42 protein-coding genes (1 of these 42 cut by a window edge) are annotated in these 47,686 nt (G+C 55.8%); 26 read left to right on the forward strand and 16 right to left on the reverse strand.

Annotation, left to right across the window (positions count from 1 at the left end; genetic code table 11):
- From def to ML541_RS10775, 8 genes are all read right to left on the reverse strand, one after another.
- Positions 1-260: the 5' portion of a peptide deformylase gene (gene def, locus ML541_RS10740; RefSeq protein WP_243372850.1), read on the reverse strand. It extends 247 nt beyond the left edge of the window; 260 of the gene's 507 nt are visible here — the first part of the coding sequence; the start codon lies at positions 258-260; its stop codon lies beyond the left edge, outside the window.
- Positions 261-265: 5 nt separating this feature from the next.
- Positions 266-832 carry an ACT domain-containing protein gene (locus tag ML541_RS10745; protein ID WP_243372851.1) on the reverse strand — a complete coding sequence of 189 codons (567 nt, stop codon included), beginning with the start codon at positions 830-832 and terminating at the stop codon, positions 266-268.
- 18 nt (positions 833-850) lie between these two features.
- Positions 851-3,130 (reverse strand): DNA translocase FtsK, encoded by a 2,280-nt coding sequence (locus ML541_RS10750; protein WP_243372852.1) that lies wholly within the window; start codon positions 3,128-3,130, stop codon positions 851-853.
- A gap of 38 nt (positions 3,131-3,168) precedes the next feature.
- Entirely contained in the window at positions 3,169-4,845 is a 1,677-nt protein-coding gene (locus ML541_RS10755) for a ribonuclease J (RefSeq protein ID WP_243372906.1), read from the reverse strand.
- Positions 4,846-4,896: 51 nt separating this feature from the next.
- On the reverse strand, positions 4,897-5,292 hold the full coding sequence (locus ML541_RS10760) for a hypothetical protein (protein ID WP_243372853.1): 396 nt from the start codon (positions 5,290-5,292) through the stop codon (positions 4,897-4,899).
- A gap of 8 nt (positions 5,293-5,300) precedes the next feature.
- On the reverse strand, positions 5,301-5,486 hold the full coding sequence (locus ML541_RS10765; protein WP_243372855.1) for a hypothetical protein: 186 nt from the start codon (positions 5,484-5,486) through the stop codon (positions 5,301-5,303).
- Position 5,487: 1 nt separating this feature from the next.
- Positions 5,488-6,186: a lysophospholipid acyltransferase family protein gene (locus ML541_RS10770; RefSeq protein ID WP_243372856.1), complete on the reverse strand. Its 699-nt coding sequence runs from the start codon at positions 6,184-6,186 to the stop codon at positions 5,488-5,490.
- Positions 6,187-6,311: 125 nt separating this feature from the next.
- Entirely contained in the window at positions 6,312-6,776 is a 465-nt protein-coding gene (locus ML541_RS10775; protein ID WP_243372857.1) for a hypothetical protein, read from the reverse strand.
- A gap of 175 nt (positions 6,777-6,951) precedes the next feature.
- On the opposite strand from ML541_RS10775, the gene ML541_RS10780 reads away from it, so the two are divergent.
- The 23 genes from ML541_RS10780 to ML541_RS10895 all read left to right on the forward strand — a co-directional run bounded on the left by ML541_RS10780 (position 6,952) and on the right by ML541_RS10895 (position 32,112).
- Complete coding sequence (locus tag ML541_RS10780; RefSeq protein WP_243372858.1) at positions 6,952-7,395, forward strand: single-stranded DNA-binding protein; 444 nt, start codon at positions 6,952-6,954, stop codon at positions 7,393-7,395.
- Positions 7,396-7,715: 320 nt separating this feature from the next.
- Complete coding sequence (locus ML541_RS10785) at positions 7,716-10,427, forward strand: PAS domain S-box protein (RefSeq protein ID WP_243372859.1); 2,712 nt, start codon at positions 7,716-7,718, stop codon at positions 10,425-10,427.
- 13 nt (positions 10,428-10,440) lie between these two features.
- A complete protein-coding gene (locus tag ML541_RS10790) occupies positions 10,441-11,865 on the forward strand; it encodes a sigma-54 dependent transcriptional regulator (RefSeq protein WP_243372860.1) in 1,425 nt (474 codons plus the stop codon).
- Positions 11,866-12,106: 241 nt separating this feature from the next.
- Positions 12,107-12,454 carry a hypothetical protein gene (locus ML541_RS10795; protein WP_243372861.1) on the forward strand — a complete coding sequence of 116 codons (348 nt, stop codon included), beginning with the start codon at positions 12,107-12,109 and terminating at the stop codon, positions 12,452-12,454.
- Positions 12,451-14,541 carry a chemotaxis protein CheW gene (locus ML541_RS10800; RefSeq protein ID WP_243372862.1) on the forward strand — a complete coding sequence of 697 codons (2,091 nt, stop codon included), beginning with the start codon at positions 12,451-12,453 and terminating at the stop codon, positions 14,539-14,541. Before ML541_RS10795 ends, ML541_RS10800 begins: the two co-directional genes overlap by 4 nt.
- Positions 14,531-15,091, forward strand: a complete 561-nt coding sequence (locus tag ML541_RS10805) for a chemotaxis protein CheW (protein ID WP_243372863.1) — start codon at positions 14,531-14,533, stop codon at positions 15,089-15,091. The genes ML541_RS10800 and ML541_RS10805 overlap by 11 nt, the downstream gene beginning before the upstream one ends.
- On the forward strand, positions 15,070-16,788 hold the full coding sequence (locus ML541_RS18900; protein WP_279342449.1) for a methyl-accepting chemotaxis protein: 1,719 nt from the start codon (positions 15,070-15,072) through the stop codon (positions 16,786-16,788). Before ML541_RS10805 ends, ML541_RS18900 begins: the two co-directional genes overlap by 22 nt.
- A gap of 16 nt (positions 16,789-16,804) precedes the next feature.
- Complete coding sequence (locus ML541_RS10820; RefSeq protein WP_243372864.1) at positions 16,805-17,692, forward strand: CheR family methyltransferase; 888 nt, start codon at positions 16,805-16,807, stop codon at positions 17,690-17,692.
- 7 nt (positions 17,693-17,699) lie between these two features.
- Positions 17,700-18,788, forward strand: a complete 1,089-nt coding sequence (locus ML541_RS10825; protein WP_243372865.1) for a chemotaxis response regulator protein-glutamate methylesterase — start codon at positions 17,700-17,702, stop codon at positions 18,786-18,788.
- Between the two features lie 689 nt (positions 18,789-19,477).
- A complete protein-coding gene (locus tag ML541_RS10830; protein WP_243372866.1) occupies positions 19,478-20,716 on the forward strand; it encodes a CoA transferase in 1,239 nt (412 codons plus the stop codon).
- Positions 20,700-21,929, forward strand: coding sequence for a CoA transferase (locus tag ML541_RS10835; RefSeq protein WP_243372867.1), 1,230 nt, complete (start codon positions 20,700-20,702; stop codon positions 21,927-21,929). The genes ML541_RS10830 and ML541_RS10835 overlap by 17 nt, the downstream gene beginning before the upstream one ends.
- A 105-nt stretch (positions 21,930-22,034) precedes the next feature.
- Positions 22,035-23,267: an acyl-CoA dehydrogenase gene (locus tag ML541_RS10840; protein WP_243372868.1), complete on the forward strand. Its 1,233-nt coding sequence runs from the start codon at positions 22,035-22,037 to the stop codon at positions 23,265-23,267.
- Positions 23,268-23,439: 172 nt separating this feature from the next.
- Positions 23,440-24,210 (forward strand): enoyl-CoA hydratase-related protein, encoded by a 771-nt coding sequence (locus ML541_RS10845; protein WP_243372869.1) that lies wholly within the window; start codon positions 23,440-23,442, stop codon positions 24,208-24,210.
- 24 nt (positions 24,211-24,234) lie between these two features.
- Positions 24,235-24,990: an electron transfer flavoprotein subunit beta/FixA family protein gene (locus tag ML541_RS10850; RefSeq protein WP_243372870.1), complete on the forward strand. Its 756-nt coding sequence runs from the start codon at positions 24,235-24,237 to the stop codon at positions 24,988-24,990.
- Positions 24,987-25,874, forward strand: coding sequence for an electron transfer flavoprotein subunit alpha/FixB family protein (locus ML541_RS10855; protein ID WP_243372871.1), 888 nt, complete (start codon positions 24,987-24,989; stop codon positions 25,872-25,874). The genes ML541_RS10850 and ML541_RS10855 overlap by 4 nt, the downstream gene beginning before the upstream one ends.
- 1 nt (position 25,875) lies before the next feature.
- Positions 25,876-27,843: a heterodisulfide reductase-related iron-sulfur binding cluster gene (locus tag ML541_RS10860; RefSeq protein ID WP_243372872.1), complete on the forward strand. Its 1,968-nt coding sequence runs from the start codon at positions 25,876-25,878 to the stop codon at positions 27,841-27,843.
- A 54-nt stretch (positions 27,844-27,897) separates the two neighbouring features.
- Positions 27,898-28,338: an OB-fold domain-containing protein gene (locus ML541_RS10865; RefSeq protein WP_243372875.1), complete on the forward strand. Its 441-nt coding sequence runs from the start codon at positions 27,898-27,900 to the stop codon at positions 28,336-28,338.
- Positions 28,339-28,365: 27 nt separating this feature from the next.
- Entirely contained in the window at positions 28,366-29,538 is a 1,173-nt protein-coding gene (locus tag ML541_RS10870) for a thiolase family protein (protein ID WP_243372876.1), read from the forward strand.
- 47 nt (positions 29,539-29,585) lie between these two features.
- On the forward strand, positions 29,586-30,332 hold the full coding sequence (locus ML541_RS10875) for an SDR family NAD(P)-dependent oxidoreductase (protein ID WP_243372878.1): 747 nt from the start codon (positions 29,586-29,588) through the stop codon (positions 30,330-30,332).
- A 25-nt stretch (positions 30,333-30,357) separates the two neighbouring features.
- Positions 30,358-31,107, forward strand: a complete 750-nt coding sequence (locus ML541_RS10880; protein WP_243372879.1) for an SDR family NAD(P)-dependent oxidoreductase — start codon at positions 30,358-30,360, stop codon at positions 31,105-31,107.
- Positions 31,108-31,239: 132 nt separating this feature from the next.
- Positions 31,240-31,383: a hypothetical protein gene (locus ML541_RS10885; protein ID WP_243372880.1), complete on the forward strand. Its 144-nt coding sequence runs from the start codon at positions 31,240-31,242 to the stop codon at positions 31,381-31,383.
- A 19-nt stretch (positions 31,384-31,402) separates the two neighbouring features.
- A complete protein-coding gene (locus ML541_RS10890) occupies positions 31,403-31,828 on the forward strand; it encodes a cyclic nucleotide-binding domain-containing protein (protein ID WP_243372881.1) in 426 nt (141 codons plus the stop codon).
- A 50-nt stretch (positions 31,829-31,878) separates the two neighbouring features.
- Complete coding sequence (locus ML541_RS10895) at positions 31,879-32,112, forward strand: hypothetical protein (RefSeq protein ID WP_243372882.1); 234 nt, start codon at positions 31,879-31,881, stop codon at positions 32,110-32,112.
- A gap of 267 nt (positions 32,113-32,379) precedes the next feature.
- Here ML541_RS10895 and ML541_RS10900 read toward each other — a convergent pair whose 3' ends face one another.
- The 8 genes from ML541_RS10900 to ML541_RS10935 all read right to left on the reverse strand — a co-directional run bounded on the left by ML541_RS10900 (position 32,380) and on the right by ML541_RS10935 (position 42,282).
- Positions 32,380-33,864, reverse strand: coding sequence for an FAD-dependent oxidoreductase (locus ML541_RS10900; RefSeq protein ID WP_243372883.1), 1,485 nt, complete (start codon positions 33,862-33,864; stop codon positions 32,380-32,382).
- A 37-nt stretch (positions 33,865-33,901) separates the two neighbouring features.
- A complete protein-coding gene (locus ML541_RS10905) occupies positions 33,902-35,263 on the reverse strand; it encodes an outer membrane protein transport protein (protein WP_243372884.1) in 1,362 nt (453 codons plus the stop codon).
- Between the two features lie 51 nt (positions 35,264-35,314).
- Positions 35,315-37,024, reverse strand: a complete 1,710-nt coding sequence (locus ML541_RS10910) for a vWA domain-containing protein (RefSeq protein WP_243372885.1) — start codon at positions 37,022-37,024, stop codon at positions 35,315-35,317.
- A 2-nt stretch (positions 37,025-37,026) separates the two neighbouring features.
- Complete coding sequence (locus ML541_RS10915; RefSeq protein ID WP_243372887.1) at positions 37,027-37,905, reverse strand: MoxR family ATPase; 879 nt, start codon at positions 37,903-37,905, stop codon at positions 37,027-37,029.
- 144 nt (positions 37,906-38,049) lie between these two features.
- Positions 38,050-38,277 (reverse strand): benzylsuccinate synthase beta subunit family protein, encoded by a 228-nt coding sequence (locus tag ML541_RS10920; protein ID WP_243372888.1) that lies wholly within the window; start codon positions 38,275-38,277, stop codon positions 38,050-38,052.
- A 66-nt stretch (positions 38,278-38,343) separates the two neighbouring features.
- On the reverse strand, positions 38,344-40,932 hold the full coding sequence (locus tag ML541_RS10925; protein ID WP_243372889.1) for a pyruvate formate lyase family protein: 2,589 nt from the start codon (positions 40,930-40,932) through the stop codon (positions 38,344-38,346).
- A 25-nt stretch (positions 40,933-40,957) separates the two neighbouring features.
- Positions 40,958-41,131, reverse strand: coding sequence for a benzylsuccinate synthase gamma subunit family protein (locus ML541_RS10930; RefSeq protein ID WP_243372890.1), 174 nt, complete (start codon positions 41,129-41,131; stop codon positions 40,958-40,960).
- Positions 41,132-41,190: 59 nt separating this feature from the next.
- Entirely contained in the window at positions 41,191-42,282 is a 1,092-nt protein-coding gene (locus tag ML541_RS10935) for a glycyl-radical enzyme activating protein (RefSeq protein ID WP_347710800.1), read from the reverse strand.
- Between the two features lie 554 nt (positions 42,283-42,836).
- Between ML541_RS10935 and ML541_RS10940 the strand changes: the two genes are divergently transcribed.
- The 3 genes from ML541_RS10940 to ML541_RS10950 all read left to right on the forward strand — a co-directional run bounded on the left by ML541_RS10940 (position 42,837) and on the right by ML541_RS10950 (position 47,485).
- The gene (locus ML541_RS10940; RefSeq protein WP_243372892.1) at positions 42,837-44,597 is read left to right on the forward strand and encodes a sigma-54-dependent Fis family transcriptional regulator; all 1,761 of its coding nucleotides are present in this window, start codon (positions 42,837-42,839) and stop codon (positions 44,595-44,597) included.
- Positions 44,598-44,984: 387 nt separating this feature from the next.
- A complete protein-coding gene (locus ML541_RS10945) occupies positions 44,985-46,289 on the forward strand; it encodes an integrase arm-type DNA-binding domain-containing protein (protein ID WP_243372893.1) in 1,305 nt (434 codons plus the stop codon).
- Between the two features lie 56 nt (positions 46,290-46,345).
- A complete protein-coding gene (locus ML541_RS10950; RefSeq protein WP_243372894.1) occupies positions 46,346-47,485 on the forward strand; it encodes a hypothetical protein in 1,140 nt (379 codons plus the stop codon).
- Positions 47,486-47,686 lie beyond the last annotated feature (201 nt).

Here is a 47,686-nt window from a genome sequence, read left to right on the forward strand (position 1 = left end):
GCGATTATCACAGGATTGACCATCTGCAAGAGGCCGTGATTGTTGTCTTTGCCGTTTCGGCTCTTGGAGACGTCCACCACGCAAACCCGAAGTGTCACGCCGATCTGTGGCGCGGCAACACCCACCGAGCAGGGGCCGGCATGCATGGTGTCAGTCAGATCCTGCAAAAGACCGCGAACTTCACCATCGATAGCGGCAACAGGATGGCAGAGCTTCTTCAGCACAGGATGGGGATAGAGGAGTATGTTCTGAACCGGCATGGCAGTTAGAGGGAAACCGGGGTAATGACCCGCACCTGGATTTCCACGTTCAGCTCCTTTTTCAGTTTTTCCAGCAGAAGCTCCACGTCTTCCACCGTCATCCCCTGGGGCAGGACAGCTTCCAGCATCAGCACGTAGGCTGGCGTTTCTTTCGTGCCGATGAGGCGGGTGTTCAAGTCGGTAATGTTGACGGTGCGATCGGCCAGCTCCCTCGTCACCCGGTAGACGATCCCCGGCTGGTCGGACCCGTACACCGAGACCAGGCAGAGCTCTCCCTCCTCCTTGACCGGGCAGACCTCATTGTCATGGAGGGTCCGCACATGTACGTGCAGACCGGTGCGATCGAAATTGGCGCGGAATTCGTCGGCCAGGCGCGTCCTGGTGAAGGGTTTTTCGTGGGAGACGATGAGGATGATGGCGAAATCCCCCCCGAGCATGGTGCAGCTGGAATCCTCCAGGTTGCAGCCTAGGCGATAGAGGACCTCGGTAATGTCGGCGACGATGCCGGGGCGGTCCTTGCTGATGACCGTAACGGCGAAATGGGACAGGTTGTCTTTGCGGCAGTCATTCATATTTCTACTCCCAGAATATTACAACTTATTGATAAACACTTCCCGCGGCTTGCTGGTTCCGTCGGACGGGCCGATGATCCCTTCCTGCTCCATCCGTTCGATGATGCGGGCGGCGCGGTTGTAGCCGATCCTGAGCCGCCGCTGGACCATTGAGATGGAGGCCTGCTTGGCCTCTGCCACCAGGGCTACGGCTGCATCATACTGTGGATCAACCTCTTCGTCATCACTGCCGTTTTTCTCATCTCCAGACTTCATCTCCAGAATCGATTTCTCGTAAACCGGCTTGCCCTGCTTTTTGAGGAACTCCACCACCCGCTGCACCTCGGTGTCGGAGACGAAGGCGCCGTGACTGCGCAGCATTTTCGAGGTGCCAGGCGGGAGGAAAAGCATGTCGCCTGCACCGAGCAGAGACTCGGCGCCGTTACCATCGAGGATGGTGCGGGAGTCGATCTTCGAGGAGACCTGGAAGGAGATGCGCGCAGGGAAGTTGGCCTTGATCAGGCCGGTAATGACGTCCACTGACGGGCGCTGGGTGGCGAGAATCAGGTGGATACCGGCGGCGCGGGCCATTTGGGCCAGGCGGGCGATGGATTCCTCGATTTCACGCCCGGCCACCATCATCAGGTCGGCCAGCTCGTCAACGATGACGACAATGTAGGGGAGGTGGCCGTGATCCAGTTCGTCGTCCTTGCTGAGGAAGGCCTGGATGGCAGCCTCATCGTCGGACGCCAGTTCCTCCACCTCCTCGACCACCACCGTTTCCTTGGCCAGATTATCGGCCAGCTCTTTTTCTTCACGCTCCAGCTGCTTGTTATAGGAGTCGATATTGCGCACCCCTTTATCCGACATGAGCCGGTAGCGACGCCCCATTTCCTCCACCGCCCATTTGAGGGCCAGGGAAGCCTTTTTCGGGTTCGTCACCACCGGCAGTAGCAGGTGGGGAATCCCCTCATAAACGGAAAGCTCCAGCATCTTGGGATCGACCATGATGATGCGCACGTCGTTCGGTGTCGAGGTGTAGAGGAGGGAGAGGATCATGGTGTTGATGGCAACGGACTTGCCGGAACCGGTGGCGCCGGCAACGAGCAGGTGCGGCATCTTGGCCAGATCGGTGACCAGCGGCGCGCCGGCCACGTCCTTGCCCAGCGCCAGCGGCAGTTTCATCTTGCGCTGGCGGAACTCCTCGCTGTTGAAGATTTCCCTGAGTGATACCATCTCCCGATCACGGTTGGGGAGTTCGATGCCCACCACTCCTTTGCCGGGAATGGGGGCGACGATGCGGATGGAGAGGGCTTGCAGGGCCATGGAGAGGTCGTCGGCCAGCCCGGCGATGCGGCTTACCTTGATGCCGGGACCGGGGGCGAATTCGTACATGGTGATGACCGGGCCAGGGCAGATTTCCACCACCTCCCCTTCGACGCCGAAATCCTTGAGCTTCTTCTCAAGAAGACGCGCATTCATGGCCAGGGCGTCCTTGTCCAGGCGCTTTTCCGTGACCTGAGGTGCGTCCAGCAGGGAAAGGGGTGGGGTCTGATAATTGCCGTCGCTCTTGACGAACTCGAAGGTCTCCTGAACGGCGGCTGCCTTCTTCTCGTCCTGCTTCTTTTCCTTCTTCGCGACCGGTACCGGAGCCGGGATGGGGGCTGGGGCCGTTTTGATGATGGGGGCGCCGGCCGGGGCTGTCTTGTTCTCCTTGTCCAGAATCTCCCGGTTCAGTGCTGTGCGCTGCCGATGGAGCGCCCACTTGCTTTTCAGGGACTTCAGCCACCAGTCGGCGAATAGCATGAAGGAGAAGCGGGAGAGCACCATGATCGAGCCGGCCAGCATCGGCAGAAGGATCAGTAGTGCGCCCACTTTGCCGAAGGCGCGCTTGAGGAGGTCGGCGGTCTTGAAGCCGATCCAGCCGCCGGTCTGGACCCGCTGGCCCAGGAATTCGGTGAATTCCAGGTTGAAAGCGAAGAGAGCACTGAGGGCGATAAGGAGGATGAAGAAGGCGGCGAACTTGTAGGAGCGCCAACGGATCTCCTTGTAGCGCAGCATTCGGTAGGTGATGTAGAAAAGGGCGGCGGGCATGCCGTAGGCGGCAAGGCCAAAGAGCTGCAGACATGCATCGGCAAGCTGCGCGCCGAAACGACCGCCGAGGTTGTTGGTCTCGCCGACGGCGGAATAGCTGTTGAAGGACAGGTCGCTGCCGTTGAAGGAGACAAGGGCGATGAAGAGAAAAAGACCCACCGCACCAAGGGAGATCCCCTTCATTTCAATGATCAGTTTTTCCTTTTTATCGAGCGTCTGTTCCATTGTTTTGCCTTCTCTACTGCATGTTGAACAATAAAGGTCTACATCTCAAGAACCAGGGGCAGGATCACCGGCCGCCTCTCTATGGTCTTGTTGAAAAACCGGCGCAGCACCCGGCGCACCTCCAGTTTCACCTCGCCCCAGTCGGAACGCACCTCGGTACTGACCAGCGCCAGTGTGTCGACGACCACCTTTTTTGCCTCATCCAGGTATTCCTGGCTCTCGTCCTCAAAAACGAAGCCGCGGGAGACAATGTCAGGACCATAAATTATTTCGCCGGTAGTCTGACTGATGCCGATGATGACCACCACCATGCCGTCTTCGGAGAGATGCTTGCGGTCTTTCAGCACCACGTTTCCCACGTCGCCGACCCCCTTGCCGTCCACGAAGACACGTCCTATTTCCACCTGATCAATGATGCAGCCCTCGCCGTTGCTGAAGACGATGACGTCGCCGTTGACGGCGAGGATGCAGCGGTCCTTGGGCAGGCCGAGCTTTTGCGCCAGCTGGGCGTGCTTGACCAGGTGGCGGTATTCGCCGTGGACCGGGATGAAGTAGCGGGGGCGGACCAGGTTCTGCAGGAGCTTCAGCTCTTCCTGGCTGGCATGGCCGGAGACATGCACCTCCGAGACTTTTTCGTGGTAGACCTCGGCGCCGCGGCGGTAAAGGTGGTTGATCAGGTCGGAGATGGTCTTTTCGTTGCCGGGAATGAAGCGGGAAGAGAGAATCACCGTGTCCCCCTCCTCAAGCTTGATCTGCTTGTGATCGTCCATGGCGATCCTGGTCAGGGCGCTCATGGGCTCTCCCTGGCTGCCGGTGGTGATCATGCAGATCTCTTCCTTGGGGAGGCGGTTCATCTCCTTCAGGTCGATGAGGAGATCGTCGGGGATGCGCAGGTAGCCCAGTTCCCGGGCGATCTGCACATTGGCGATCATGGAGCGGCCGTTCAAGAGGATCTTCCTGCCGCATTTGGCGGCAGCTTCCACCACCTGCTGCACCCGGTGGATATTACTGGAAAAGGCGGCGACGATGATCCGCTGGGGGCAGCGGGGAAAGATCTCGTCGAAGGCGTCGCCGACAAGCTTTTCCGAGAGGGTGTACCCTTCCCGCTCCACGTTGGTGGAATCGGCCATCAGGGCCAGAACCCCTGTCTCGCCATAGCGGGAAAAAGTAGCCAGGTCGGTCAGCTCGCCATCCACCGGGGTCTGGTCCAGCTTAAAGTCGCCGGTGTGGATCACGATACCTTCGGGGGTGGCGATGGCCAGGCCGCAGCCGTCAACGATGGAGTGGGCGACGCGGATGAATTCGACGCTGAAGACACCGAGATCGACCACGTCCCGTGGTCTGACGACGCGCAGGTCGACCTTGTGGTCCAGGTCGTATTCCTTGAGCTTTTCACGGACGAAGCCCAGGGTCAGGGCAGTGCCGTAGATGGGGGGATTGAGGCTGCGCAGGACGAACGGCAATGCGCCGATATGGTCTTCGTGGCCGTGTGTGAGGAGGATGGCCCTGACCTTGTCAACGCGATCGGTAAGATAGGTGATGTCGGGGATGACGATGTCGATGCCGAGCATATCCGGCTCTGGAAACATCAGGCCGCAATCGACGATGACGATGTCGTCGCCGTATTCGAAGACGGCCATGTTGAGGCCTATCTCGCCGAGGCCGCCAAGAGGGATGATTTTCAGGCCGATGCTGTCGTTGATGGGTGTTTCCATGGGTTTCAGGCTTTCTACCAGAGGCGGCAGATACCCGGTAGGCATGCCCCCTTACGGTTGTGGAGTTTGTTGCAGCTGGCTGATCTTTGCGTCGCAGCGGGCGATCCATCCCGTCCCGGGGGCGGTCAGGCCCCTGACTGCATAAAAAGAACTGCGCAGGGAACGGTAGGCGACGAGAGCCCTTTGCACATCCCCCCGGCGCTCCGCCTCCTCGCCGATGGCCCAGAGCTTCTCGGCGGCCTTTTCCACCAAGCCGCTTGCCGGCGTGTACATGTGGATTGCCGACTCGAAGCCGGCAATGGCGGCGATGGTGTCGCCGGCGGCCAGTGCCCTTTCACCCTTGCCGAACTGTGCATGCTGCCGATAGAGGGTGTTGCCCCAGAGGAGGACGATGGCGATGATGGCGATGACGGCGATGTTGACGGCAATTGTCTTGAACTGTTCCATTACGAACCTTACCCCTGGAAAAAGCCGGGCACGGCGACGAGCAGCGCTCCGAGGAGAGCCGCTATCAGGCCGAGCAGGGCGACAAGCGCAGCAACGCTGTCGAAAGGAGCCTTAAGACGATGGGCTGCAGGGAGTCCCCAGACTATGGCGGCCAGCCCTGCGGCAATCATGAGCCAGTAAACGAACGGTGTCATATCACTCCAGTCCCGCGGCGATGGCGGAACGTACCTGCTCCATCAACTTAAGCTGGTCCTTGTCCCCCCCCGCGGCCGTTGCCACCGGTGGGGCAAAAGCGATTCTCAGGGTGCCGGGATAGAGCTCGATCCGGTTGCGGGGATTGATCCTCATGCTGCCGTTGATGGTGAACGGGACGATGGGCACTCCGGCCTTGGCTGCCAGGAGGAATCCCCCACGCTTGAAGGGGAGCAGGCTGCCATCCTTGGTGCGCGTTCCTTCGGGGAAAATGACGACACTGCTGCCGTTTCTGATGCGCGCGGCTGCATCGTTCATGCTTTTCAATGCCCGCCGCCCATCGCTCCTGTCCAGGGGGATGTATCCCGCCCGCCGCATGGCTTCGCCGAACATGGGTACGGCAAAGAGCTCCTTCTTGGCGATCCAGGAGAACCGCCGGGGGATGGCCAGCGACAGGGCGAGGATGTCGAAGTTGCCCTGATGGTTGCCCATGAAGATCACCGGGCCGTCGCCGGGAATGTGTTCAAGCCCTTCCACCGCAACGGGAATGCCGGCAAGGCGCAATCCCCACCGGCTCCAGAAACGGCTGCACCTGTGGGCAAAGGCGCCGCCGGCATCGAAGAAGGTGCCTACAATGGCGGTAATGCTGCATAACAGGGTGAACGGAACAAAGAACGAAAGATAGAGATAGGCACGCAGCATAGAACCAAGACCCCATGAATATCCGCGCTAAGGTACTGTTTTTTATTCACAGAGTCAAATCAAATATCCGGTGGGAGACAGCGAACAACAGGATATGGAAAACCGTTACGGCAGCCAAATGGGTTTCAGGGTTTTTCCCTGCTTTTGCCGCTAAGGGCATCGACGGTAAAGCTGCCGAGCCAGTGGAAGGAATTGGAAGCATCATCGAGGGCCTGATACTGGATGATGAACTGCAGCAGGTCACCCGGGCGGGGTGAGGCATTCAGGTACAGGTCGAAGCCGGCCATGTCATCCCGGTCGATCCTGTTTGGGCTGGTGAAGCTTCTTCCTCTTGCCAGTACCTTTTTTCCATCGAGTAGCAGCACGGTCACTTCCATATCCCGGACCTGGACATAGCGTACGTTCTGCACCACACCCTCGACCGATGTCCCTTGCCCGGACGAAACGGTCTTCCAGGCCACGTTCAGGTCGAAAGCCTGATGGCGATACGGATAACCTGCCAGAGGCTGCTGCGTCCTTGCCCCCGTTGCTGAACAGGCGGCCATAGAAAGCGTAAGAAACCCTGCCAGCAGGTAATTGCCATAGTTCACATCAACCTCCACGTGCTGTTTTCTGCCGTGACAGGAAAAATCCGTTGCCTAGCCAGGCATTATCGGTTAACATTCATGGGCAATTCGTCCTGAGCTTATTGCAACGATTTCAATATGTTAAACGCTTGACGACGTAAACTCACTATAACGACAATTTTATCCCAAGGAGCTGCACATGGCCAGTTTGAACAAAGTAATGCTCATCGGCAATCTGGGCAAGGACCCGGAAGTCCGCTACACCGCTGCCGGCACCGCCGTGGCGGGATTTTCACTCGCCACCAGCGAGCGCTTCAAGAGCAAGAGCGGTGACTGGGAAGAAAAGACCGAGTGGCACAACATCACCCTGTGGGGGCGGTTGGCCGAGATCGCCGGAGAATACCTCTCCAAGGGGAAGACGGTCTACATCGAGGGGCGGCTGCAGACGAGAAAATGGCAGGACCGGGACGGCAAGGATCGCTATACCACCGAGATCGTTGGTGAAAAGATGCAGATGCTCTCCGGCAAAGGCGAGGGGGGTGGCGGTCGCCAGGGGGGCGGCAGACAGGCCCCGGCCGAGGACTTCGGCGGACCTGCATACGAGGAACCGGTCTTCAACCCCGATGATGACATTCCGTTCTAGGATATGGGATTTTTCTAATAATGTAACTTTGAGCCAGAACCTATTGAGTTCTGGCTTTTTTTGTTCGGTCGCGGCTACCCTGGTGAAGAGAGAAGAGCACTTCTCTCCATATATGGGCGAGCCTTCCAGGGCCCTTGCGCACCCGTCGAGCTCCGAGCGGCTCCCACTGTGTCTAAATTTTTTTTTTCAATAGCACCATAGGCTTCTCCGAAGGGGAAAGGTGGCTGCAGGAGAAACCCGGACAGGTCTTGTCCACGGCAAAATAATCCTATACAGTTAGCCGGACCGTTTGCCTAAGTATGGAAGGAGAGGAGAACTCGTTGTCGAGCACCAAGCACCGGGGAAAAGCTCATATCAGAATCAGCCTTAGAACGAAAATAGCACTGACAACTTCGGCTTTCGTCGTGCTGTTCATGTCCTTCGGTGCTTGTTCCAGCCTCTTCTACTTCGACCGCCACCAAAAGATCTTCATCTACGGACAGCAGGCTTCCCTTGCCTCGTCAATGGCCGATGAGATTGACGGCAAGATTGCAACCTTCCAGGCAGAAGTGACGGCGGTCGCGAAACGTGTGACGCCCGAGCTCCTGAGGGACAGGGAGAAAGCCCAGCAGTTCCTGGATGAAAAAAACGATTCCCGGCTCATGTTCGACAACGGCTTCTACCTCTTCCTGGCCAACGGCAAGATTCTCGCCGGCGCCCCCATGGAACCGGGGCTGGAGGTAGCGAATTACTCCTTTCGCGAATACTTCAAAAGAACCATGCAGACCGGCAAGTCGTATATTTCCGATCCCTATTTCACCTCAAAGAAGCACCACCATCCGGTAGTCATGTTCACTGCGCCGGTGTTGGACCGGCACGGCAAGGTGCTGGCATTCATCGGGGGAAGTATCGACCTGATGAAAGATAACTTTCTTGGTAAGGTGGCCAGTGCCAAGATCGGTAAGAACGGCTATTTCTGCATCGTCAGCAGGCAAAGACTGCTCATCCTCCATCCCTATCGGGAGAGAATCCTCAGGGATGTCGTGCCGGCGGGGAGCAACCGCCTGCTGGACCGTGCCTTCGCCGGCTCCGAAGAGACAGGGGAAACGGTAACTTCCCTGGGCGTGCCTATGGTGAGCTCGTTCAGACACCTGAAGACCACCGGCTGGGTACTTTCTGCCAACTCCCCCCAGTCTGAGGCATATGCACCCATTGACCAGACACAGCGTTTCATGCTGCTTGCCGTTCCGATCGTGGCGGGACTTTCCATTGTCACCGTCTGGTATATGCTGGGCATGCTCACTGCTCCCTTGCGTCACCTCACGGCCCAGGTGAGAACCATGGCAACGGCTGACGAACAGAAACCTATTGCCTTGGATACCGGTGACGAGATAGGTGCCCTGGCAGGGGCCTTCAACCGGCTGGTGGTCGAACTGAACAAGAAGAGGAAAACGGTGCAGGAACAACTCCGCTTCCTGCAAACCCTGATGGATACCATTCCGGCGCCGGTTTTTTACAAGGACATGGCCGGCCGCTACCTGGGGTGCAACACCGCTTTTATGGAACTGATCGGGGTGACCCGCGACCGGATGATAGGTAAGACGGTCCATGATTTGGCGCCCAAAGCATTGGCGGAGATCTATGACTCCCACGACCTGGAGCTGGCAGAACGGCAGGGGGTGCAGGTCTACGAGTCCCAGGTCCGCTGTGCCGATGGTGGGTATCGTCACGTCATTTTTTACAAGGCGTTATTCACCAGCATTGACGAGGTGCCGGAGGGGCTGGTGGGGGTCATGCTCGATATTACCGACCGCAAGTGCGTGGAAGAAAAGGTCCGAGAGATGGAGGAGCGCTTCCATCAGCTCTTTTCCCAGAACTGGGATGCCATTCTCCTTTTGTCGCCGGAGTCGTTCCGCATTCTCGATGCCAATCCGGCGGCAGGCGTTCTTTTCGACTGCGACAGAAATGATTTGATCTTCCAAGAGCTGTCTTCCCTTATGGACGAAGCCGATACGGCCAGGCTGGCTGCGCTCGTTGCCGGATCTGCAGATGCGGAGAGTGTTCAGCTGGACAAGGCTGCGGTCAGGGGGAAACAGGGTATCAGCCTCACCGTTTCTGTCCGCTGTAAAAAGATAACCATCGGCAGCAACGAAATTCTCTACTGCTCCTTTCGGGACATCGGGGAAAGAATGCGGCTGCAAAAGGAGATGAAGGAGACCCAGGCGAAGCTGATCCATGCCAACAGAATGACGGCTCTGGGGGTTCTGACGGCGGGGGTCGCCCACGAAATCAACAATCCGAACAGCTACATTTCGGCCAATGCGGCTCTGCTGGCGGAGACCTGGAGCGACGCAATGCCGGTCCTGCGCCGCCATGTGGAGGAGCATGGGGAAATATGCCTGGGTGGATTACCTTTTAGCGAGATGGAGCAGGTGATCCCGCGCCTCTGTTCCGGTCTCACCGAAGGCTCACGCCGCATCGCCGACATCATCGACAATCTGAAGGGGTTCTACCGGGATGAGAAAGGGGCGCAGGCTGCGGCCTTCGACCTGAATAAGGCTATTAGCGATGGCGTGTCCATCCTCAGCCACCACATCCACAGGCACACCAACAACTTTTCCCTCGCCCTCGGCCAGTGTCTCCCTCCCGCCCGGGGAAGGTCCCAGCAGATAGAACAGGTGGTGATCAATCTGGTGATGAACGCCCTGCAGGCTCTTCGCGACAAATCCGGAGCCGTTTCAGTAGCCTCCGCCTTTGTCGAGCAATCGGGGTGCGTGAGCATTACGGTGAAGGACGAAGGGCGGGGGATGTCGCCGGAGGTACTGGAGCGGCTTACCGAACCCTTCTTCTCCACCAGGCTCGACGAGGGGGGGACCGGCCTCGGTCTTTCCATTACCGACACCATCATCAAGGAGCATGGAGGGTCGCTGCTGTTCAAGTCCGTTCCCGGCGAGGGAACGACTGCAACCTTGTACCTGCCTACCGCACCGGGTGCGGGACCGGCATCGGCTGCGGCTGCAGACCGTGCGCCGACGGTGGAATACCCGATTTGACAGAGAGGATACCATGACCAGCCCCGGAAAATTTCCCATTCTCCTCATCGATGACGAGGAGGAGATACTCTTCATCTACCGTATCATGCTCAGGGGGGCCGGCTTCAGCGAAGTCACGACCCTGAGCGACAGCCGCAAGGTCATTCCCCTGCTGCAGGAGAGGAGCGTCGCTCTCATGCTGCTCGATCTTTATATGCCCCATCTCGGGGGATTCGAGCTCCTTAAAGAGATCAAGGACCGTTTTCCCCAGATCCCTGTCATTATCATGAGTGCGGCCAACCAGATCGAGCTGGCGGTGGAGTGCATGAAGTTGGGAGCCTTGGATTATTTCGTTAAACCGGCAGAGAAGAGCCGGCTTCTGGGGAGTGTCAGCCGGGCTCTAGAACTCCACTCCCTGCGGAACGAGGTTTCCCTGCTGACCAGGCATTTCTTCTCAGACCACCTGGATAATGAAGAGGTTTTTGCCCCCATCGTCACGCGCAACCCTGCCATGAGACGCATCTTTCGTTACACAGAGGCAGTGGCGGCGAGCGATCAGCCGGTGCTTGTCACCGGGGAGACCGGCGTCGGCAAAGAGATGATTGTTCGTGCCCTCCACGAATCGGGGAAAGTGGGTGGCCCCTTCATGGCGGTCAACATTGCTGGTCTGGATGACCATGCTTTTTCCGATACCCTCTTCGGCCACACCAGGGGCGCATTTACCGGGGCGGACCAGCCCCGGGAAGGGCTCATTGCAAAGGCGGCTGGGGGGACCCTCTTCCTCGACGAGATCGGTGACCTGCAGCCCACATCCCAGATCAAGCTGCTGCGCCTTTTACAGGAACGGGAGTATTACCCGCTCGGTTCGGACACCTGCAAGAAGAGCGATGCCCGGATCGTCGTCGCCACCAACCGCGACCTGAAACAGAGGGTGGAAGATAGTGCTTTCCGCAGCGATCTCTATTATAGGCTGCAGACCCATAAGATCCAGCTGCCGCCACTGCGCGAGCGGCTGGAGGACATTCCCCTGCTGGTCAATCGCTTTCTCGATGAGGCTGCTGCGGCCATGGGCAAGGCAAGACCGACTCCCCCGGGCGAACTGGCCGGCTACCTGTCAGCTTACGATTTTCCGGGCAACATCCGCGAGCTGAAAGCGCTCGTTTTCGATGCGGTTGCCAATCATCAGCAGGGGGTGCTTTCCCTGAAAAGCTTCAAGGAAGCGATCGGCACCGACCGTAGCCGTCGCGGTCCCGATCCCATCGCCTCCTTAAGGCAGTGCACCGGCATGGCCGGGGGGCAGATGCCGACCCTCAGGGAGGCGGAAGAAGCGCTCATCGCCCATGCCTTGAAAGCCGCCGGCGGCAATCAGGGCATAGCCGCTTCACACCTGGGCATCAGCAGGCAGGCCCTGAACAAGCGTCTGAGCAGGCGGGGCGAAAATCCGCCGGACAGAGCATAGATACGCCGCAAGCTTCAGGTAAACCCTGCGACAAAAGTTGCAATGTGAACCTTTGTCTCCTTTCTTCCAGTCCCGTAGCGGGTGCCATCTGGGAGGCTTCTGCACCTAATAACTGCAATAATTGTCGCACCCCCCTTCCTCCCTTCCTTTGCCTAACTACCCAATTTAACAAGTAAAAATTAGTATCCGTTTTTGGCATCCCCCCTGCACTACCAGGCTCACAACCAAGCAGGAGGTTTCCATGACCCTACCCCCACAGAAACCACGGTCACTTGTGCTGGATGGCGATTGGTCGGTGGCAGGCGTAGCCCGCCAGCTGCCGCTGATCATGGCCTATCTGGCCGGGCTGAGAACGGAGCTTTCAAGCGATGGCGGTGTTGCAGCCGGCAGACTAGCCATCGTCCTCGAAGGAGTGGAGACGCTGGATGCTTGCGGCTGTCAGCTCCTGGCCCTCCTGGCCTGCCAGGTGCTCAATATGGGGTGGGAGCCGTCCATTGTCGCCGTACCGGCCAACCTGCAGGAGATCATCGATACCTTTGGGTTCAGTCATTATTTCCGGAGCGGCAGCTCGGGAGGGAGCGACCGATGAGCAGCCGGGGAGGCTCCATGGATTTGGCCCGCTTCAGTCAGACCTTCTTCGAGGAATGCAGTGAGCACCTGGCGGACATCGAGCGTATCCTTCTCGGCCTGGATGTACACCGGCCCGATGGGGAGGAGCTCAATGCCCTCTTCCGTTCGGCACACACCATTAAGGGAAGTGCCGGAATCTTCGGCTTCGACGACATGACGGTGGTAACCCATCTGCTCGAATCGCTGCTCGATCGGATTCGGGGGGGAGAGCTGCTGTTGTCCCCGGCAATGATCGACCTTTTTTTGCAGGCGAAGGATACCATCGCCATGCAGCTGGGATGGCACCGGGACGGGAAACCGGTCAACCAGCAGGCTGTGGAAGAGGTCTGCAGCAGCTTGCAACAATTGGCAGAGCAGGACCTTTCGTCTTCCCCGGCGCTTGGGGCTTCTTCCGATGGGGAGAACTCGGCTGCCGGTCGGGCCGGGATCTATGAAATAGATTTTGTGCCGGACCTCGATCTCTTCTTGCGGGGAGCCCGCATGGATTATCTCTTCGACGAGCTGGCCCAGCTGGGGACGTTCACGGCGCAAGCAGAGGTGGCAGAGTTACCTGCCATCGAGGAATTTGATCCCGAAGAGTGTCATACCCGTTGGCGGCTGCAGTTATTGGCTTCCTGCATGGAGCGGGAGATCCGTGATGTCTTCGAATTTGTTGCCGATGAGGGGCAGCTGCAGGTGAGAAAGCTGGACAGCACCGACGGCAGCAAATTTACGGCGCTGCCTGTGGTACCACCCCTGCAGCCGGCAGGAGAGGCTCTGCCATTCGGCAGAAGAGCCTATGACCGGAATGAGGCAGCTCCCGGGGCGTTCGGTCGCCGGGGAAGTGAAACGGAATCGTCCATCCGTGTCGGTGTGGCCAAGGTTGACCAGCTGATCAACCAGGTGGGGGAGCTGGTCATCACCCAGGCCATGCTGCGCCAGATGGGGGATGCTCTCGATCCGGTCCATTTCGAGAACCTGCATCGGGGGTTGCAGCAGCTGGAGCGAAACACCAGGGACCTGCAGCAGAGCGTCATGTCCATCAGGCTGGTCCCCATCAGCATCGTCTTCAACCGTTTTCCACGGCTGGTGCGGGAACTGGCGGCCAAGCTGGGCAAACAGGTCGAGCTAAAGCTGGTGGGGGAGACTACGGAGCTGGATAAGGGGCTGGTGGAAAAAATCGCCGACCCACTTACTCACCTGGTGCGCAATGCCCTGGATCACGCCCTGGAAGTGCCGGAAATACGTACTGCTGCCGGCAAAGCACCCACCGGCACCGTCACGCTGCAGGCTTCCCAGGCGGGGGGGAGGGTTGTCATCGACGTCATCGATGACGGCGCCGGCCTCAACCGGGAGAAGATCCTGCTGAAAGCGGCGGAGCGTGGCATAGCCGCTGTCGATACCATGACCGACGACGAGGTGTGGCAGCTCATCTTTGCTCCCGGGTTTTCCACAGCTGAAGCGGTGACCGATATCTCCGGGCGGGGGGTCGGTATGGATGTGGTGCAGAAGAATGTCCAGAGCTTGGGGGGGCGAGTTGCCATCAAGTCCGAGCGGGGCAGGGGGACCACCGTCACCATCAGCCTGCCTCTCACCCTGGCCATTCTCGATGGGCTCAGCGTCGGCGTCGGTGAAGAGCGGCTGATCGTGCCGATCAATGCCATTATCGAATCGTTTCAGCCCACGGACGACAATCTACGAACGGTCAACAGCAGGGAGGTGGTCCATGTGCGGGGAGAATACATCCCGATTCTGCACCTGCATCGCATCTTCAACCTTAACGGCGCAGTAACCGACCCCCGGAAGGGCATCCTCATGGTCATCGAGGTGGAGGGGGAAAAGGGGGCAATTTTGGTGGACAGCCTGCAGGATGAGCTCCAGATAGTCATCAAGAGCATGGAGGACAACTATCGTAAGGTGGAAGGAACTTCCGGCGCGACGATTCTTGGGGACGGGCGAGTGGCCCTGATCCTTGATGTGGGAGCGCTGATGCAGCAGGCAAAGATGGGGCGGGTGACGACCGGCGTCGGCCCGGATCGAAAGGAGGCGAGGGTTTATGCAGGATGAAAAAGGGGCAACCCGGAGCGGGGAGGGCGAAGAATACCTCACCTTTACCCTGGGCAGCGAAGAGTACGGCATGGATATCCTCAAGGTTCAGGAGATTCGCGGTTACGATGCGGTGACGCATATCGCCAATTCTCCCGAATTCCTCAAGGGGGTCATCAATCTGCGCGGCGTCATAGTTCCCATTGTCGATATGCGCATCAAATTCAACCTGGGAAGCGCCGTTTACAACGACTTTACCGTCGTCATCATCATCAATCTCTCTGGACGGGTGGTCGGCATGGTCGTGGACGGGGTATCCGACGTCCTCAGTCTTACCCCGGAACAGGTGAAGGCGGCACCAGAATTCAGTTCCGGGCTCGATACCAGATACATTACCGGACTCGGCACGGTCAACGGCCAGATGCTGATCCTGGTGGACATCGAACGCCTGATGTCCAGTTCGGAGATGCAGTTGATGGATAACTGCGCCGAAGATACGCACACGTCGGCACTGCCGATGGACAATAAATCTGCCCAAGGAGAACAGCTATGCAATGGTTCTACAATCTGAAGATCGGCACGAAACTGCTGTCAAGCTTCATCATCCTGGCAGCCATCGCTGGTGTCATCGGCGCGATCGGCATTGCCAATATCCATAAGGCGGACGACAACGGCCAGACGCTCTATGAAAATGTTACCGTTCCCATCGCCCACCTGGGGGAGATATCCACCGGATTCCAGCGGGTGCGGGTCAACCTGGCTAAGATCCTGCTGGTGCACGACCGGGCCGAAAAGCAGAAATACAGCGAGCAGATCAAGGAGTTGAGCGAGGAGATCACCAAGAAAGTGGAACTGGCAGAAAAGGCATTTACCGGCACGGAAGAGAAGACGTTGCTGAAAGATTTCAGCGACAGCCGCACCGTCTTTCGGCCGCTCATCGGCAGGATAGCCGATCTTTCCATGGCGGGGAGGGACGCAGAAGCGCTTGCCCTATATAACGGCGAGGCGACACAGGCGGCAATGGCCGAGCAAAGCGCGATGAACAAGCTGGTGGAGTTCAAGGTCAAGGAAGCGAAGGCGACCTCTCAGCAGAATTCTGCCATGGCCAAGGGCGCGATCAGCTTTACCCTGGTCCTGGCGGTGGTCGGCGTTATTCTGGCTATCGGCTTCGGCCTGTTCATTACCCGCATCATCACCGCACCTCTGCAGGAGGCGGTGCGCACGGCGCAACTGGTGGCCGGGGGAGACCTGACCTGCAAGGTGGAGCCGAAATTTAGCGATGAAACCGGGCAACTCCTTTCGGCCCTGAAGGAGATGAACGGCAGTCTGGTGGATATTGTCCGGGACGTGCGCAACGGGGCCGATTCCATTGCCACGGCAACCGAGCAGATCTCCGCCGGCAATGCCGACCTCTCCCAGCGTACAGAAGAACAGGCGTCGGCACTGGAAGAGACGGCATCGAGCATGGAGGAGCTGACCTCAACCGTCAAGCAGAATGCGGATAATGCCCAGCAGGCGAACCAGTTGGCCATCAGTGCTTCCTCGGTGGCGGTCAAGGGGGGCGAAGTCATTACCCGGGTCGTAGACACCATGGGTTCCATCTCCGACAGCTCCCGTAAGATTTCCGACATCATCGGCGTCATCGACGGTATCGCCTTCCAGACCAACATTCTGGCCCTCAACGCCGCCGTAGAGGCGGCCCGTGCCGGTGAGCAGGGGCGTGGTTTCGCCGTGGTCGCCGCCGAGGTGCGCAGCCTCGCCCAGCGCAGCGCCGCTGCTGCAAAGGAGATCAAGGCCCTCATCGAAGATTCGGTGAGCAAGGTGGAGGACGGGAGCAGGCTGGTGGAAGAGGCGGGGCACACAACCCAGGAGATCGTTACCAGCATCAAGCGGGTTACCGATATTATGGCGGAAATATCCGCTGCTTCCCTGGAGCAGTCGAGCGGAATCGAGCAGGTCAATACCGCCATTACCCAGATGGATGATGTGACCCAGCAGAACGCCGCCTTGGTGGAGCAGGCCGCGGCTGCGGCAGAGTCCCTGGAAGAGCAGGCAGGGCAGTTGGTGGAGATGGTCAGCCGCTTCAAACTGGACGAAACCCTGCAATCGCGAAAGATCGCCATGGAGAAAAAGGTGCGCAGGATCGATGCCCTCCAGGGCAAACCAGCGGCAGCAAAGGCGAAGCCGGTCACGGCTCCGGCAAGACTGGCCAAGGCGGAAGGGCATGACTGCCCAGCGTCGGAGGCCGACGACTGGAAAGAATTTTAATCGCGGGATGGGAACAATGGAAATGACCGGGATGGCGGCTGCAGCGTCCGGCAAGGCGCCGGCAGCAGAAAGTTGGGGGGATGACAGAGAAATGATGATCTCTCCCCTCACGGAGGAGGAGTTCGAGAGCATTCGCGGCCTCATCCACCGCATCGCCGGCATTTCCCTTTCCCCCAACAAGAAAGACCTGGTTTACAGCCGTCTGGCCCGCCGCCTGCGCGCCCGGCGGCTAGTTTCATTTACCGATTATATTGGCATTCTGGAGGGGGGTGACCGCAATGAACGGGAAGCCTTTATCAACGCCCTGACGACGAACATGACTTCGTTTTTTCGCGAGGCCCACCACTTTCCCATCCTTGCCCGGCACCTGGAAAGCGTCAGGGAAAAACGGGCAATCGCCTTTTGGACCTGTGCCTCTTCCACGGGAGAAGAACCCTATTCCCTGGCCATCACCGCCGTCGAACAATTCAACAGTTTCAACGCCCCGGTGCGCATCTTTGCCACGGATATAGACACCAGCGTGCTGGAAAGGGCGCGGCGGGGAATCTACTCCCTTGAACAACTGCAGATGCTGGCGCCGGAACGACTGAAACGCTTCTTCCTGCGTGGTGGAGGGGAAAATGCGGGCTTTGCCAAGGTGAAGCCGGAATTACAGGAGATGATCTCCTTTCGGCAGCTCAATCTCTTGAATGATGACTGGGGGATTCGCGAGCGATACGATGCCATTTTTTGCCGCAACGTCTTGATCTATTTTGACAAGGCAACCCAGCAACGGGTCCTGAAAAAACTGGCCCGTTACCTTAAACCGGATGGGCTGTTATTTGTCGGTCACTCGGAAAGCCTGCAGCATGACGGCGAACTGTTCCGCCTTTGCGGGAAAACCGTCTATGCCTTGAGGAGCTGAATCCGCCATGCCCATCAAGGTTCTTGTCATAGACGACTCGGCACTGATGCGCAGCCTGCTTTCCGATATCGTCAACCGGCAGCCGGACATGATGGCGGTTGGGACGGCTCCCGATCCGATCGTGGCACGGGAGAAGATCAAGGCGCTCAACCCGGACGTGTTGACGCTGGATGTGGAGATGCCGCGCATGGACGGGCTGGTTTTCCTGGAAAAACTGATGCACCTGCGACCGATGCCGGTGATTATGGTCTCGTCCCTGACTGAGCGCCATTCGTCAGTGACCCTTCAGGCGCTGGAGCTGGGGGCCTTCGACTTTGTCACCAAGCCTAAGCTCGATATCTGTAACAGCCTTGAGGAGTATGCCGACGAACTCGCCGGCAAGATCCGCGGCGCTGCCAGGTGCCGACTGCGTCGGCCAGCGGGGGGGACGGTCTGCCGGACCGTTGAGCCGAAGAACTCCGCCGACGTGGTTCTTTCAGTGGGGCATGGCCGCTTTGCCACCACGGAAAAGGTCGTTGCCATTGGTTCCTCCACCGGGGGGACCGAGGCGCTCAAGACCTTCCTCACGGCCATGCCTGCCGATTGCCCCGGCACGCTCATCACTCAGCACATGCCGGAAACCTTCACCAGAACCTTTGCCAAGCGGCTTGACAGTCTTTGCCGGATCACGGTCAAAGAGGCGGAAGGGGGCGAGCGGGTGCTGCCGGGACATGCCTACATCGCTCCTGGCAACCGCCATCTGCTCCTCAAAAGGAGCGGCGCCAATTATGTCACCGAACTGTCCGACGGACCTCCCGTCTGCCGCCACCGCCCATCGGTGGATGTGTTGTTCCGGTCTGTGGCCAACTGCGCCGGCAGCAACGCCATCGGCATCATCATGACCGGCATGGGGGACGATGGCGCTGCCGGCATGCGGGAGATGCATGACAACGGCGCTTTCACCCTCGCCCAGGATGAGGAGAGCTGCGTCGTCTTCGGCATGCCCAAAGAAGCGATCGCCAGGGGAGGAGTGGACCGGGTGGCGCCGCTCCATGAGCTTGCCGGCCAGCTTTTTGACTGGCTTGCCTCCCAAGGGCGCCGCCATTTCAGGGTTTGAGCGAACATGCCAAAAGATGCAAGGAGCTGATTCACATGGGCAAGAAGGTAATGATCATCGACTGCCCCTCATTCCCCGATGCATCACTACCCTCCTGCTGAGAACTAACCGCCCGGGACACTGAGGTGCAAGCTGCGGCAAGGATTGCGTACGAAGACATACCGCAAATATTTATTATTTTCGTAAAACTTGCAACGCAGCAGCAAAATTTAGAAAATAATGAAATTTTCCTCGTCTCCGTCGGATTGATTTTGTTTCCTGGCCATAAACCTTTGCTGACCATCTCTTTGATCCAAAAAATTTGAAATTCTCGGGACATAACCGGTCGCTCCTGCATAGACTCATACTCATTCATCCATGGTCTTGCCCCTGCCTCCACACACGCAAACAAACATAATTTTATAAATCTGCACTTCCTAACCACCTATATATCCACGATAATTTTATTTTAACCTCCCCACAATTTCTCCCAATCAACCATAAATCTCTCCATCTGAAAATATTGTTTGGCATAGTGCATGCTAAATAGATGATATCCTGATTTTGTTAAACGATAGACAAATGCTGTTGTTGAGGTCTGTATCACAATCAAAAAAAAGATTGTGCATGACCAAAAGCCTCACCCACAAAACACGATAATGTCATTGTCATACATTAAGCTGTGATTGCAAAGCGAATGGAGAAAACAAGTGAGTAAAACCGGTTCATTATCTAGCTTGCACATATTGGATTTCACCGGAGAGCTTGGACCTTATGCAACGAAATTGTTTGCAGGTCTTGGTGCAGATGTAATCCATATTGAGCCTATTACCGGAGATCCTTTGCGTTTCATCGGGCCTTTCTATCAAAACCGACCTGGAAAAGAGAGAAGCTTGCAGTTCATTTACTACAATGCCGGCAAAAGAGGAATGGTTATCGATCTTAATAAGGAAAAAGGGAGAGAAGTTTTTGTTGATTTATGCAAGGGAGCAGATCTCCTGTTTGAGAGTTTTACTCCTGGTTACCTGGATGGTCTTGGTCTTTCCTATGATGTCCTGAGTGCGGCCAATCCCAAGTTGGTACAGACTTCGATCACCCCGTTCGGTGCCTTCGGCCCGTACAGCACCTATCCCGGGTCAGACCTGACCTGTTCTGCCCTGGGCGGTTTCCTGTACCTTGCCGGCATTGATAACGAAAAACCGGTCCGGGCCTGTGACAACCAATCCTATCGCATGGCCGAGGTCTATGCGGCAGTCGGCAGCTCCATTGCCGCGCTGTTCGCCCAGCGGACCGGGGTTGGCCAGTTCGTCGATGTCTCCTGCATGGAGGCGGTGGGGATGGCGCTGGAGACAGCGGCGCAATGCTGGGACCTGGAAGGGGTGCTGAGGCGGGGGCGCGGCCGGGAAGCGGGGTCTGCCACCATTCATCCCTGCAAGGACGGCTTTATTGCCCTCGTTGCCATCATGGGCAGGAACAAGGTGATGTGGGAGCCGTTCGTCGAGTGGATGAAGGATGAAGGTGTGGACGGATGGGAAGCCTTTGACAGCGATAGCTGGATCAACGCGTCGTACCGGGAGTCCAGGGAAGGGTACGATCTCTTCTGCCGCATCTTCGAGCGGTTCACCATGAAGCACACCAAGCAGTACCTCTATGATGCCGGCCAGGCCCACCGGGTTGCCGTCAGCCCGGTCAGTAGCGGTAAGGACCTTTTGGAAAACCCCCAGCTGAACTATCACGATTTCTGGCAGCGGCTGAATCATGAACCGGTGGGCGGCGAGGTGGTCTGTCCCGGTGCTCCCTACGAATTCGGGAATCTTGAGTGGCACCTGGGGGATTTTGCTCCCACCTTTGGCCAGCACACCGCCCAGGTGCTTGGCGAATGCGGCTACAGCCGCACTGAAATCGAAGCGCTCCACAAGGAGGGGGTGGTCCATGTTGCCGAACCTTAGAAAAGCCCTTGAAGGGATCGTGGTCTGTGACTTTTCCTGGGTGGGGGCGGGCCCCATCGCCACCAACGTCCTCGGCCAGTGCGGGGCCGAGGTGATCAAAATCGAGAGCAGGAACCGGCCGGACCTGCTGCGGACCGGCGGCCCGTTCAAGGACGGGATTAACGAGGGGCTGGAGCGAAGCGGCTACTTTGCCAACCGCAATCCCAATAAAAAAGGGATCGCGCTGGACATGAGCCACCCCAAGGCGCGGGCGGTGGCGGTTCGCCTGATCAAAAAGAGCGACATCGTCATCAACAACTTTCGCGTAGGGCAGATGGAGAAGTGGGGGCTTGGCTGGGAGGATGTGCAGAAGATCAACCCGCGGATCATCTACGTCACCATGAGCCTGCAGGGGGAGACGGGGCCGCAAAAAAGCTACATGGGCTTCGGGGTCAACCTGAACGCCCTGTGCGGCCTGACCGCCCAAGCCTGTTTCCCCGGCGAACGCCCCTTCGGGACCGGCACCAACTACACCGACCACGTCATGGCTCCCAGCCACACCCTCTTCGGCATCATGGCCGCCCTGCTGGAACGGGAACAAACCGGCAAGGGGCAGACCGTGGCTGTCTCCCAGCTGAAATCCGCCATCAGCATGGCCCCCATGAGCGCCATGGCCTATGCGGCCAATGGGGAGACGCTGGGGCCGGCGGGGTTCGGCGATCAGAATGCGGCGCCCCACGGACTGTACACAACTCTCGGTTACCGGAAATGGATCGCCATTGCAGTCTTCGGTGAGGACGAATGGCGGGCGCTCAAGAAAGTGATGGGCAACCCCGCCTGGGCCGAGGACGGGAAGTTCGGCTCATTGCAGGAGCGCAAGGCACACGAGCAGGAACTGAACGACCATGTGGAGGCATGGACCAGAGGGCAGCACGCCGACCAGCTCATGAACGAACTGCTGCGGCACGGCGTCAAAACCGGGGTGGTCAACGACGCGCGGGGTGCCATCGAGGACGGGCACTTACGGGAGCGGGAGTTCTGGTCTTACCTTGACCATCCGGTTATGGGGCGCACCCTCTACAACCGGGCTCCGATCCGCCTTTCCAAGACGCCGCTCCGGTTGGAAACGGCGGCTCCGCTACTGGGGCAGCATACCAGGGATGTGCTGAAAGGGATGCTCGACTATACGGACGCAGAGATCGCGACGCTCACCGAGGAAAAGGTGCTCGTGTAGCGGCGAAATGAATGGGTGACGGCTGGCGCTAGGGCACAGTCGCTTCGTCGGCGCGGCAGCCGTCACGGATTGAGGTTCGTACTACTAACACCAGGAGAAGAATGAATGGATTTCAGCATACCTGAAGAATACATGATGCTTAAAGAAGCGATGCGGGAGTTCGTCAAGCGCGAACTGATGCCGCTGGAAAAGACGCTCCTGGAGCGGGAGCTGTCCCTCTGGACCCAGTCCGGCCACCTTATCCCAGACGAGGATCACAAGCGGCTCATGCAGAAAGCGAAGGAGTTGGGCTTCTGGGGCCTTGAAGTGGATGAGGAGTTCGGCGGCCAGGGGCTGGGCATGCTGGCCAAGACCCTGGTGGTGGAGGAGCTGTCGAAGAGCCTAGTTGGCTTCTCAAACCACGGCTTCACGCTGCCTCCGGACGCCCCCAACCTGTACTACCTGCACGAGTGCTGCGGCCCCCGGCAGCGGGAAAAGTACTTCGTACCCTACTGCAACGGCGACGTGGATTCCGCCATGGCTTGTACCGAGCCGGGTGCCGGCTCGGACGTGAGCGGTCTCAAGACCAAAGCGGTAAAAAAGGGTGACAAATGGGTCATCAATGGCACCAAGACCTTCATCAGCAAGTGCGACTATGACAACGTCTTCTTCATAGTCATTGCGGTCACCGACCCAACAGCCGCAACCAAGGACAGGTTCACGGCGTTTCTCATTGATCGGGGACATCCTGGGGTGCGGATCGGTAAGGAGATCCCGGTAATCGGCCCCATGCCCACCTGGGACCTGATTCTGGAGGATGTGGAAGTGGATGACGACGCCATTCTCGGCGAGGTGGGCAAAGCGTTCATTCCGCTGCAGAACCGGTTCGGTGTGCGACGGATCGAGCTGGCCTCCAGTTGCACCGGAATGGCAGAGCGGCTCATTCAGATGATGATCGATCAGGCCAACACCCGCATCACCTTCGGCCAGCCCCTGGCAGACCGGGGAACCATTCAGAACTGGATCGCCGACTCCACCATGGAGCTGGAACAGGTGCGCTGGATGCTCTACTACGCGGCCTGGAAGTCGGACCAGGGGCACAAGGACCTGCGGATCGAGGGGGCGAGTGTCAAGGTGGCGGCCACCGAGATGCTGACCAGGGTGGCTGACCGCGCGATTCAGATCCATGGCGGTGTTGGAGTTTCCCATGAACTGGGGATCGAATACGTGGCCAGGCATGTGCGGCTGTGGCGGATTGTGGAAGGACCTTCGGAGGTCCACCGGTGGCTGATCGCCCGGCAGCTGTTGAAGGAGAAGAAGCCGTACAACCCGTTCATCGTTGCCAGCGATGAAGCTTAATTTAACCTCTCCTGTCCTCCCCTTATCTAAGGGGAGGGACGCCATGGTGCCACCGTTGGAGGTTCCTCCGATGTGGCCACAATTTTCCCCCTCTTAAGATAAGAGGGGGTAGGGGGAGTTACGAACCGATGCTCAGCAGTTATAAAACTATACGCCATACCAGGAGGATGCAATGGGAGTTGATTTCGTAACCGAGGGGAATGTCGCCTATATCACCTTAAATCGGCCGGACGCCATGAATGCGCTGGATCCCGAAGGGCTGGTGCGGCTGGCGGAGGTCTGGGGGGAGGTGAAGACAAACCCCGACATCCGGGTGGCGGTGCTGACCGGGGCAGGGGAGAAAGCTTTCTGCACCGGCACGGACATGAAAAAGGCGAAGGTGCCGGACGAATGCATGGCTGCCCTCTACTACAGGGAGGGACAGCCGATCATCCCCCACATGAAGATGTGGAAGCCGATCATCGCCTGCATCAACGGCTACGCCATTGGTGGGGGGCTGGAGATGGCCCTGGCGTGTGACCTCCGGATCTGCAGCACCACGGCCAAGTTTGGTCTGACCGAGACCAAGGTGGCGAGCCTTGCCGGTCTGAACGGGACCCAGTGCCTGCCCAGAGCCGTTCCCCAGGCGGTTGCCATGAAAATGCTCCTGACCGGTGAAATGATCGATGCCGCCGAGGCGCACCGGGTGGGACTGGTCAGCGATGTGGCCGAGCCGGACCAGTTGATGGCGCTGGCCAGGAAATATGCGGAAAAGATCGCCGGCAATGCCCCCTTGAGCGTCATGGCCGCCAAGCAGGCGGCGGTAATGGGGCTGGACATGCCGCTCCCCCATGCCATCGACTTCTCGTACCTGTTGTGGGGAATCCTCCGGGATACGGAAGACCGCAAGGAGGGCTTCACCGCCTTTGCCGAAAAGAGAGCGCCCCAGTACCGGGGAAGATAATCCCCAACTGAAAGTGAGGAACCTATGCACATAGTGGTCTTGGCAAAAGTTGTCCCCGATTACGAAGTCCCGTCGGCGGACTTCGAGCTGGTGGAGAACAGGGCCCATCCCCGTTATACCCGCATGATCGGCTTATACGATGAAAATGCCGTCGAACTTGGGGTGCAGCTCAAGGAGAAGCTTGGGGCGGACCTGACCATCGTCTCCTATGGCCTGAGCGACGACGTGCAGTTCCTCAGAAAAGCGCTGGCTATGGGTGCGGACAAGGTGGTCCTGGTGGAGGGAAATTCGGACGATCCCTACGTCATCGCCGCCAACTTGAAGGATGCCATCGGCCGGCAGGGAAACGTGGACCTGGTCTTGGCGGGCCGCCAGTCCTCGGATATGGACCGTGGGGTTGTGCCGGGGGTGCTGGCAGGCATGCTCGACCTCCCCTTTGTCCCCCAGGCCTGCAGCGTGGAAAGCGCGGAGGGGGGGTGGAAGATCGCCCAGATAACCGAAATCGGCAAGCGGCTCTTGAAGCTCTCCGGCAAGGGGGTGCTCTCCATCACCAGCGTCCCGGAGAATGTTCCCCGAATTCCGGCGGTAAAGGCGATTTTTGCGGCCAAGAAGAAGCCGGTGGAAAAGCTGGCCGAGATCGGGGCTCGGAAGATGAGCATCTCCGAACTGTCGGTGAGCATCCCCAAAGTGGAATCCAACTGCGAACAGATACCGGCCGAGGATATGGACGATGCTGTCCGCCAGCTTCTGAGAAGGCTCAAGGAGGAGCGGTACCTATGAAAACGCTGATCATCGAAACGGCCAATGCAAAGATTCTCGGGGAACTGGTAAGCGCAGCAAGGATCTTCGGCCCGACCCCCGATGTGGTCGTGCTGGGAGCAGGCGAGCTTCCGGGGAGCTACGGCAAGGCCTATCGGCTGCCCGACACCCTGGGGGCGAACCTGGGAACGGGGCTTGCCGACCTCATCAAAAACGAGGGATACGAACTGATTCTCCTCAGCGCCACGGCCATCGGCAGCGGCCTGGCCGGTCCCCTGGCGGTCAGCCTGGGGGCGCCGATCCTTTCCGAGGTCACCGCCATCACGCCGGATCTCACCATCGAGCGGTCACTCTACGGGTCCAAGGCGGTTGCCCGCTACAAGGTGGAGTCAGGGCCCCTGGTCCTGACCGTCAAGCGCAAATACTTCGAGGCGGCAGTTCTGGAAGGCACGACACCGACCGTCGATCTGCCTGCCGGGCCGCAGAGGGTAGCCCTTCTGGAAGAGATCGAAGAGGAGCGCCAGGGGGTTCCCCTAGAAGACGCAGAGGTGATCGTCACCGGCGGCAGGGGAATCGGCAGCGGCGACAACTTCGTCATCCTGAGCGACATGGCGGGACTTTTGAAGGGGGCGGTCGGTGCCTCCCGGGGAGCCGTGGACGAGGGGTGGATGCCCCCCGGTGCCCAGATCGGCCAGACCGGTAAAATCGTTGCGCCCAACGTCTATTTCGCCGTCGGAGTATCAGGCGCCAGCCAGCACTTGGCAGGGATCCCCAATGCCAAATGCGTTGTCGCCATCAACAAGGACAATGAGGCAAATATCTTTAAAAGGGCCAGGTTCGGCATCGTCGGAGACTACAAAAAGGCCGTGCCCGCCCTGATTAACGCCCTCAAGGAGAGTGCCTGACATGGAACGGGTACCCTACTGGAATATCAGCTTCGGCCTTCTGATAGACATCCTCTCCCTGCCGGCCCTGGCCATCTTCGGGTATGGCATTTACCGCCACTGGCTGCGCATACGGCAGGGCAAGGCCAACATCAAGCTGGGGCTGACCCTGGAGGCGTTGAAGGTGGGACCGCTGTATCTGCGCTCCTTCATCACCCGGGGCATTGTGGGGACCCGCATCTATAAAAAGCTGTTCACCGGCGTGGCCCACGGCCTCCTGTTCTGGGGGATGATCGTGTTGACCGTGGGGACCGTGCTGGTATTTGCCAATGTGCTCTTCGGCATCCCCGTGTTCAGGGGGGAGTTCAATCGTCTCTGTATGGGCGCTTTCCTCGACGTCGCCGGGCTGGCTGCCCTGGCCGGGGTGCTGTTTCTGCTCATCCGGCGGCTCTTCCCGCCGGAGCGGTTGACCTGCTTCAAGGCCAATACCGGCTTCATCCTCATGGAGGTGGGGATCATCGCCATCATCGTCACCGGCTTCTTCATCGAAGGAGCGCGGATCGCCCAGAATGGCGCCGATCCCGGCTCGTTCGTGGGGAACTGGCTGGCGGCGCAGCTGACAGGCGGCGGAGGGCTCTCCACAATCCACCGGTACCTCTGGTGGAGCCACGGTCTCATCGCCCTCGCCCTGATCGCCTACATCCCGTACTCCCCCCTGGTCCATCTGGTACTGGCCCCGGCCAATGCGGGGCTCGACATCCCGGTTCCCGGCCCCAAGATGGGGGTCGTGGATTTCGAGGCCTTCGAAGGGGAGGGGGAGGAGGAGACACCGAGCCTTGGGGTGAGCAAACTGGCCGATTTCAGCCGCAAGAACCTGCTGGACATCTCCACCTGCCTGAAATGCGGCCGCTGTCACGAGGTCTGCCCTGCGGCCCAGACCGGCAAAAAGCTCTCTCCCAAGGGGGTCATGACCACCCTTGCCGAATACCTGCAGCAGGGAAAGATGGACGACGAGTCGCTCCTTGACACCATAACCACCGATGCTATTTACAGCTGCACCACCTGCGCGGCATGCATGGAGGCGTGCCCGGTGGCGGTGAACCAGCCAAATGCCATCCTCAGGATGCGGCAGCACCTGCTCATGGAGCGCTCTGAGATGCCTGAGATCATGGGGCAGGCGAACCGAAGCCTGGAAGCTCGCCATCACCCCTTCATCGGCACCGGCTTCGGCCCCAACGACTGGCGCAAGGGGCTGGAAGTCCCGATCTTTGAAAAGGGAAAGACGGAGTATCTCCTCTGGATAGGCTGCTCGATTGCCTACGAGGAGCGGGCCCAGCATGTTGGCCGGGCCATGGTCGCCATCCTCAAGAATGCCGGCGTTTCCTTCGGCATCCTGGAGGAGAACCGCTGCACCGGCGATCCGGCCAAGCAGATGGGGAACGAGTTCCTTTTCACCGAGATTGCCGGCCAGAATATCGAGGAGTTCAACGAGCTGGGGGTGACCAAGGTCATCACCATGTGCCCCCACTGTTTCAACAGCTTTACCCGCCATTATCCGCTCCTGGGGGCCAAGTTCGAGGTCATTCCCCACGCGGTCCTCATACGGAACCTGATAGCCTCAGGGGCCATATGGCTTAAGAACAGCGGACTGGCTATCTGCTACCACGACCCCTGCTACCTGGGGAGACACAACCGGCTGTTCTCGGAACCGCGCCAGGTGGTCTCATCCATCGGTAAGCTCGTTGAGATGCCGCGAAACGGGTGCGAAAGCTTCTGCTGCGGCGCCGGTGGCGGCAATTACTGGACCGAGGAAGAGGGAACCCGGATCAATCAGACCCGGGCCAAGGAGGCGCTGGATACCGGCGCCAAGACCATCGCCACCGCCTGTCCCTTCTGTATGCTGATGTTGACCGACGGCCTGAAGAAGTTCACGGAGGAACAGCTGGTGAAGGATATCGCCGAGTTGGTGTGCAGTCAGATGGAAGCGTGACAAAGATCATTTTTTTCATAAAAGAGTGCTTGAAACAACGACAGGAGGAGCGTCATGGCTCAGGAAGAAACCCAGAAAAAGAAGACCAAGGAAAAGGAACCGGATATCACCTTTTTCCATCCGGATATACTGGAAGTGCCAGAGAACGGCGGCCTTCCCTATTTGAAAGGGTATCGTTGCAAGAAGTGCGGCCAGCTGGATTTTAAAACCGAGATGTGCACCAGCTGCTGGGGCCAGGACTTCGAAATAGTCCCCCTTTCCCGCAGGGGCAAGGTCTACAGTTTTTCGGACATCTATATCGGCCAACAGGGGCTGGCAACCCCCTACATCTTCGCCTATGTGGATCTCCCCGAAAACCTGCGGGTGTTCGCCCAACTGGAGGGGGAGGTCAACACCTATCGCTGCGACGAAGAGGTGGAACTGACCCTGGGGCCGATCAGGATGAACAACGATAACCTGCCGATCATCAGCTACAAGTTTAAAAAAATCGCCTAGATATGGAGAGAAACAGGAGATTGTCATATGAAATTACAGCGTGAAGTTTACATCGCAGGGGTGGGAGAAACGAAATTCGGGAAGCATAACGTCGATTTCGATGTCCTGGGAAGGGAAGCTGCCCTGCAGGCGATGAACGGGTCGAATATCAACAGGCCGGACATGATCCAGAGCGCCTATGTGGGAAACGGCATGAATGACATGACGACAGGCCAGGCTGTTTTCAGGGGGCTGGGGATGTGCGGGCCCAATCTGCCGATAATCAATGTGCAGAGCGCCTGCTCAGCCGGGGCCATGGCGGTGTACTGCGCCATCAAGGATGTGGCCACGGGGCTAACCGATCTTTCCATTGGTGTCGGCTGCGAGAACCACACCATGCATAGGCAGAGCGGAGCCGCCTTCAGTGCGGCCAGGTCGGACATCGAAACCATGCACGGGGCGGTGATGACCGGCAAGTATGCCATGAGGGCCACCCGGTACATGCATGAGACCGGCGCCACCATCGAGGATCTGGCGATGATCACGGTGAAGAACCGCAAGCACGCCACCCACAACCCCAATGCTTGGTTCAAGGGGGCGATCACGGTGGAGGAAGTCGTCAATTCCCGCATGGTCGCCTATCCCATGACCCTGCAGCAATGTTGCGGTATTGCCGATGGTGCAGCCGCGGTGGTGGTCGGCTCCAAGGCGATGATGAAAAAGCTGGGGATTGCCAAGCCGGTCAAGGTGGCAGGTGTGGTGGTGGAATCTGGGCCGTACCATAACCGGCCGCGGGATATTACCGGTGACGATATCACTGAGACGACCTCGGAAAAGCTTTACGAGGAATCGGGGATAGGCCCGAAAGAGGTCAATATTCTCGAGTTGCACGATGCCTTTACCATTGCCGAGCTTCTCTATTACGAGTGCATGGGGCTCTGCAAAAAGGGGGATGGGCTCAAGTTCCTGAGGGACGGCCAGTCCACCTATGGCGGTCAGTGCGTGGTGAGCCCCCGGGGCGGGTTGCTCTCCTACGGCCACCCCATCGGCGCCTCCGGGGCGGCCCAGATAGCCCAGAACGTGAAACAGCTGCGCGGCGAGTGCGGCGGCCATCAGGTTGGCCCCACCCCCAAGGTCGCCATGTCCCACGTCACCGGCGGCGGTCTTTCCGGTACCGAACATGCGGCCTGCACCATGCACATGCTGGTCAAGGGTTGGTAGGGGCAGGTTCGGATCATTTATCTCAGCAACGGTAAGGAGATGCAGTCATGAAAGACAGAACAGCACTGATAGTGGGAGCGGCAAACGATATCGGCGGGGCGATCAGCGTCAAATTCGCCGGGCGCGGCGCACGGCTGGTACTGATCGATTCGGATCAGCAGAAACTGGAGAAGGTATTTGCCAAAGTGGCAGCGGCAGGCGCCAAAGCTGAGTGCATTGCGGTAGACTGGGCGAATTCCGCAGCGGTCACTTCTGCCGTGGATACCATTGTCAAGAAATACGGCGCACTGGACATCCTGGTCAACGCTATCGACCAGAGGGACGGTGTACCGATCACTGAAGGCACCGTCGAGACCTGGGAGCGCTCTCTGAAAGAAAACATCACCCCGCTGGTCTCCTTCTCCCTGAATGTGATCCCGGTGATGAGGAACCAGAAGTATGGCCGGATCGTGAATATCGGCAGCTTGGAGTATCTGGGGACGCCGAAACAGGCCAACTACAGCGCCGCCAAATCAGCCATCTTCGGGTTGACCCGCTCCTTTGCCCTTGAGTTGGCCAAGGACGGTATTACCGTAAACCAGATCCTGAAGGGGGACGTCAAGACGGCAGAATGCCCTCTTTCCCCTGAAGAAGAGGAGAAGGGTGCGGCCCAGTTGCCGGTGCAGCGCCTGGGCAAGCCGGAGGACATTGCCTATGCGGCGGCGTATCTTGCCTCGGGGCTGAGCGGCTATGTCACGGGACAGAACCTTATCGTCTGCGGCGGCAAGAGCATCTATTCGTCAATGTCCGCCTAGGCGGTAGAGATAGAGGAGGAATATTATGGCAGGTTTACAGGGCAAGGTGGCATTGATAACCGGCTCGGCAAGCGGTATGGGGAAGAAGACGGCCCAGCGACTCGCCGAGAGGGGAGCAAAGATCGTCATCAACGACATTGTTTCAGAAAAAGTCGATCAGACGGTTCAGGAATTTTCGGCGCAAGGGTTTGAGGTGATGGGTGTGGTTGCCGACATTTGCAAAACCTCCGCCGTTCAGGAGATGGTGAAGAGCGCAGTGGAGAGGTTCGGCTCCCTGGATATACTCGTCAACAATGCGGGGATGGAAAGGGCCGGCGCACTGAGAAACCTCAGCGAACAGGACTGGGATCTGACGGTAAACGTCAACCTCAAGGGGGCCTTTCTCTGCAGCCAGGCGGTGCATGGCCACATGATCGAAAAAGGAGGGGGACGGATCGTCAATATCGCCTCCAGGGCATGGCTGGGAGGTGCGGGACAGGCACCCTACTCGTCGGCCAAGGCCGGCCTGGTGGGGCTTACCAGGACCCTTGCGCTGGAATTGGGGCGCAAGGGGGTAACCGTCAACTGTATTGCCCCCGGCCTCATCCATACCCCCATGTGGGACGAGCTGCCGGAAAAGAACCGGAACGGCTTTCTTGCCAAGCAGCCCATGGGCAAAATCGGCGAAGATGAAGACATTGCCAATGCGGTCCTTTTTTTCCTGGATGACGAGGCCTCGTTCATCACCGGCCAGGTCTTCTATGTCTGTGGCGGGAGAAGCCTGTTCGCAGGGTAGTAGGTAAGAAACAGGTGCTGTCGACTGCGGTATTTTGCATGGATACAAAATTGGGGCTCATAGACCCTTGGGGAAAAGGAGTCGGCAGCACCAGTCACCGTAACCTCGGGGGTGGGAAAGGAAGGTTGGGACATGAAGAAAGAAACTAGTGACCAGTTGAAATACACGAGCAATGATGAACTTTACCCTACGGAAATCACCTTTCCTGGTGGTTTGAAGATTCGCCTGGGATGTTCGGAAGATGGTCAGGCTTACCTGAAGGTAGAGCCTGCCTGAGATCAAAGGAGGAACAGCCATGATTTCACCAGAACTCTTGCGGCCTTATCGCTTCTTCGCCTCGCTGACGGAGGAACAAGTCAAGGACATCGCCGCCATCGGCGAAGAAAAAACCTTTCCCTCCGGTAGCATTATTTTCAAGGAAAATACCAATGCCGACAACCTGATGCTCCTGCTGGAAGGGGGCGTGGAGCTGTTCTACAGCGGCGGAGGGGCAGGATGTGCTGCTAATGCCCCGGTTTGCTCCATCGTTCCCGGGGCGATCTTCGGTGTTTCGTCACTGATAAAGCCTTACCAATACACTGCCTCTGCTCGGGCAACCAAACCGGTCAAGGTAGTGGATATCAATGGGGCGCGGCTGCGTGAAATGTCGGAAAAGAACCAAGCCCTGGGGCAGGTGCTGATGAACAACGTCGCGGCAGCGGTACTCGCCCGCCTGCACTGATGATGAAAATTGACGCCATGCTGAAAAAAAGCATATTGAGAGGATTCGGTATGACAACGAAAACTGCTGAATATGAAGCACTGGTCAAGGAAAAAGCTTTGTCACTGCAAACGAATGCCGGTGATTGTATAGCACACGGAAATGAGGGAGCCTGTCCTTGTTGTGGGCATCTGGGAATCTTCGACATGAAAGGTTCAGGTCTTACCGCAGGGTCCATTTATTTCAGCACCGCCGTCAACAAATGGCGCTGCATGGCATGCGAGATTGTTCAACTTGGTTATTGAGTAGTGCCAGAGGGGACGAAGATGCAATGCCCGGTATGCGCTGATAGTAGGCGTGTGGAAATAAACCTGAAGTCAGATGGATATACCCCATACATGTTCGAGTGCGGCAGCTGTGGAGCGCTCTGGGTGTTGGCGGGTACAGCCACACTGGCCGTTACAGAACAGTGCAAGAAGATGGAGGAGATCCCTTTGTGAAGAAGGGTATCGGTGCGGCCCTTTCCGGATGCGGCATCCCGAGGTTCGCCTTCACCTACAATGTGGCAATGATCATCTGAAAGATCGCCTGAACCCGCCGGTAGCGTGCCGCAGGGCCGCACCGGCCCCGGCTATCCTGCCGAAGGCGAGGGCTTCAGCAATATTCCCCCCACCCTGATAGATCAGGCCCCACATGGACCCAAGCTCGCCGGCGCTGTAAAGCCCTGGAATGGGTTCGCCAAAGGGATCGGTTACCTCCGCCTTTTCATTGCGTTTTGGCCCTCCTTGCGTGTTGAGCAGGCAGGGATAGATTTCCAGGGCATGGAACGGTCCGGTTTCGATCAAGGCGGTGAGAGGGGCATGGGGCAGTTCCCTGTCGTAAAGGGAATCGCGTCCGGCGCGAACACTCCTATTCCACAGCTCGACGGTATGCTGCAGTGTCTTTGCATCCACTCCGATTTTTCCAGCCAGTCCGGACAAAGTTTCATCCCTGATGATCCAGCCGTTCATGATCTCCACGCTGTTGTCCTTGCTCCACGTATGTTGTACCCCTGCATAGCCCAGGCCCGCTGTTCGTGATACCGGACCACGCTTGCGGGTAGCTTCATCGAAGAGCAGATAAGAGGGGATGCGTGGATAGGTCAGGGATTGGCTGTCGAAGAAGTCGACGGACAGCAGGCCTGCATGCCGCTCGATCGCCCCTTCGTTGACAAACCGCTTGCCGGACCTGTCGACGAGGATCTGTCCTGCTGCTCCGATAGCTATCAGCAGGGCAGATTCAAACTGGGGCACTTTGATGCCGAATGCGCAGGATACGCCATTCATATGCCATAACCCGGCTCCCACCTTCTGGGCCAGCCGGACGCCATCGCCCCGATTGCCCTGGTGCCCCAGAGTATAGAGCGGACTGCCCTTTGCATGGTTTCGCAGCATTTCGGCATCGGAACCATAGCCGCCGGTCGTCAAAACAACCCCGTCCCGGGCACGGATCAGCAACTTCTTATCCCGGATGCTGGCCATGATGCCGGTAACTGCGCCATCAGGGCCGGTCAACAACCTTTCTGCAGGAGCCTGGGTCAGAACGGGGATGCCTCTGGCTTCTACTGCCCCGGAGAGCAGCAGCCACAGATTCTGCGCAAAGGCAGTTGCACCCTTGTGCGGACCTTTGATCACATATCTCTTGATCGCCTCTGCGCCAGGGATGTCCGGATAACTGGCCCCGCCGTAGGTCAGCACCTCAACACCCTCTTGCAAATTTTTCAGCCACGCAATTGTCTTGCTTGATTCTTCAACAAAGGCCCGGATCAACCCATCATCTTTCTCAGAATGTGAATACTCATAGAGAGCCGAAATGTAGCTGACCGCCTTGTCGGTCTCCCCGGGGGAGGCAAATCCCCCGAATGAGACCAGGGTATTGCCACCACCCCGGGAGGTACTCTCCAGAATCAGTACCTCGGCTCCCGCGTCATGGGCGGCTATGGCAGCCGCTGCGCCGGCACCGCCATAGCCGATGACAACCACATCAAAGGTTTTGTCCCAACTGGCTGACGGATTCATACCGATTCCAGGATGCTTTTCTGCACCATCAGGCTTTTTAAAATCTGTAGGTATAGGCAATACTGAAGTTGTCCTGTGAATGCACCAGCCGTGTAGTCGGACTGTCGAACGATTCCTCGAAGGCGTGGGAATAGGCAAAATCTACCGTGCTTGCCGCCGAGAAATCATACGAAAATCCTGCTGATGCATGCTTGGTGGGAATGGCTGGAATGACCGCAATCACTGTATCGGAGCGCATAGCCTGGCTGGCAATGCGCCCACCGGTACGTAACGCCCATGGCCCCGTTCGGTATGCCACACCAAAGGAGTATATCATCTGATCCTTGTAGTTCTGCGGTAATCGGATTTCGATGTTCTTACCGTCATCGGCCACGAAGGTGACATTGAGGTCTTTCACCGCATTTTCCCAGAAAACGCGAGAGATATCTGCAACCACCAACCAATGTTCGTTGATTTGGTGACTAACGCCAATATCCAGATGGGCTGGCATCTGCAAGCCGCGCAACTTTATTTCACCCTTGAGCGGGATCTGTCCCGCACTCCCATCGATTGCGGTCATGGTGGCATTGCCTTCCATGTCGGCCATCTGGCTTTCCATGGTGTACGCGGCGCCCAGGATAGTGCCCTTGGACAGCTTGTAGATCATCCCGGTCCGAGCGCCGAAACCCCATGCATCTATGCCACTAGCCAGGGGGTGATCTTTCGTCATGCTAAAATGAGCGCCGCGCAAGTCTGGAAGTCCTCCCAGGACAGGGAGCAAGCTGCCAGTGACGCGCCCCCCCTGGATAAGGGCGCCCACCTCTTCTGCCGGCAACAGGAGTCCCAGGTTCAAACCTTCCCACATTGCATCGAGAGCGGCCCCTATGGTCAAATTTTCGCTGACATCGTAGCTTATTGCGAAGGGGATGTTCAAAACCAGCAGACGGCTGGAATTTTCCAGCCCCGTGTTCAGATTGCCGGAAGCACGGGAGAGAAAGGTGTCCCTTCCATACTCGGTGCCCAGGCCACCTTGGGCGAAAGCGCCAAATCCAACCGTCAGGGGGGCGGCACGATAGACAAATGCCGCTTCTGGCGCAACATATGGGCCACGGTTATGGGCGTGGGAGTCAGACGAGGCCTTTTCCCCTGTTGCCTTGTTTTCGGCTGAGATATCGGTCATGACAACGTCGAGGCCCAGGTGTATTTCAGAGCCGGCATTCATCAGCGACAGTGTTGTCGGATTAGTCATCATCCCCGCAGCACCCACATCAAACGCCGTTGCTGCCCCCCCCATGCCGCGGGATATGGGACCGAACCCCTCCAACCGGAACACATCGGTTGCGTAAGCCACTTGCAATGTAGCCGACAATACGATTGCGACCATTGCCACTGTATGGAATGTTACAAATTTATATTTCATTTTTTCACCTTTACTGAGAGTTGTTTTTTGCCTCTGTTAATTGCCAACTGGTCACTTGGGTAAAAGAAGTTTTTTAAACAGGTTTGGAAGCTGTTCCATATTGCTGACAAACTGGATCATGTCACCATATTCTTCCGACAGGGCAGTTTTGTTCATGGGGTCGCATTCAAGCCCCAGGGTCAGCAGATTTATCTTCTTTTTCTTACAGTAAGCGATGGCGTCACGCACCCCGCACCCCCAGTTGGATGCCCCATCGGTGATATGGATGATAAATGGTTTGCGGGCGCCGGGCTTAAGGCTTATTGCCGTGGCGATGATGGCCTCGCCTGAAGCGGTCCTGCCATGTGGAGTGACGGAAAAGAATTGGCCCTGCTTGAAAATTTCGGTGATGCGGCAGGTCTCATTCCGTTCGTTGTAAGCAAAGATTCTGGCATTGGCATTGTAATCATGGATGGCGGTGAAGAGGGTCTGATAGATCAGTTCTGCCTTGGTCCATTTGGTGGGCTCCGACATTGAACCGGTACAATCCACAAGGAGAACGATATCGTTGTGCAATTCGAACTTCGTTTTCTTCAAGTTGAAAATAGAACCGGATGTGGGCGCCCGATACAAGCGCCTGCGATCGATCCTGCCCGAATCCAGCCCTCTGCTGAAGGAGATGTTTCGCTGGGCAGCCAGTTGAAGCACTGTTTTCAGCTTGTAGAGAAGGGCGTTATCGATATTTCTCTTCGCCGGCATGACGATATCATTGCCTTCAACGCGAACCACATCGTCAAAATTGGCCACGAGCAATCGTACCTGCTCGGTGAAATCCACATGCTTCGTCTCCAGATTGCTTTCTATCTCGTCGGCATAACTCAGGAGGGTTGATTTGGCTGCTTCCGTTTCCTGATCTTCCCGTGCCATTTCTTCCGTGAAGTCCGTAGAAAGCAGAAAGGGGTCCTTCCTGTCGGCCGGCCAGAATTTGACCATTTCCAGCAGGTCCTTGAATATGGAGGTATACCGGTTCAATCGGTATTCACAGCGCTCGGTCACGCTCGGCAGAGCGGGGCAGCTTGTGATCAGATCTTCCACAATGGAGTTAAGAAGTGCCATGGGCTTGGTATAGGGCTGGTTTGCCGAGGTTCTTCCAGCCATTTCCACCACGGAATGGTCTTCGTAAGGAACTTTGTAGGCTTCCTGTTTCGCATCGGCGGCAATCCGCCACCAGATGTGCAGCAGTTCGCCGAATGAGGGGGGGCTGATGAACTGTTTTGCTGCCTTTGCAATCTCCCACTCCCGGGCTTTTTCCGCATACAGGCCGAAAATGCTCTTGTTGGCAACGAGATCCGCATAAACCTTTTCTGCAATATCCAGATAGAGGTAAAATTTGTACGCATACTGGGGGGGGAGGTTGAGTCTTGCCTCGGCCAGCTTCACGACATGGTCGGTCCATTCCGTCTTCAGGTAGGCTCCTCGGATGGCGAGCCCTATGGCAATGTCGGCCTGAACTGCGGGGATCGGATAGCGTCCCAGGATCGGTGAAGGATCAAGTTCGATGCTGTCGGGCTGGGTAATGGGCATTCCTTCCCAGACCACGCTGCCGCTGTTCCTGCCCACTTGAGAAACCATCTTTCTGATGCCGCGCAGCAATTTCGCCAGTTCCAGCATCTCAACAGGCGATTTGTCCCTGCGCCAGTATTCGGAAAAACCGTTTTCACCGGCTATCAGGAAACGTTTCGGAGCTCTACCGTCCCGAGAGATTTTTTCGGAATGAATCATCGCTATTCTCGGGTGTGCTGTTGCCAGGCATGGTCGAACAGGACGTATTCATTGCTGACCCCCTCGGTGTACCCCTTATTGACATGCAGGCCGATCAACACCGACTCCAGCGCCTCCTGGCTGGTCTGAAGGCTGACCGCCAAGGCCTGCCGCAAGCTTGCACCGACTGCCATCATATCGCCGATCATCAGGGCAGTTCTGGTCGATACGTCGATCCTGAGATCGGAGTGGCCTCTCAGGAAGTTAAGGGCGGAGATGATGTCGTCTGCCTGCTCAGCGGTGATGCCGGTTTTTTTCACCAGCACCTCTTTTTCCACCTCGTTTGGCAGATAATCCATCAGCAAAAAGTAAAAACGATCGCGTAGGGCGGCATCGAGAAGTTCGGTCCCGACAAAGTCATCCCCTTCATTCAAGGTGGCAAAGAACACCACCCCTTCCGCCACGTTTACCTGCCCCAACTCTTCCAGCCAGACCTCACGGCTGTCGGACAAGAGGGAGAAAAGCATATTCAAGGCCTTCGGGTGCTCCGGCCGATTGATCTCTTCCAGGTGAATGACACAGTTGGGGGTCTGGATTGCCTCGGGGAAAAGAAACTGTTTGTATTTCGTCTCGCCGGCTTCCAGCGCGTATTCACCGAACAGCTGGCCAGGTTCGGAAAGTATGCCGACTTGAAACGTCGATAAAGGGCGCTGGTAGATGGCGGCATACTGCCTTACCAGGGAAGATTTTCCACATCCCTGCCTACCGGAGATCAGCACGTTCACCGGTTTTTTTTGCGATAGCTGGTGGATCTTTTCGAAGATATCCGCCAAGTCCTTGCTTACATAAAAATAGGGATCTTCCTGGGGTACCGATAAATTATTCTCTTTGCTGGCTGACATACGATGGGTCCTCACGGTGATCTTCAGGTAAGGGTGATGGGTATTGGCGGTACCGGCGTCGGTACCGCCTTCTTCTGGTGTGTGATAAGGGATGTCATCAAAGCCCGCGGACCCGATTGCGCAGGTCACAATGCCTGACCCGTGTCACACATGTTCTCTGAAGCTGAGCTTGCCGACTTCATGTTTGGCGCAGGTCATCCCGTGTACGTCCGTTACCCATCGTTTCCAGACGCCACCCAATGTATTTCTGTTGACGGTGCACTGCCCTCGCAGCGGGTTGGTGGGATCCGCTATCTGCCATTTGCATGTTTGACAAGGTTTCTTCGTGCCTGCCTCTTCGTGCATCATGTTTTCATTGCTTGTTGCGCTCATTGTTCCTCCTGTCTCGGGATACCTGGAGACATCCCGCTACGGATGTCTCCAGCTTCGATGAATTGGTTAAAGTTGCGTATTCAGGTATTGCAGGTCATCGGCACCGAAGGCCTGTTCGTTTCTGGCAATGATGGTGTTCTGGCCATAGGTGGGGATATCGACAAAGCGGGCACTGAATCCTGAAACCCTGACGATGAGATCCTGATGCTTTTCCGGTTCCTTTTGCGCGGCCTTCATCTCCGCCGTGCTGACGCAGTTAAACTGGACATGGTCGATGTTGAGTTGCTCCCAGGCGTCCATATAGGATTTCCAGATGTCAAAACCATGCACGCTGCGCATGATCGGCACGGACAGCCTCTGATTGAGCAAGTTGGCTTTCTGGTTTTTCTGCACCTTCGAAACAGATCTCAATACCGCGGTGGGGCCTTTCTTGTCGGTCCCCATGTACGGAGAAATGCCCCCGTCGTCACCGGCGTCGCCGCCGAAACGTCCATCCGGTGTGGGGCCGGTCCGCGACCCGATTTCCATATACAGTCCAACCGCCTGACCTACGGGAAGGACAGGACCGCCAGAGTAATTGGTGATCTTTGACATCTCGCCGCCAATGATGTCCTCGTAAAAATCCTTGATGATGGAGTCGGCATAATCGTCATCATTGCCCCATTTGGGCGCATTGAGGAAGTCCTGGCGCATTTCTTCATGACCATCCCAATTTGCCCGGAGCGCGGCGACCAGCTGGGCCATGGTGTACTTTTTCTCATCGTAGATCAGTTTCTTGATGGCAACCAGGGAATTGGCGGCAACGACCGTCGTAATGGGGTTATGCCAACCGTTCGGCTGTTCGGAAAGCTCCATGGAATCAATGCCCAGCTCCATACAGCCGTCGTCGATACTGGAGACGAAAGGCATCTGCAGGAATTTCGATTCGTAATAACGCATGATGTCTTTGGCGCGGATTACCTTGCTGGTCGCATAGGCATACTGGGTCCTGAACGCTTCCCACAGCTGGTCGAATGTCTTGAAGGTGGTAGGATCGCCGGTGTGCGGCCCCAGCTGCATCCCCGAATAAGACCAGTCAAACCCATCAGCCAGGACGATTTCCATCATCTTCGCCGGGAAAATGGAGCCACCCCCTTCGGACCTGGTCTTATGGGTCTTGCGTCTGCCGCAGACACCGGGGGACATGCACAACACCAGGCCCCAGTAATGGGCCTCTTCATCGGTTGCGCCATTGTTGTTTTTGCTGAATTTGCTGTAATACTTCAGCTGTTCCGTACCGATTACGTCATGCTTGATGGATGGGTATCCCAGACCATCTCGGATGCACTCGAAAACAAGGCGCTTGGTCTTTTCCCGGCCGACCGGATGCCACCTGAAGACGATGGATGGTTCCGTAGTTCTGATGTTCCTAGCGCCTTCGAGAATGGCGTCGGTCATGTCGCTGCAGGCATCCACATAGCCGGGCTTGGTGCCGCCAATGGTCAGAATGAAAAGATCGTTGGAACCGGGGAAGATTTCCCGGTATGCCCGAGACTTTCCTGCACCGTGTTCGGAAATTTTCAGCCGCTCCATCTCGACCATCTCCACCACATCGCTGTGGGTCATGGGCTGAAAGGATTTTTCCTTGACGCTAATGTTGTAATAGGGCTCCAGCATTTCGTCTTCTTTTTGGGCATACCCGCTGGCATAGCGGTCTATGGCATGACAAATCAGGTAGGTATACCATTTGGACTGGAACGCATCTTTTAACCCTTTGCAAGGCTCTGCCGGAACGCGCTGGCTTATCTCTGCAATCTCCAGCAGTTCTTCCTTTCTGGCAGGGTTTGTTTCGAAGTTCTCGGCAACAATCTTGGCGAGACGGGCATGGCGCCTTGCCCAGTTGATCACGGCTTCATCGGCGATGATCATTGCCTTCCAGACATCGATCTTGGCTATCCAATCAAGCCCGGTTGTGGCATTCCAGGGGATTTTCTGCATTTCCTTTTTGGCATGCTCGATCTTTTCTTTGGCCAACTCGATGCGTTTCAGCAACCCGTCTTGCAGCACCGTCTCGTAAGGGGGGCTGATGCTGTTGTATCCGGTGGCGAAACCGGGAGCCTCCATTGTGCTTACCTGGTACATCTGCAGGAGTTCTTCCTGGGTGAAATACCGCTCCCCCTTGGCCTGCATGCTGTACTTCTTCCAGTATTCATTGATCTCCGCAGCCTCTTCTTTAGGCTGTGGGGAGTAGTCGCTCATCAGGTAGTCCTGCACCGCCATATAGGCGAGTTCGGGATAGAGGGGGAACATTTCCGGATCTTCGGCGTGGTAGCCGATGATGAATTCGTCCTGTTGCAGAACCAGCGTGCTTTTATTCAATATATTCGCAAGCCCCAGCGCCCTTCTGATTACCTCCGGCTGCCCTGCGCTTGCCTTGTGCGCTTCAGTTATGTAGCGCATTCTCTCGATGCCGGCCCGAACCTCCGCATCGACAAATTCTCCGGCCGCGGCATGCTTCCAGCGGCATCGTGCCTTAAGTCTTTTTGTCCTCTCGGTAGTGGGGCGGGCAAGGTTCTCATGCAGTACTTCGTCCGCTATCTCATTTTCAGCTGGATTTGCTAATGGGAAATCGACAACCTTACCATCGTACTTAATGGATGCAGCAACCGTTGACATGAATTACCTCCTATGTGGGCATTGTTTAGGATTTCTTGAATGTTTTGCATGACGGAGAATCGATCTTTGTCGGCTTTGAAAGCCAATATTTCCCCTTTGCGTCTTCCTTTTCTATGACGCAGTCTCCTTTGCCTGCTTCAAAGTCCCCGGCATTTTCAGGAACGGCGAAAAAGCATGAGCAATTCTTACATGTGGTCATCGTGAATCTCCTTTATTTGCATAGTTGACATTCTTCGGAATTGGAGGAATACATCGGGTTTAGCGTTGAGTAATAACCACCCCCTTTTCCTTTGGCAGATGTGTCGGTCGTGGCAAATGGTCTCGCCTGGGCTCCATTGACCTTTGACCGGCGAGATCTCCTGCTGCCGGTGACGACCCAACCATACCGCCGATGGTAATCTCTCCAACGCCGTGCTCTCTGAGGGCATTGACCAGAGGGGTGAGTTGCTGTCGCGAAAGGTCAGGAACTCCCAGGTACTGATATTTGCGCCTCAGTTGCGCATATTTCACCGTTGCATAGGAGTGATAGGGAAGGATGTCGACACCGGACAGGCTGTCGGCGAACTGCCCCAGATACTCTGCGTAGGTTTCGAAATCCCGGCTGGTGTCGTTGAACCCGGGAATGATCGGCAGATGAATACGTACAGTTGCCCTGGATTTCAGAAGCCGTTCAAGGTTTGACAGGATTTTGGGCAGAGAACCGCCGATAACCTGTTGATGTTTTTCCGGGTCCATGGATTTGATATCTACAATAAAGAGATCAACGTTTTCCAGAAGGGGTGCAATGCTGTGCCATTCGGCAAAGAGAGAGGTCTCCATTGCCACATGAACATTCTCGTTTACTTTCAGTCGATGAGCCAGATCATGGGTGAATTCAGGATACAGCAACGGTTCGCCACCGCTGATTGTGACTCCACCCCCGCTATGCTGGTAAAAGATCCGGTCTGACACCGCCTCCTGGATAATGCTTTCCATTGAAATGGATTTGCCTACTGTTTCACGTGCGCCAGAGCGACAGGCGGATACACACTGCAAGCAGGATGTGCAAAGAGAGCTATCTGTTTTTTCCCCCGTACAGTCTTCGCGGTCCATATTGCTGGCGCCCGATGGACAAACCTTCAGGCACTGTCCGCACCCGCTACATTTGTTTGCATGAAAATAAAACTCCTGTTTAAAGTTAATATTCTCCGGATTATGACACCAGGGACAATGGAGAGGACAGCCCTTGACGAAGATGGTGGTTCTGATGCCGGGACCGTCCTGCAGGCAGAATCTTTGTATTTCCGTGATGAATGGAGTGATCATGGGACCTCCTTTGGTGAAGGCGAGAACGAGTGTGAGCAATTGCATCTAACAGGCTACTTAGCAGAAGATATGCCAAAACAATGTTTCATAAATTAGATATTAGCCTTTGCCCTTTAGTATTGGGGAATGCGACTGCTATTAAAACAATATATGGCCGCATACAAAGTCCGGTATAATACCGTTTGTCTTTCTCGTGATGGGATGGGGTGACACAGTTTTCTTATTTGTCTTTGGCGTTTGGAGGTGTCTGCATCGAGTGAGAGGAAAGTTGATGGGGGAAAATTCGATTATTTTCTAAATATTTCTCTGCGTAGCCCAACTTTTCATAAAATGATGAAGAATTTTTCGTTTTGACTAGGGAATCCAGAAAACCTGTGTGTCCAGATAGAGGGGGTTGTGGACTTTGAATTTCAGGGGGGGAAAAGGGGCGTTGAATGGTTAACACATCGATATTGAATGCGTTTTTGTCCTCTTCACCCATCCCTGAGCCAGTTCAGGGTACAAGGTTTAAAAAATTGCAATTCTAGCTGATGTAATATATAAAACATTGTTCCAATATGGGTGCATTTGCGATATAATTCTCGAGAAAGGGAAATATTGTGAAAAAAGTTAAACTCACAAAGGAAACCTCAGCAAATGAAGCAGTCAGTACCAATCTTCGTTCCCAATTGCGCTTTTCAAGCGAAACAGGCGAGATATGGCTGCATGAGCAGCGCATGCTTCTCGTCCATGCAGATTCTCATGCGAAATTGCGCCGCGAGTTGATCGAAACTTTGGGAATGGACCGTGCCCGAAGCACTATCATGCGCATAGGCTATGCTACCGGCATAAGCGATTGTGAACTTACCCAAATCAATCGGGATAGGACAAACGACCACGAGAGTTTCATGGCTGGGCCACTACTGTTTACATTGGAGGGAAACGCCAAGACCACTATCCCTAAATTAGAGATTAACCGTAAGATGGGTAAGTTCTATGTGGAAGCACTCTTGGAAAATTCCTGGGAAAGTCAGGCGTACCTGCGCCACTATGGTGAATCCACCGAAGGGGTCTGTTGGTATTTACATGGCTATTCGAGTGGTTACTGCTCAGCTTTTATGGGCAAACCGATTCTATGCAAGGAAGTAAAATGTTTCGCCGCAGGTGCGAACCACTGTTACCTTGTTGGTAAACCAGTCGAGGAATGGGATGACTCCAGTGATTTTTCACTTATGCTTAATCAAGAATCCATCGCTGACCAGCTCATCGGCCTTCAGAATCAGGTTGTGCACCTGCGTTCCGCCATGGGCGGGAAAACAAAGCTGCCTTCAGATATTGTCGGCAACTCACCAGCTTTTCTTGCCGCCTACGAACTGCTAAGCCAAGCAGCAGGCAGCCAGATCAACGTGCTTCTTCAGGGGGAGACGGGGGTGGGCAAGGAGGTTTTCGCCCGCACGTTGCATGAGAAGGGGGCCCGTTGCAAGGAGTCGTTCATCGCCATCAACTGTGCCGCCATACCCCATGATCTGGTGGAGTCGGAACTGTTCGGTGTGGAGAAAGGTGCTTTCACCGGTGCTCATGCTTCCAGGCCTGGTCGCTTCGAGCGGGCCAATGGCGGCACCCTCTTTCTGGATGAGGTGGGGGACCTGCCCCTTTCAGCCCAGGCGAAGCTGCTCCGCGTGCTGCAGGAGGGTGAGGTGGAACGTCTTGGTGGCACAAAAACCCACAAGGTCGACGTTCGGCTGGTTGCGGCAACCAATGTCGACCTGAGACAGCTGGTGGAGAAGGGCAAATTCCGCTCCGATCTGTACTATCGGTTGAATGCTCTGCAGATCTACATTCCTCCTCTCAGGGAACGAAAGCTTGACATCTTGCTCTTGGCTAAGAATTTTCTCAAGAAATTTAGCGCAATCAACGGGAAAAAACTGCGTGGATTTTCAGACAAGGCAAAGCTGGCTTTGCTCGCCTACCAATGGCCCGGCAACATCCGTGAACTGCAGAATGTTGTCGAACGCGGTGTAATGCTTGCCCCGAATGGCACCCATATAACTATCAACCACATGTTTCCTTCATATAGAAACGACGGCCATGGCGAGTTTGCGCTTGATATAAAAGGAGGGTTGAGCGCCCACCAGGAGGCAAGCGGTGAAAACTTCTGCGATGCCATCCTGAGCGGCAAAATTACCATGGAACAGGCAAACGATGTCTTGGCAAATGCCGCCGTGGAGAAGGCAAAAGGAAATCTTTCCGCCGCGGCGAGAATGCTAGGACTGACCCGGGCGCAGCTTGCCTATCGCCTTGAGCACCAGCATGACAATGCAATCGTTAAATCCATAAGAAGCAGAAAGAAATCCCATCTTTCAGGTCATCCATTGAAATGAGCAATTCTAGTGAAGCTGGCTCTGTAGCAAGCACACAAAAGAGGGTTACGAGCGGAAAGTTGCTTAAAGATCGGCAGGGATTCCGGCAGAGTTAATTCAACATATTCAAAATGAAAAGGGGCTAGGTGACATAACCTAACCCCTTTTTATTGGTGGAGATGAACGGGATCGAACCGTCGACCTATGCGTTGCGAACGGGTAGATCGATTTTTTATGGTCTTTGACGCAGCCATACCCTTCCCCACACCTACGCTAAAATTCTCTTGCAATTTCAATATTTAAGCCATATTATACATTATCTTCTTTTATCCATTTTTACCCTATTGCACGAGTTACAAGGACACGCCTAAGGACACGCGAGGACACGCTACCCTTGGAGGGAAAGCAATGACTTTCACTGATAGATACCTAAAAAGCTTAAAGGGTCAACCAAAAACACAAGACATTCGAGAAGGACGAGGGTTTGGAATCAGGGTTTTTCCTTCTGGGGAAAAGACCTTCTTCTATCGGTTTCATTTTGAGGGCAAAAAGCGATACATGAATTTGGGCCGTTATGATGATGTCTCCCTTAAAGAAGCACGGGATGAACATGCAAAGGCCGTGAAGCTGGTTGAAAAAGGCGTTGACCCTATAGAAGCAAAGCAGCTAGAAGCAACTCAACGGCAGCAAATGCCCACGATCAAGGAGCTTTACAACGAGTACATGTCTCGGCATTCAAGGCCAAACAAGAAAGAACGGACATGGAAAGAAGACGAGCGCACCTTCGAAAAAAATATTCTCCCATTCTGGGAAAATAGAAAAGCAGATTCTATTTCCCGAAGAGATGTCACAATCCTTATTGACCGCATTTTAGATCGTGGGGCACCTGTAGCTGCAAACAATACTTTTGAACGTGTACGACAGTTGTTCAATTTTGCGGTTGAGCGGGGAACCCTCGAACACACTCCTTGTTTCAAAATGAAAATGCCGAGCCCTAAGATTCCTAGAGATCGACACCTTAACGAGAATGAAATAGCAACGTTCTGGAAACAATTGAAACCTGCAGGCATGACCGAAGAAATCAAGCGGTGTCTAAAGTTAGTCCTTGTAACCGGCCAGCGGCCAGGTGAAGTCATCGGGCTGCATAGCGATGAAATCAATGATAAATGGTGGACCATTCCAGCAGAAAGGTCAAAAAATGGCAAACCACACACTATCTATCTAAGCAACATGGCTCTTGAACTCATAGGAAATAAAAAAGGCTTTATTTTTGAGTCCCCACGTCCCATTAAGCCTGCTGAACCAGATGGTGAATCGACACCTAAGCCAATGGATGAAAACGCATTGGCCAAGGCAGTACGAAACAATATTCCTACAAACTGCTGCAACGATTGCAGCAGGTGTAAAGAAGAAGATTGTAGAAAGGACAATGTGCCAATCAGCGAAAAGAATAAGCTTGGAGTCGCCTTCTTTCGCCCTCATGACCTCAGGAGGACATGTGCAACCCATATGGCTGCAATGGGTTTCACTGATGAAGTAATTGATGCCGTTCTTAATCACGTCAAAAAAGGGGTAATCCGCACCTACAATCTCCACAGATATGACCGAGAAAAACAACTTGCTTTGGAAGCTTGGGAAAGGAAGCTGCTATCCCTTACCGAGGAAGCTAGCACCCAGAATAAAGTCCTGCAAATGGCTCGTAAAAGAGCATGAGGCTGTTTACGGGAATCAATAGAGAAAAACAGCAACAAATAGAATAACTATGACTAATGCCAACCAAGATGAATAAACAAAGCAGTCACAACAGCACCAATAAAAGCTGCTACGGATACTTCCAAGTCAACCTACATGCAGTGCTCAATCTTCTGCATAACGAGGCTACTTCTGCGGAAGTATTAGCATTCTTAATCCTCTCAAGATATAGCTTTAACGGAAAATCTTCTGCTAGCTATTCGGCCATCAGACGCATTCTTGGTAAGAGCACAAAGACCGCACGTTCCCTGCTCGAGCGATTACAGCAAATGAATTACGGAAATAAGCCTCTCATTTTCGATGCGTTGCCGCCCCGAGAAAAAAGTGTCTGGATATACAATGACAATGGTGAGTTTGAAGAACATGTAAGCACGATCAGCTACGATCAGGTTAAATTCAAGCGTAAGCTGACCAGGTGGGATACTTTTAAACTTAGAATGGATGTTGATGCTTCTTTCTCCAATGGTTTTGTTGATAATAGCTACGGTAAATCGACTTTCCGAAACCTGTTACGGTATAATAATGACATCCTTGTTAGGTTACTCTTATTGCTTCATGTTTTTTATGATGCCAGGTATGACCTTGTTCATCCGGTTCGATTGAATTACCCGTATCACATTGAGCCATTGTTTTCAAAGAATAATGTTCTATTCTATTTTGTTAAAGAGAGTAGTAACATACAAGTTGATAAATTTATTATAAATAAGCTTTGGCACAGTGATACCTCTCAAAGTAACGTCCCGTATGCTAAGAATCAAATTGCTGGACTCCTGAAAGAAATGGAAAATCTGGAACTCTTAAAAAAAGTTGTCATGATTTTCATCTTCGATGGTGAAATTAGCAAAGAACCAAGTGGTTTTTATGAAATTGATATCAAAACCAATAAGTATGAGGAAAAACATTCCTGCCACACCTTGTCCACTCAGCTGAAATCCGTTGTCTATGATCATGGGTTTATCCCTGGGAGGAAGGATTATCGATTTTACCACGAGTATTTTGTTGCTCTCCCCTCGTCCGCTGAGAAATTTTCTATAATTAGTGGCTATCGATTAAACTTTGCGGCTAGAAATTCCAAAAATCTAGATGTGGCAGATGGAATAAGAACCAGGCAGATGTGCAGGCAACAAATTATGGATCTTCTGCAAACATTCAACTAACTATATGTTATAAATTAGCATGGCGAATTAACTAATTATTGGTATTTGGCTGGTATAAAGTATAATATTATGATTCACTGCTGTCCCATAATTTGATTCAATAAAGAAAGGCTCGGAGAGCTACTTGTGATATATTGAGTTCGCCAAAACAACAATATTAACAAGGAGATCCGAGCCGTGGCCCATTGTAACACAGTACTG

Origin of the sequence: Geotalea sp. SG265, assembly GCF_022808985.1 — a bacterium.
In the GTDB taxonomy this organism is placed as follows: Bacteria; Desulfobacterota; Desulfuromonadia; order Geobacterales; family Geobacteraceae; genus Geotalea.

Excerpts from the sequence above, each read along its gene's own strand:
- ML541_RS10745 (WP_243372851.1), bottom strand. The coding sequence starts at position 832 with ATGAATGACTGCCGCAAAGACAACCTGTCCCATTTCGCCGTTACGGTC.
- ML541_RS10750 (WP_243372852.1), bottom strand. The coding sequence starts at position 3,130 with ATGGAACAGACGCTCGATAAAAAGGAAAAACTGATCATTGAAATGAAG.
- ML541_RS10755 (WP_243372906.1), bottom strand. The coding sequence starts at position 4,845 with ATGGAAACACCCATCAACGACAGCATCGGCCTGAAAATCATCCCTCTT.
- ML541_RS10760 (WP_243372853.1), bottom strand. The coding sequence starts at position 5,292 with ATGGAACAGTTCAAGACAATTGCCGTCAACATCGCCGTCATCGCCATC.
- ML541_RS10765 (WP_243372855.1), bottom strand. The coding sequence starts at position 5,486 with ATGACACCGTTCGTTTACTGGCTCATGATTGCCGCAGGGCTGGCCGCC.
- ML541_RS10770 (WP_243372856.1), bottom strand. The coding sequence starts at position 6,186 with ATGCTGCGTGCCTATCTCTATCTTTCGTTCTTTGTTCCGTTCACCCTG.
- ML541_RS10780 (WP_243372858.1), top strand. The coding sequence starts at position 6,952 with ATGGCCAGTTTGAACAAAGTAATGCTCATCGGCAATCTGGGCAAGGAC.
- ML541_RS10790 (WP_243372860.1), top strand. The coding sequence starts at position 10,441 with ATGACCAGCCCCGGAAAATTTCCCATTCTCCTCATCGATGACGAGGAG.
- ML541_RS10795 (WP_243372861.1), top strand. The coding sequence starts at position 12,107 with ATGACCCTACCCCCACAGAAACCACGGTCACTTGTGCTGGATGGCGAT.
- ML541_RS10800 (WP_243372862.1), top strand. The coding sequence starts at position 12,451 with ATGAGCAGCCGGGGAGGCTCCATGGATTTGGCCCGCTTCAGTCAGACC.
- ML541_RS10805 (WP_243372863.1), top strand. The coding sequence starts at position 14,531 with ATGCAGGATGAAAAAGGGGCAACCCGGAGCGGGGAGGGCGAAGAATAC.
- ML541_RS18900 (WP_279342449.1), top strand. The coding sequence starts at position 15,070 with ATGCAATGGTTCTACAATCTGAAGATCGGCACGAAACTGCTGTCAAGC.
- ML541_RS10820 (WP_243372864.1), top strand. The coding sequence starts at position 16,805 with ATGGAAATGACCGGGATGGCGGCTGCAGCGTCCGGCAAGGCGCCGGCA.
- ML541_RS10825 (WP_243372865.1), top strand. The coding sequence starts at position 17,700 with ATGCCCATCAAGGTTCTTGTCATAGACGACTCGGCACTGATGCGCAGC.
- ML541_RS10835 (WP_243372867.1), top strand. The coding sequence starts at position 20,700 with ATGTTGCCGAACCTTAGAAAAGCCCTTGAAGGGATCGTGGTCTGTGAC.
- ML541_RS10840 (WP_243372868.1), top strand. The coding sequence starts at position 22,035 with ATGGATTTCAGCATACCTGAAGAATACATGATGCTTAAAGAAGCGATG.
- ML541_RS10845 (WP_243372869.1), top strand. The coding sequence starts at position 23,440 with ATGGGAGTTGATTTCGTAACCGAGGGGAATGTCGCCTATATCACCTTA.
- ML541_RS10850 (WP_243372870.1), top strand. The coding sequence starts at position 24,235 with ATGCACATAGTGGTCTTGGCAAAAGTTGTCCCCGATTACGAAGTCCCG.
- ML541_RS10855 (WP_243372871.1), top strand. The coding sequence starts at position 24,987 with ATGAAAACGCTGATCATCGAAACGGCCAATGCAAAGATTCTCGGGGAA.
- ML541_RS10860 (WP_243372872.1), top strand. The coding sequence starts at position 25,876 with ATGGAACGGGTACCCTACTGGAATATCAGCTTCGGCCTTCTGATAGAC.
- ML541_RS10865 (WP_243372875.1), top strand. The coding sequence starts at position 27,898 with ATGGCTCAGGAAGAAACCCAGAAAAAGAAGACCAAGGAAAAGGAACCG.
- ML541_RS10870 (WP_243372876.1), top strand. The coding sequence starts at position 28,366 with ATGAAATTACAGCGTGAAGTTTACATCGCAGGGGTGGGAGAAACGAAA.
- ML541_RS10875 (WP_243372878.1), top strand. The coding sequence starts at position 29,586 with ATGAAAGACAGAACAGCACTGATAGTGGGAGCGGCAAACGATATCGGC.
- ML541_RS10880 (WP_243372879.1), top strand. The coding sequence starts at position 30,358 with ATGGCAGGTTTACAGGGCAAGGTGGCATTGATAACCGGCTCGGCAAGC.
- ML541_RS10885 (WP_243372880.1), top strand. The coding sequence starts at position 31,240 with ATGAAGAAAGAAACTAGTGACCAGTTGAAATACACGAGCAATGATGAA.
- ML541_RS10890 (WP_243372881.1), top strand. The coding sequence starts at position 31,403 with ATGATTTCACCAGAACTCTTGCGGCCTTATCGCTTCTTCGCCTCGCTG.
- ML541_RS10895 (WP_243372882.1), top strand. The coding sequence starts at position 31,879 with ATGACAACGAAAACTGCTGAATATGAAGCACTGGTCAAGGAAAAAGCT.
- ML541_RS10900 (WP_243372883.1), bottom strand. The coding sequence starts at position 33,864 with ATGAATCCGTCAGCCAGTTGGGACAAAACCTTTGATGTGGTTGTCATC.
- ML541_RS10905 (WP_243372884.1), bottom strand. The coding sequence starts at position 35,263 with ATGAAATATAAATTTGTAACATTCCATACAGTGGCAATGGTCGCAATC.
- ML541_RS10910 (WP_243372885.1), bottom strand. The coding sequence starts at position 37,024 with ATGATTCATTCCGAAAAAATCTCTCGGGACGGTAGAGCTCCGAAACGT.
- ML541_RS10915 (WP_243372887.1), bottom strand. The coding sequence starts at position 37,905 with ATGTCAGCCAGCAAAGAGAATAATTTATCGGTACCCCAGGAAGATCCC.
- ML541_RS10920 (WP_243372888.1), bottom strand. The coding sequence starts at position 38,277 with ATGAGCGCAACAAGCAATGAAAACATGATGCACGAAGAGGCAGGCACG.
- ML541_RS10925 (WP_243372889.1), bottom strand. The coding sequence starts at position 40,932 with ATGTCAACGGTTGCTGCATCCATTAAGTACGATGGTAAGGTTGTCGAT.
- ML541_RS10930 (WP_243372890.1), bottom strand. The coding sequence starts at position 41,131 with ATGACCACATGTAAGAATTGCTCATGCTTTTTCGCCGTTCCTGAAAAT.
- ML541_RS10935 (WP_347710800.1), bottom strand. The coding sequence starts at position 42,282 with ATGCAATTGCTCACACTCGTTCTCGCCTTCACCAAAGGAGGTCCCATG.
- ML541_RS10945 (WP_243372893.1), top strand. The coding sequence starts at position 44,985 with ATGACTTTCACTGATAGATACCTAAAAAGCTTAAAGGGTCAACCAAAA.
- ML541_RS10950 (WP_243372894.1), top strand. The coding sequence starts at position 46,346 with ATGCCAACCAAGATGAATAAACAAAGCAGTCACAACAGCACCAATAAA.